Annotated in this window: 55 protein-coding genes (1 of these 55 cut by a window edge); 30 read left to right on the forward strand and 25 right to left on the reverse strand. The window is 68.9% G+C overall.

Going from position 1 to position 55,524, the window contains the following annotated elements:
* Positions 1-151: 151 nt before the first annotated feature.
* The gene (locus tag QMO76_RS07670) at positions 152-1,804 is read right to left on the reverse strand and encodes a cytosine permease (RefSeq protein WP_306360477.1); all 1,653 of its coding nucleotides are present in this window, start codon (positions 1,802-1,804) and stop codon (positions 152-154) included.
* A 334-nt stretch (positions 1,805-2,138) separates the two neighbouring features.
* On the opposite strand from QMO76_RS07670, the gene QMO76_RS07675 reads away from it, so the two are divergent.
* The 6 genes from QMO76_RS07675 (at position 2,139) to QMO76_RS07700 (ending at position 7,989) form a co-directional block, all read left to right on the forward strand.
* Positions 2,139-3,395 carry a lipid-transfer protein gene (locus tag QMO76_RS07675; RefSeq protein ID WP_306360478.1) on the forward strand — a complete coding sequence of 419 codons (1,257 nt, stop codon included), beginning with the start codon at positions 2,139-2,141 and terminating at the stop codon, positions 3,393-3,395.
* A gap of 76 nt (positions 3,396-3,471) precedes the next feature.
* Positions 3,472-3,909 carry an SRPBCC family protein gene (locus QMO76_RS07680; protein WP_306360479.1) on the forward strand — a complete coding sequence of 146 codons (438 nt, stop codon included), beginning with the start codon at positions 3,472-3,474 and terminating at the stop codon, positions 3,907-3,909.
* A 1-nt stretch (position 3,910) separates the two neighbouring features.
* Positions 3,911-4,774, forward strand: coding sequence for a MaoC/PaaZ C-terminal domain-containing protein (locus QMO76_RS07685; protein WP_306360480.1), 864 nt, complete (start codon positions 3,911-3,913; stop codon positions 4,772-4,774).
* Between the two features lie 38 nt (positions 4,775-4,812).
* Positions 4,813-5,691, forward strand: coding sequence for an SDR family oxidoreductase (locus QMO76_RS07690; RefSeq protein ID WP_306360481.1), 879 nt, complete (start codon positions 4,813-4,815; stop codon positions 5,689-5,691).
* Positions 5,692-5,736: 45 nt separating this feature from the next.
* Positions 5,737-7,002 carry an acyl-CoA dehydrogenase family protein gene (locus tag QMO76_RS07695; RefSeq protein ID WP_306360482.1) on the forward strand — a complete coding sequence of 422 codons (1,266 nt, stop codon included), beginning with the start codon at positions 5,737-5,739 and terminating at the stop codon, positions 7,000-7,002.
* 150 nt (positions 7,003-7,152) lie between these two features.
* Positions 7,153-7,989 carry an SDR family oxidoreductase gene (locus QMO76_RS07700; RefSeq protein WP_306360483.1) on the forward strand — a complete coding sequence of 279 codons (837 nt, stop codon included), beginning with the start codon at positions 7,153-7,155 and terminating at the stop codon, positions 7,987-7,989.
* 162 nt (positions 7,990-8,151) lie between these two features.
* Here the strand turns inward: QMO76_RS07700 and QMO76_RS07705 are convergent, their stop codons facing one another.
* The gene (locus QMO76_RS07705; protein WP_306360484.1) at positions 8,152-9,012 is read right to left on the reverse strand and encodes an alpha/beta fold hydrolase; all 861 of its coding nucleotides are present in this window, start codon (positions 9,010-9,012) and stop codon (positions 8,152-8,154) included.
* 63 nt (positions 9,013-9,075) lie between these two features.
* Here QMO76_RS07705 and QMO76_RS07710 point away from each other — a divergent pair, with 63 nt between their 5' ends.
* Genes QMO76_RS07710 through QMO76_RS07720 form a run of 3 tightly spaced genes read left to right on the forward strand, consistent with a single transcriptional unit; the run spans position 9,076 to position 11,167 of the window.
* Positions 9,076-9,891, forward strand: a complete 816-nt coding sequence (locus QMO76_RS07710; RefSeq protein WP_306360485.1) for an exodeoxyribonuclease III — start codon at positions 9,076-9,078, stop codon at positions 9,889-9,891.
* Entirely contained in the window at positions 9,888-10,442 is a 555-nt protein-coding gene (locus QMO76_RS07715; protein ID WP_306360486.1) for a ribonuclease domain-containing protein, read from the forward strand. The genes QMO76_RS07710 and QMO76_RS07715 overlap by 4 nt, the downstream gene beginning before the upstream one ends.
* Complete coding sequence (locus tag QMO76_RS07720; protein WP_306360487.1) at positions 10,442-11,167, forward strand: barstar family protein; 726 nt, start codon at positions 10,442-10,444, stop codon at positions 11,165-11,167. The genes QMO76_RS07715 and QMO76_RS07720 overlap by 1 nt, the downstream gene beginning before the upstream one ends.
* Before the next feature lie 296 nt (positions 11,168-11,463).
* Here QMO76_RS07720 and QMO76_RS07725 read toward each other — a convergent pair whose 3' ends face one another.
* Complete coding sequence (locus tag QMO76_RS07725; protein ID WP_306360488.1) at positions 11,464-12,099, reverse strand: TetR/AcrR family transcriptional regulator; 636 nt, start codon at positions 12,097-12,099, stop codon at positions 11,464-11,466.
* Between the two features lie 107 nt (positions 12,100-12,206).
* On the opposite strand from QMO76_RS07725, the gene QMO76_RS07730 reads away from it, so the two are divergent.
* The 3 genes from QMO76_RS07730 to yhjD all read left to right on the forward strand — a co-directional run bounded on the left by QMO76_RS07730 (position 12,207) and on the right by yhjD (position 15,337).
* Positions 12,207-13,145: an oxygenase MpaB family protein gene (locus QMO76_RS07730; protein ID WP_306360489.1), complete on the forward strand. Its 939-nt coding sequence runs from the start codon at positions 12,207-12,209 to the stop codon at positions 13,143-13,145.
* 78 nt (positions 13,146-13,223) lie between these two features.
* Complete coding sequence (trpS, locus tag QMO76_RS07735) at positions 13,224-14,255, forward strand: tryptophan--tRNA ligase (RefSeq protein WP_306360490.1); 1,032 nt, start codon at positions 13,224-13,226, stop codon at positions 14,253-14,255.
* Between the two features lie 65 nt (positions 14,256-14,320).
* A complete protein-coding gene (gene yhjD / locus QMO76_RS07740) occupies positions 14,321-15,337 on the forward strand; it encodes an inner membrane protein YhjD (RefSeq protein WP_306360491.1) in 1,017 nt (338 codons plus the stop codon).
* 19 nt (positions 15,338-15,356) lie between these two features.
* On the opposite strand, the gene QMO76_RS07745 is transcribed toward yhjD, so the two are convergent.
* Together QMO76_RS07745 and QMO76_RS07750 are read right to left on the reverse strand one after the other, a co-directional pair.
* Positions 15,357-16,721, reverse strand: a complete 1,365-nt coding sequence (locus QMO76_RS07745; RefSeq protein WP_306360492.1) for a D-alanyl-D-alanine carboxypeptidase family protein — start codon at positions 16,719-16,721, stop codon at positions 15,357-15,359.
* 213 nt (positions 16,722-16,934) lie between these two features.
* Positions 16,935-17,609 (reverse strand): ester cyclase, encoded by a 675-nt coding sequence (locus QMO76_RS07750; RefSeq protein WP_306360493.1) that lies wholly within the window; start codon positions 17,607-17,609, stop codon positions 16,935-16,937.
* Between the two features lie 98 nt (positions 17,610-17,707).
* Between QMO76_RS07750 and QMO76_RS07755 the strand changes: the two genes are divergently transcribed.
* Positions 17,708-19,072 (forward strand): MFS transporter, encoded by a 1,365-nt coding sequence (locus tag QMO76_RS07755; protein WP_306360494.1) that lies wholly within the window; start codon positions 17,708-17,710, stop codon positions 19,070-19,072.
* Entirely contained in the window at positions 19,062-19,682 is a 621-nt protein-coding gene (locus QMO76_RS07760; protein ID WP_306360495.1) for a TetR family transcriptional regulator, read from the forward strand. The genes QMO76_RS07755 and QMO76_RS07760 overlap by 11 nt, the downstream gene beginning before the upstream one ends.
* Here the strand turns inward: QMO76_RS07760 and QMO76_RS07765 are convergent.
* From QMO76_RS07765 to sdhC, 5 genes are all read right to left on the reverse strand, one after another.
* Positions 19,648-20,544 (reverse strand): phenylalanine 4-monooxygenase, encoded by an 897-nt coding sequence (locus QMO76_RS07765; RefSeq protein ID WP_306360496.1) that lies wholly within the window; start codon positions 20,542-20,544, stop codon positions 19,648-19,650. The genes QMO76_RS07760 and QMO76_RS07765 overlap by 35 nt on opposite strands.
* 357 nt (positions 20,545-20,901) lie before the next feature.
* Positions 20,902-21,669, reverse strand: coding sequence for a succinate dehydrogenase iron-sulfur subunit (locus QMO76_RS07770; RefSeq protein ID WP_029925565.1), 768 nt, complete (start codon positions 21,667-21,669; stop codon positions 20,902-20,904).
* Positions 21,669-23,468 (reverse strand): succinate dehydrogenase flavoprotein subunit, encoded by a 1,800-nt coding sequence (gene sdhA, locus QMO76_RS07775; RefSeq protein ID WP_306360497.1) that lies wholly within the window; start codon positions 23,466-23,468, stop codon positions 21,669-21,671. Before sdhA ends, QMO76_RS07770 begins: the two co-directional genes overlap by 1 nt.
* 16 nt (positions 23,469-23,484) lie before the next feature.
* The gene (locus QMO76_RS07780) at positions 23,485-23,916 is read right to left on the reverse strand and encodes a succinate dehydrogenase hydrophobic membrane anchor subunit (RefSeq protein WP_306360498.1); all 432 of its coding nucleotides are present in this window, start codon (positions 23,914-23,916) and stop codon (positions 23,485-23,487) included.
* 1 nt (position 23,917) lies between these two features.
* On the reverse strand, positions 23,918-24,313 hold the full coding sequence (sdhC, locus tag QMO76_RS07785) for a succinate dehydrogenase, cytochrome b556 subunit (protein ID WP_306360499.1): 396 nt from the start codon (positions 24,311-24,313) through the stop codon (positions 23,918-23,920).
* Positions 24,314-24,616: 303 nt separating this feature from the next.
* Here sdhC and QMO76_RS07790 point away from each other — a divergent pair, with 303 nt between their 5' ends.
* From QMO76_RS07790 to QMO76_RS07810, 5 genes are all read left to right on the forward strand, one after another.
* Positions 24,617-25,018 (forward strand): cytidine deaminase, encoded by a 402-nt coding sequence (locus QMO76_RS07790; protein ID WP_306360500.1) that lies wholly within the window; start codon positions 24,617-24,619, stop codon positions 25,016-25,018.
* 193 nt (positions 25,019-25,211) lie between these two features.
* The gene (locus QMO76_RS07795; protein WP_306360501.1) at positions 25,212-26,498 is read left to right on the forward strand and encodes a thymidine phosphorylase; all 1,287 of its coding nucleotides are present in this window, start codon (positions 25,212-25,214) and stop codon (positions 26,496-26,498) included.
* Positions 26,499-26,578: 80 nt separating this feature from the next.
* Positions 26,579-26,851, forward strand: a complete 273-nt coding sequence (locus tag QMO76_RS07800; protein ID WP_306360502.1) for an excalibur calcium-binding domain-containing protein — start codon at positions 26,579-26,581, stop codon at positions 26,849-26,851.
* Positions 26,852-26,958: 107 nt separating this feature from the next.
* Complete coding sequence (locus tag QMO76_RS07805) at positions 26,959-28,050, forward strand: adenosine deaminase (protein ID WP_306360503.1); 1,092 nt, start codon at positions 26,959-26,961, stop codon at positions 28,048-28,050.
* 115 nt (positions 28,051-28,165) lie between these two features.
* Positions 28,166-28,828 carry a hypothetical protein gene (locus tag QMO76_RS07810; RefSeq protein ID WP_306360504.1) on the forward strand — a complete coding sequence of 221 codons (663 nt, stop codon included), beginning with the start codon at positions 28,166-28,168 and terminating at the stop codon, positions 28,826-28,828.
* A 77-nt stretch (positions 28,829-28,905) separates the two neighbouring features.
* Here QMO76_RS07810 and QMO76_RS07815 read toward each other — a convergent pair whose 3' ends face one another.
* From QMO76_RS07815 to QMO76_RS07835, 5 genes are all read right to left on the reverse strand, one after another.
* Positions 28,906-30,147, reverse strand: coding sequence for a primosomal protein (locus QMO76_RS07815; RefSeq protein ID WP_306360505.1), 1,242 nt, complete (start codon positions 30,145-30,147; stop codon positions 28,906-28,908).
* Positions 30,148-30,173: 26 nt separating this feature from the next.
* Complete coding sequence (locus QMO76_RS07820) at positions 30,174-30,503, reverse strand: YbaB/EbfC family nucleoid-associated protein (RefSeq protein WP_306360506.1); 330 nt, start codon at positions 30,501-30,503, stop codon at positions 30,174-30,176.
* Positions 30,500-30,841, reverse strand: a complete 342-nt coding sequence (locus QMO76_RS07825; protein ID WP_306360507.1) for a hypothetical protein — start codon at positions 30,839-30,841, stop codon at positions 30,500-30,502. Before QMO76_RS07825 ends, QMO76_RS07820 begins: the two co-directional genes overlap by 4 nt.
* Before the next feature lie 253 nt (positions 30,842-31,094).
* Positions 31,095-32,246: an NlpC/P60 family protein gene (locus QMO76_RS07830; protein WP_306360508.1), complete on the reverse strand. Its 1,152-nt coding sequence runs from the start codon at positions 32,244-32,246 to the stop codon at positions 31,095-31,097.
* A 234-nt stretch (positions 32,247-32,480) separates the two neighbouring features.
* On the reverse strand, positions 32,481-32,804 hold the full coding sequence (locus QMO76_RS07835; protein ID WP_306360509.1) for a type VII secretion target: 324 nt from the start codon (positions 32,802-32,804) through the stop codon (positions 32,481-32,483).
* Positions 32,805-32,990: 186 nt separating this feature from the next.
* Between QMO76_RS07835 and upp the strand changes: the two genes are divergently transcribed.
* On the forward strand, positions 32,991-33,614 hold the full coding sequence (gene upp, locus QMO76_RS07840; protein WP_306360510.1) for a uracil phosphoribosyltransferase: 624 nt from the start codon (positions 32,991-32,993) through the stop codon (positions 33,612-33,614).
* Positions 33,615-33,633: 19 nt separating this feature from the next.
* On the opposite strand, the gene QMO76_RS07845 is transcribed toward upp, so the two are convergent.
* Genes QMO76_RS07845 through QMO76_RS07855 form a run of 3 tightly spaced genes read right to left on the reverse strand, consistent with a single transcriptional unit; the run spans position 33,634 to position 36,560 of the window.
* Complete coding sequence (locus tag QMO76_RS07845; RefSeq protein ID WP_306360511.1) at positions 33,634-33,864, reverse strand: hypothetical protein; 231 nt, start codon at positions 33,862-33,864, stop codon at positions 33,634-33,636.
* Positions 33,861-35,771, reverse strand: coding sequence for a phospho-sugar mutase (locus tag QMO76_RS07850; protein ID WP_306360512.1), 1,911 nt, complete (start codon positions 35,769-35,771; stop codon positions 33,861-33,863). Before QMO76_RS07850 ends, QMO76_RS07845 begins: the two co-directional genes overlap by 4 nt.
* Before the next feature lie 9 nt (positions 35,772-35,780).
* Positions 35,781-36,560, reverse strand: a complete 780-nt coding sequence (locus QMO76_RS07855) for a purine-nucleoside phosphorylase (protein ID WP_306360513.1) — start codon at positions 36,558-36,560, stop codon at positions 35,781-35,783.
* 208 nt (positions 36,561-36,768) lie between these two features.
* On the opposite strand from QMO76_RS07855, the gene QMO76_RS07860 reads away from it, so the two are divergent.
* From QMO76_RS07860 to QMO76_RS07870, 3 genes are all read left to right on the forward strand, one after another.
* Positions 36,769-37,473, forward strand: a complete 705-nt coding sequence (locus QMO76_RS07860) for an enoyl-CoA hydratase-related protein (protein WP_306360514.1) — start codon at positions 36,769-36,771, stop codon at positions 37,471-37,473.
* A gap of 262 nt (positions 37,474-37,735) precedes the next feature.
* Positions 37,736-38,923, forward strand: coding sequence for a M20 family metallopeptidase (locus QMO76_RS07865; RefSeq protein WP_306360645.1), 1,188 nt, complete (start codon positions 37,736-37,738; stop codon positions 38,921-38,923).
* 206 nt (positions 38,924-39,129) lie between these two features.
* On the forward strand, positions 39,130-40,251 hold the full coding sequence (locus tag QMO76_RS07870) for a M20 family metallopeptidase (protein WP_306360646.1): 1,122 nt from the start codon (positions 39,130-39,132) through the stop codon (positions 40,249-40,251).
* 109 nt (positions 40,252-40,360) lie between these two features.
* On the opposite strand, the gene QMO76_RS07875 is transcribed toward QMO76_RS07870, so the two are convergent.
* On the reverse strand, positions 40,361-40,840 hold the full coding sequence (locus QMO76_RS07875) for a gamma-glutamylcyclotransferase (RefSeq protein WP_282786317.1): 480 nt from the start codon (positions 40,838-40,840) through the stop codon (positions 40,361-40,363).
* A gap of 307 nt (positions 40,841-41,147) precedes the next feature.
* Here QMO76_RS07875 and QMO76_RS07880 point away from each other — a divergent pair, with 307 nt between their 5' ends.
* The 5 genes from QMO76_RS07880 to QMO76_RS07900 all read left to right on the forward strand — a co-directional run bounded on the left by QMO76_RS07880 (position 41,148) and on the right by QMO76_RS07900 (position 47,254).
* Positions 41,148-42,551, forward strand: a complete 1,404-nt coding sequence (locus QMO76_RS07880) for an NAD(P)H-quinone dehydrogenase (RefSeq protein WP_306360515.1) — start codon at positions 41,148-41,150, stop codon at positions 42,549-42,551.
* Positions 42,552-42,750: 199 nt separating this feature from the next.
* Entirely contained in the window at positions 42,751-43,809 is a 1,059-nt protein-coding gene (locus QMO76_RS07885; RefSeq protein WP_306360516.1) for a hypothetical protein, read from the forward strand.
* 91 nt (positions 43,810-43,900) lie between these two features.
* Positions 43,901-45,274 carry a hypothetical protein gene (locus tag QMO76_RS07890; RefSeq protein WP_306360517.1) on the forward strand — a complete coding sequence of 458 codons (1,374 nt, stop codon included), beginning with the start codon at positions 43,901-43,903 and terminating at the stop codon, positions 45,272-45,274.
* A gap of 411 nt (positions 45,275-45,685) precedes the next feature.
* On the forward strand, positions 45,686-46,873 hold the full coding sequence (locus QMO76_RS07895) for a PLP-dependent aminotransferase family protein (RefSeq protein WP_306360518.1): 1,188 nt from the start codon (positions 45,686-45,688) through the stop codon (positions 46,871-46,873).
* Between the two features lie 144 nt (positions 46,874-47,017).
* The gene (locus QMO76_RS07900) at positions 47,018-47,254 is read left to right on the forward strand and encodes a hypothetical protein (protein ID WP_306360519.1); all 237 of its coding nucleotides are present in this window, start codon (positions 47,018-47,020) and stop codon (positions 47,252-47,254) included.
* Positions 47,255-47,263: 9 nt separating this feature from the next.
* On the opposite strand, the gene glpK is transcribed toward QMO76_RS07900, so the two are convergent.
* Positions 47,264-48,760: a glycerol kinase GlpK gene (glpK, locus tag QMO76_RS07905; protein ID WP_306360520.1), complete on the reverse strand. Its 1,497-nt coding sequence runs from the start codon at positions 48,758-48,760 to the stop codon at positions 47,264-47,266.
* Between the two features lie 194 nt (positions 48,761-48,954).
* On the opposite strand from glpK, the gene glpD reads away from it, so the two are divergent.
* Entirely contained in the window at positions 48,955-50,694 is a 1,740-nt protein-coding gene (gene glpD / locus QMO76_RS07910; protein ID WP_306360521.1) for a glycerol-3-phosphate dehydrogenase, read from the forward strand.
* 69 nt (positions 50,695-50,763) lie between these two features.
* Here glpD and QMO76_RS07915 read toward each other — a convergent pair whose 3' ends face one another.
* Together QMO76_RS07915 and QMO76_RS07920 are read right to left on the reverse strand one after the other, a co-directional pair.
* A complete protein-coding gene (locus QMO76_RS07915) occupies positions 50,764-50,973 on the reverse strand; it encodes a DUF397 domain-containing protein (RefSeq protein WP_306360522.1) in 210 nt (69 codons plus the stop codon).
* Complete coding sequence (locus QMO76_RS07920; protein WP_306360524.1) at positions 50,963-52,000, reverse strand: helix-turn-helix transcriptional regulator; 1,038 nt, start codon at positions 51,998-52,000, stop codon at positions 50,963-50,965. Before QMO76_RS07920 ends, QMO76_RS07915 begins: the two co-directional genes overlap by 11 nt.
* 46 nt (positions 52,001-52,046) lie before the next feature.
* On the opposite strand from QMO76_RS07920, the gene QMO76_RS07925 reads away from it, so the two are divergent.
* On the forward strand, positions 52,047-52,376 hold the full coding sequence (locus QMO76_RS07925; protein ID WP_306360525.1) for a hypothetical protein: 330 nt from the start codon (positions 52,047-52,049) through the stop codon (positions 52,374-52,376).
* Positions 52,377-52,740: 364 nt separating this feature from the next.
* Here QMO76_RS07925 and QMO76_RS07930 read toward each other — a convergent pair whose 3' ends face one another.
* The 3 genes in view from QMO76_RS07930 to QMO76_RS07940 are tightly spaced (each overlapping or abutting the next) and all read right to left on the reverse strand, a layout consistent with a single transcriptional unit that may run on beyond the window.
* A complete protein-coding gene (locus QMO76_RS07930; protein ID WP_306360526.1) occupies positions 52,741-53,559 on the reverse strand; it encodes an ESX secretion-associated protein EspG in 819 nt (272 codons plus the stop codon).
* Complete coding sequence (locus QMO76_RS07935) at positions 53,556-54,461, reverse strand: hypothetical protein (RefSeq protein WP_306360527.1); 906 nt, start codon at positions 54,459-54,461, stop codon at positions 53,556-53,558. Before QMO76_RS07935 ends, QMO76_RS07930 begins: the two co-directional genes overlap by 4 nt.
* Positions 54,458-55,524 carry the 3' portion of a hypothetical protein gene (locus QMO76_RS07940; RefSeq protein WP_306360528.1) on the reverse strand. 217 nt of this gene lie beyond the right edge of the window, so only the last 1,067 of its 1,284 coding nucleotides appear in the window; its start codon lies off the right edge, out of view; it ends in the stop codon at positions 54,458-54,460. Before QMO76_RS07940 ends, QMO76_RS07935 begins: the two co-directional genes overlap by 4 nt.

A 55,524-nucleotide genomic window follows, 5' to 3' on the forward strand; every position in this document is an offset into this window, starting at 1 on the left:
CCGGATGGGCCGGGCATATGCCGCGCCCGCACCGGGACGAGTACGGCCCGGCACCCGAAGGTGCCGGGCCGCAGCCGTTTTCGAGCCGACGCCGACGGCGGACTCGGTGCTCGGTGGACTCGGTGCTCGGCGGACGCAGTGCTCGGTGGACTCAGTGCTGGCGGGGCAGCAGGTGGATGCCCGCCTTGTCCGTGGACAGCGCCAGTGAACTGATGTACTGGATCTCGCCCTCCGGACCCGGCACCGCCGAGGCGATCATGTCCGGCCGCTCGAACTCCATGCCGGTGACCGCGCAGGGCAGCGTCTCGCCGGACGGGTTGCCGTGCTCGTCGAACATCGGCGCGTCGATGCCGTCGTCGGCGCGGCGCAGGTAGTACCTGCCCTTCGTGGCGATGGCCATGACCGGCGTCGCGATGAAGGCGACCACGATGGCGACCAGCGGCGAGTACGGCTTCAGCAGGTCGCCGAACAACCCGAAGAAGGTGGCGATGGACAGCACCGTCGAGAGGCCGAAGCCGACCAGGCCCACCGGGTTGAAGTCGTAGAGCATGCCGCGACGGAACTCCGGCACCTTGGGCGAGAGCTTCAGCACGTACTTGTTGATCGCGATATCCGTTGCGACGGTGACGATCCAGGCGATGCCGCAGTTGGCGTAGAAGCCGAGGATATTGTTCAGGAAGTCGAACATGTTGGCTTCCATGAGCACCAGCGCGATGGCGAGGTTCACCACCAGGAAGACCAGGCGGCCCGGGTAGGTCTTGGTGACCCGGGTGTAGGAGTTGGTCCAGGCCAGCGAGCCGGAGTAGGCATTGGTCACGTTGATCTTGATCTGCGAGATGACCACCAGCACCACCGCGAGGGTCATGGCCAGCCAGCCCGGCACCATATCCTTGTAGATCTCCAGGAACTGGTGCACCGGCTGATTCGCGATGCCCTGCGCGGCAGGCAGATTCGCGATCAGGTAGACCGCCAGGAACAGGCCGACCACCTGCTTGAGCGCACCGAAGACCACCCAGCCCGGCCCGGCCAGCAGCATCCAGGTCCACCAGCGGCGCGCGTTCTCCGGCGTCCGCGGCGGCATGAAGCGCAGATAGTCGATCTGCTCGGCGATCTGCGCGATGAGCGACAGGCAGACGCCCGCGGCCAGCAGGGTGCCCGACAGGCTCACGCCCGCACCGTCCTCGCCGCCGTAGGCGAAGAACGCCGACACCGAGTCCGGATGGCGCACCAGCAGGAATCCGAACGGCAGCACCATCAGCAGCAACCACAGCGGAGTCGTCCACACCTGCAACTTGGCGAGCGTGTTCATGCCGTAGATGACCAGCGGGAAGATAATGAGCGTGGAGACCAGATAACCCAGCCAGAGCGGCACGCCCAGACCCAATTCCAGGCCCTGGGCCATGATGGAGCCCTCGAGCGCGAAGAAGATGAAGGTGAACGAGGCGAACACCACATTCGTCACGATGGAGCCGTAATAGCCGAATCCGCTACCGCGCGTGATGAGATCGAGATCGAGGTTGTAGCGCGCGGCGTAGTAGGCCAGAGGAAATCCGGTGAGCATGACGACGATCGCGAAAATACCTATGCCCAGCAGCGCGTTTCCGGTGCCGTGCGCGATTCCGATATTCGCCCCGATGGCGAAGTCGGCCAGGTAGGCGATACCGCCGAGGGCGGATACGCCGACCACCGCCGGACTCCATTTGCGATAGCTGCGCGGGGCGAATCGGAGGGTGTAGTCCTCCAAAGTCTCCTTGGCGGCGGCTATTCCATCCGAATCGGTCGCGCGGGTATCGATATCGACCACGTGCTACTCCCGTCAAACCTCTCAGCGTGCACAGCAACCATGTGAACTTCGTACAGGGATGTGCACGGGCAGTTGCCGATCCATTACGCCGCCGTTACGCCATCCTCACCGGTGGCGTGGATCACAAGGGCTGGCTATCGGCTGGCGTACCGGTTACGCGTGCGCCCGCGTGAGGTGCACATACACCTCTGGCTGTATGTGCAGTAATCCCGCATTCACCTGGATTTTTGGTCGCCTGGCCCAGGCCAATCGGGATAGCCCTTGTCTAGTTACGTACAGGGCTGTATGTTTGTGGCCAGTTCGATCCGAACGGATCGCGGATGTGAGGAGTTCGATGACGAACAGGGCCCACCCGTCACCCGACCACCACCCCCCAACGACTCGCTTCGCGAGCAGGGTTTATGTCGTCGGCGTCGGCATGACGAAGTTCGAGAAGCCGGGCCGCCGCAAGAACGAGGACGGCAGTGACTGGGACTACCCCGATATGGCACGGGAGTCCGGGACCAAGGCTCTCGCGGACGCCGGAATCGACTTTCGGGAAGTGCAGCAGGCCTACGTCGGCTACGTGTACGGCGAGTCCACCTCGGGCCAGCGTGCCGTCTACGAGCTCGGCATGACCGGCATCCCGGTCGTCAATGTGAACAACAACTGCTCGACCGGTTCGACCGCGCTCTACCTTGCGGCGCAGGCGATTCGGGGCGGGCTCGCGGACTGCACCCTGGCGCTGGGCTTCGAGCGCATGAAGCCGGGCTCGCTGGAGTCCACCTGGGACGATCGCGAACAGCCCATGGGCAAGCACATTCTCGCCCTCGCCGAGATCTCCGAGGTGCTGTTCCCGGTGGCCCCGTGGATGTTCGGCGCGGCCGGGCGGGAGCATATGAAGCAGTACGGCACCACCGCCGAACACTTCGCCAAGATCGGCTACAAGAACCACAAGCACTCGGTCAACAATCCGTATTCGCAGTTCCAGGACGAGTACTCGCTCGACGACATCCTGGGTGCGCGCATGATCTACGACCCGCTGACCAAGCTCCAGTGCTCGCCGACCTCGGACGGTTCCGGCGCGGTCATCCTCGCCAGCGAGGCGTTCGTGGACAGGCACGGCCTCGCGGGGCAGGCAGTCGAGATCGTGGGCCAGTCCATGACCACCGACTTCGCCTCCACCTTCGACGGCACCGCCAAGAACATCATCGGCTACGACATGAACGTCCAGGCCGCGCGCAGCGTGTACGACCAGGCCGGACTGGGTCCGGAGGACTTCCAGGTCATCGAGTTGCACGACTGCTTCTCCGCCAACGAGCTGCTGCTGTACGAGGCCCTGGGCCTGTGCGGCGAGGGTGAGGCAGGCAAGCTCATCGACGCGAATCAGACCACCTACGGCGGCAAGTGGGTGGTGAACCCCTCCGGCGGGCTCATCTCCAAGGGGCATCCGCTGGGCGCGACCGGCCTGGCGCAGTGCTCGGAACTGACCTGGCAGCTGCGCGGTCGGGCCGACAAGCGTCAGGTGGACAACGTGACCGCCGCCCTCCAGCACAACATCGGCCTCGGCGGCGCGGCCGTCGTCACCGCCTATCAGCGCGCCGAGCGCTGAGGCAGCCGACCTTCCCATCCCCACCGGTCGCCGTGCGCGGCAGCGCCGGACCCAGGCACGACACAGGAGTTTCCCCATGGGCCACATCGAAGCCAGCAAGACCCTCAACGCCACCCCCGACGCCCTGTGGGCGGTCGTCTCCGACCCGCAGACCTGGGACAAGTGGTTCTCCATTCACGAGCGCTGGATGGAGGAGCCGCCCGCCACCCTGGCTCCCGGTGCCAAGCTGGTCGCCAAGATCGTCATGCTGGGTATGGCGAACAAGATCGAGTGGGTGGTGGAGAGCGTCGAAGCGCCCACCAAGATGGTGCTCAGCGGCACCGGTATGGCCGGGGTGAAGGTGCAGTTCACCTTCGACATCACCGCCGAGGGTGACGGCACCAAGTTCGCCGTCTCCGGTGACTTCGAGGGCGCGCTCATCAAGGGCGCCCTCGGCAAGGCGGTCGAGAAGGACGGCCTGACCCAGCTGGACAAGACACTCGCGCAGCTCGACTCCCTCGCCACGGCGGCCTGAGATGGCCAGCACCGCCGTCGAATTCGACCCCAAAGGGCTCGATGTCTGGAGTGACGAGGAGCCCTTCGAGGTCACCCGGGAGCGGATCGCCGAATACGCCGCCGCCACCAACGATCCCATCGAAGCGCATCTGAAGGGCGATATCGCGCCGCCGATCTTCGGGATCGTGCCGGTCTTCGACGCCATGATGGTGCCCATCCTCGACGTGGTGCCGATGGACGTCTTCGGCCGGGTCGTGCACGGGGAGCAGGACTTCCACTTCCACCGGCCGATCCGTCCCGGCGACCGATTGCGGTCACGGGCCAAGGTCATCGGCTACGAGGGCCGGGACAACGGCTCCACCATCACCGTGCTCATCGAATGCCGCGCCGAGGACGGGGAACTGGTCAACGAGCAGTATCTGACCGCGTTCTTCCGCAACCTCGACGCCGGGCCGCGCGTGGGCGACACCGCCCCGCCGCACAAATTCGATCCGGCGCTGGCGGAACGGGAACCGCTGGCGACGGTGGCGGCACACGTGGACGCCGACCAGACCTACCGCTACTCACCGGCCTCCGGCGATCCGGTGCCGATCCACCTGGACGAGCAGGTGGCCAAGGACGCCGGACTGCCCGGCATCATCGCGCACGGCCTGTGCACCATGGCCATGTCGTCCTGGGGGGTGCTCGCCGAGGTGGCGGGCTCGGATGTGCACCGGCTGAAGCGGTTCGCGGTGCGCTTCTCGAAGATGGTCTTCCCCGATGACGATCTGGAGACCCGGATCTGGCGTACCGGCAGCGAGAACGGGCGCACCAGCTACGCATTCGTGACCGCGCGCGGTGACGATCTGGTGCTGACCGACGGCGTGGCCGTCGTAGCCGACTGAAAACCGCCCAGCCACAGACATTTCGAAGGAGAGTTTCCATGGGTGCACTCGAAGGCCGGGTGGCCGTCATCACCGGCGCCGGTCGCGGTATCGGCCGGGAGCACGCGCTGCTGTTCGCCCGCGAGGGCGCGGCCGTCGTCGTGAACGATCTGGGCGGCAGCAATGCCGGTGAGGGGGCCGATACGGGTCCGGCGCAGGAAGTCGTGAACGAGATCGTCGCCGCAGGGGGGCGAGCGGTAGCGAACACCGACGACATCGCCGCCTGGCAGGGCGCGAAAAATTTGGTGGATCAGGCTGTTTCGGAGTTCGGCCGCCTCGATGCGGTGGTGAACAACGCGGGCATTCTGCGCGACAGCTTCATCGCGGGCATGGACGAATCGCAGTGGGACGCGGTCATCGCCGTGCACCTCAAGGGGCACGCGGCGGTTCTGCGGCATGCCGCCGGGTACTGGAAGGACCAGTCCAAGGCGGGCAACCAGCCCGATGCCGCGGTCGTCAACACCGCGTCGGCGTCGGGCACCACCGTGCCGAACGCCGGTCAGGCGAACTACGGTGCGGCCAAGGCGGGTATCGCCGCGCTCACCCTGGTGGCCGCCGATGAGCTGGCCCGCTACGGCGTGCGCGTGAACGCCATCGCCCCGATCGCCCGCACCCGCCTCACCCTGGCCACGCCGGGCATGGGCGCGATGATGGCGGCCGAGGCGGATGCGGTGGAGGAGGGTGGGTTCGACGCCTTCAGTCCCGCCAACATCTCTCCGTTGGTGGCCTACCTGGCCACCGAGAAGTGCCCGATCACCGGCAAGGTGTTCGCGGTGCAGGGCGGCGCCATTTCCGAACTGGCGGGCTGGCACGACGTGAAGACCATAGAGACCGAAGGTCCTTGGGCCATCGACGATATCGCCAACCGCCTGCCCTGACCTCTACTTAGCCCAGAGATCTTCGAAAGATCGAGGAGAACAACGATGTTCGAGTGGTCCGAGACCGATGAGATGATCCGCGGCGCGGTCCGCGCGTTCATCGACAAGGAGGTCCGCCCCAACCTGGACGCCCTGGACAGCGGCGAGATGTCCCCCTACCCGGTGATCCGAAAGCTGTTCAGCGAGTTCGGGATCGACGTCATGACCGGTGAGATGGTCGCCAAGATGCTGGCCAAGCGGCGGGCCAAGGAGGAGGCCCTCGCCGCGGGGGAGCCGCTGCCGGAGAAGTCGAAGCGGGACTCCGGCGGTGGCAGCCCGTTCAGCGGTCAGGAATCGCTGATGGCCGTGCTCATCGGCGAACTGTCCGGTGTCTGCATGGGTCTGGTGAGCGCCATGGGCGTCTCCATCGGTCTCGGGGCCACCACCATCTCCTCGCGCGGCACGCTCGCGCAGCAGGAGCGGTGGCTGCCCGATCTGGTGACCATGAAGAAGGTCGCGGCCTGGGCGATCACCGAACCGGATTCCGGTTCGGATGCCTTCGGCGGGATGAAGACCTACGTCAAGCGCGACGGCGAGGACTACATCCTCAACGGGCAGAAGACGTTCATCACCAACGGCCCGTACGCCGACGTGGTGGTGGTGTACGCCAAGCTCGACGAGGGCGACGGCGCCGAGAAGCGGGATCGCAAGGTGCTGACCTTCGTGCTGGACAAGGGCATGGAGGGCTTCACCCAGGGCAAGCCGTTCAAGAAGATGGGCCTGCACTCCTCACCCACCGGTGAACTGTTCTTCGACAATGTGCGGCTGACCAAGGACCGCCTGCTCGGCGAGACCGAGGAGCACAAGGGCGGCGACGGACGCGACAGCGCCCGTTCGAGTTTCACCGCCGAGCGGGTCGGCGTGGCGTTCATGGCGCTGGGCATCATCAACGAATGTCACCGGCTCTGCGTCGATTACGCCAAGAACCGCAAGCTGTGGGGCCAGGAGATCGGCCGCTTCCAGCTGGTGCAGCTCAAGCTGGCGAAGATGGAGGTGGCGCGGATCAATGTGCAGAACATGGTGTTCAGCGCGCTGGAACGGGGCCGGGCCGGAAAGCAGCCCACCCTCGCCGAAGCCTCGGCCATGAAGCTGTACGCCTCGGAGGCCGCCACCGAGGTCGCCATGGAGGCGGTGCAGCTGTTCGGCGGCAACGGCTACATGACCGAGTACCGGGTGGAGCAGCTGGCCCGCGACGCCAAGTCGCTCATGATCTACGCCGGTAGCAACGAGATCCAGGTGACCCACGTGGCCAAGGGGCTGCTCGCGCAATAGCGGGCAGGCCGGGAGTCGCCCGCGCCGAGGAGCTCGGCGCTTGCGGGCACACGGCGATTCGACCGAATCTGTGCGGGACACCGGTGGGGCAGTGAATCATCGAACTAGTGACCCGGCCGGAGTCCCGGCCGATGCCGACTTGGAGGCGAGATGAGTACGGCGGCGACAATCGCGGGCAAGGTCGTGGTGATCACGGGAGGGGCGCGCGGCATCGGGTTCGCGACCGCGCGCACCCTGCGGGATCTCGGGGCACTGGTGGCCATCGGCGATGTGGACGAGGCCAAGGTCAAGGAGGCGGGCGCGGATCTGGGCCTGGAGGTCTACGGCACGCTCGACGTCACCGACCCCGACAGCTTCACCGCTTTCCTGGACGAGGTCGAGCGGCGGTTGGGGCCGCTCGACGTCCTGGTCAACAATGCCGGGATCATGCCCGCGGGCCGCTTCGCGGACGAACCGGACCGGGTCACCCGGCGCATCCTCGATATCAATGTGTACGGCGTGGTGCTGGGCAGCAAGCTGGCCGCCCAGCGCATGCTGCCGCGCGGACGCGGCCACATCATCAATATCGCCTCGCTGGCGGGCGAAGCGCCGACCCCGGGACTGGCGACCTACTGTGCCAGCAAGGCCGCCGTGCTCCAGCTCACCGAGGCGCTGCGGCTCGAGCACCGCGATTCCGGCGTGCACTTCTCCGCCGTGGCACCGACCTTCACCAATACCGAACTGATCGCCGGTACCCAGGGAGCCAAGGGGCTACGCAACGCCGAGCCGAAGGACATCGCCGACGCGGTCGCCGGACTCATCGCCAAGCCGCGCCATCGGGTGTCGGTGACCCGCGTCGCGGGCGCGCTGGTCCACCTCCAGTACTTCCTGCCCCGGGTGGCCAACGAGTTCCTGGCGCGCTCGTTCGGGCTCGAGCACGTGTTCACCGACGAGGTCGACCAGGACGCGCGGCGCGCCTACGAGCAGCGCGCCCGCGGCGAGAACTGAACCGCGCGACCGCCGCCCACGCAGCTGCTCGTCGCGGCTCGCGGTACGGCCGGGATCCCGGCCGTACGCGGTGACGGTCCCGGCGGTGATCCCACCGTGCGCGGGCTGGTGCGGCCTTTCCGCGCGTGCGGACCACCGGCGCGGCCGGTCATCCCGGCCGTCTCACACCGCGCGCAGGCGGGTGCGGCTGGCGTAGACGTGCTCGGCGATGAGGGTGGCGATGCGGTCCGGGGCCTCCAGCATGGGGACGTGTCCGACGCCGTGGATCATGATGCGGTCCGAGGTGTCGGGCAGTTCCTTCAGGAAACGGCGGGCGTAGACCCGGTTGGGAATGATGTGGTCGTGCTCGCACATCAGCAGCCGCACCGGGGTCGGCAGATCGCCCAGATGCTCGAGGCAGGGTGCGCGCAGGCCGCCGACCAGCATGGGGATCATGGCCTTGCAGTTCATGGCCGAGGTGATGGCCGCCTCCACGCCACGCCGGTGCGCGGCCGAGACGTTCTTGGTGAGCAGGGCCGCGACGAGCTGGCGGATCGGCGGGCTGAACGCGACGGCCTCGGGCAGGCGTTTGCCGATCTCCACCACCGGTACCAGCGACAGGAACTTCAGTCCCACCCGGATCTGCAGGCTGGACGGGGTTTGCCAGCCGCCCGCCGGAGCGATGGCGGTGAGTGTGCGCGCCCGGCCGCGCCGCGCCAGCTCGAAGCCCACCCAGCCGCCCAGCGAATTCCCGGCTATATGGCAGGAGCGCCAGCCCATCTCGTCGAGCTGATCCTCGATCCGATCGGCGAGGGCGCTCACGTCCAGATACCAGCCCTCGAAATCCGGTCCGCCCCAGTGCCCGGTGAAGGCGGGGGCGAACACCTCGCAGTGGCTGGCCATCCGCTGTGCCACCTGCTCCCAGCAGTGCGGGGAGAGCATGAAGCCGTGCAGCAGGAGCAGCGGTTCGCCGGAACCCATGTGGAGGGCTCGCATCGGCGTGAGCGGGGTGGTGGGCGTGGTGGTGCCTGACGTCATCGTCATCACCCCTTCCTGGACCTCGATGTCCACGAGAAGAGTGGGATAGCCGCATTGTACGGTCGTATCGTGCCCACCATCATCTCTACGATCAACGTCAACGGGATCCGCGCGGCCACCGGTAAGACCGGGAAGGGGATGCTCGAGTGGCTGGACGTCACCGAGGCCGATGTCATCTGCCTTCAGGAGACGCGGGCAACCGAGGAGCAGACGCGCAAGGCGCTGGCTCCGGCCCTGGATGCCGGATGGTTCCTGAGCCTCGCCGAACCGGGCGTGAAGGGACGGGCGGGCGTGGGTGTGCTGTCGCGGCGCGAGCCGCGGGCGGTGCGGGTCGGCATCGGCCACGACGACAACGGAACCTGGGTTCCCAGCGCCGAATTCGGTGGCACCGGCCGCTATATCGAGGTCGACTTCGATGAGCTGACCGTGGCCAGCGTGTACGTCCACACCGGCGAGGCGGATACGCCCATGCAGGAGGAGAAGTACCGCTTCCTGGACGCGGTGGGCGCCCGCATGCTGGCGCACACCGGCGATTTCGTCATCTGCGGCGACTGGAATATCGGCCACACCGAACTCGACATCAAGAACTGGAAGGGCAATATCAAGAACGCCGGCTTCCTGCCGGGGGAGCGGGCCTGGGTGTCGAGCATGCTGGCCGCCGGATACGTGGACGTGGTGCGCGAACTGCATCCGGGCGTCGCCGGACCCTACAGCTGGTGGTCCTACCGCGGCCGGGCCTACGACAATGACGCCGGGTGGCGCATCGACTACCACCTGGCGCGCGGCGATATCGCCGGGCGGGCCAAGCAGGCCGTGGTGGAGAAGGCCCCGACCTACGCGCTGCGCTGGTCCGACCACGCCCCCGTCACGGTGCAGTACCGGTGACCGTCTCGCCCCGGCTGCGCGCCTGGCTGCTGCTCGGCGTCGCCCTGGTGGCGCTGGCGGTGGCGGTGCTGGGCTCGCGCGGCGGCGACTCCGACCCAGAGGCGGGCTCGCCCAACGGAACTCGCCCCGCGGCCACCGCAACCACCGCGGCTGAATCAACCACCGCGGCCGATCGGGACGCCGTGCCCGCGACCACCGCGCCGAAACCCGGACCGCCCACCGGAAGCGGCGGCGCACCGACGACGGCGGCCTCCCTCAGCCGGGTTCCGGGCGTCCCCGACCGCGCCTACCGCACCCTCGTCGAGATCGATGCGGGCCGCTGGCCGGATTCGGCCGACGCTCCCGGAACCCACGGCGGCGACACGTATTTCAACCGCTCCCGCGCCCTGCCGAGCAAGGACGCCGCGGGCGATCCGATCAGCTACCGCGAATGGGATGTGAACCCCAAGCAGCGGGGCCGAGGCCGCGACGCCGAACGCATCGTCACCGGCAGCGACGGCTCGGCCTACTACACCGGCGACCACTACGACACCTTCACGAGGATGCGCTGATGCCCCGGCCGATCCCGCTGTCCCAGTTCCTGTCCGCCGCGGCCGACCGCACGCAATCGCCCGCCCAACGAGCCCGGGACGCTGGCGTCACGAAGCCGGGCGACGGCCCCGCGCCGGGCCGGGGCGCGGCGGAGCCGCCGGGTGAGGTGGCCGGGGTGCCGCCTGCGTCGGATGCGGACGGGTCCGGGGCGGACGAGGCCGGGCGGACGGGTGCCGCCGAGCCGAATTCGGCGTCTGCGTTCGAGCGGGCCGATGCGGCGGGTAGGGCGGGCGCGGGGGCACGGTCTCCCGTGCTCGGCGCGCTGGACGTGAGCGCCCCCGAGTTCGGCGGTGTCCGCTACGCGGTGCCGGACGGCTATGTGGCGCGCGAGGTGCGTGGGCGCAGCATGCGCACGGTGGCGGGCGTGCTCGACGAGTTCGCCGCCGCCTTGCAGTTCCCGTACTACTTCGGCGGCAATCTCGACGCCTTCGACGACAGCCTGCGCGACCTGGACGACTGTCTCGGCACCGCGCGGGGCTATGTGATCGCCGTGCGCGACGCGGACGAACTGCTCGCCGACGCGCCCGCGCAGCGGTCCTGGTTCGATTCCGCCATGTCCGATGCCGCCGACTACTGGGCCGCCCGCGGCGTGGTGTTCCGCGTGCTGCTCCAGGGCGTCGCACCGGCCGATATGTCGGCGGCACGGCTGTCCTTCGACACCGGGGATGCCGACGCGGCGCGTTGACGGCACGGGTGCCGGACGATCGCGTCGGCCCGGCCGCCTGGTTCGTCATCGCGGTTCGCGATACGGGGCGATGAGCCCGACGAACGTTCCTGGTTCGAAACGGCGATGGCCGACGCCGCGAGTCGTCGGGCCGCGCGGGGGTGCGGTGCTCCGCGTGATGTTTCAGGGTCCGCACGACCGAGTGCCTCCGAGGTGGCGCGTCGGTCGAATCTCCGGTCACGCCGGTCGTATTCGGCGACGGTGCGGCCCGCTGACGGGCGAGTCCGGTCGGCTCCGGCTCAGTGCAGCCGCTGGGCTCAGCGCAGCCGCAGCGCCAGATCCTCGGCCAGCAGCACGAAGACGTCGGTGGTCTGGTCGATGAGTTCGTCGCGGGTCATGGCGAGGTCGCCCTCGACCCAGCTGGCCAGGATCTGCACCAGCCCGCCGACCAGATAGGTGGCGCGGAAGGCGATGGCCGGGTCGGGGTCGGCCTCGGTGAGGCCGTAGAAGTCGATGCCCTCGGTGGCGACCAGATTCGCGAAGGTGCGGATGGTTCGCAGGGTGCGGGAGCGCAACTCCGGGGTGGCCGCGCTGACCAGCAGGGCCACCCGGGTCTTGCGCGGATCATCGGCGAGCACGCCGATTCCGGCGGATACGGCGGCATGGGCCTTGCCGCGGGTGTTGTCGGGAGCGGTGATCAGCGCGCGCAGCACCGCCGCCGCCAATTCCTCGGCGATGCCGTCGAACAGCGCGGTGAGCACGGCGTCGCGGCTGTCGAAGTGCTCGTAGTAGTAGCGCTCGTTGAGTCCGGCGCGGGCGCACAGCCCGGCGACGGTGAGCCGGTCCAGACCGTCGGTGCCGAGGATGTCCAGGGCCGCGTCGAGCAGGGCGGCTCGGCGTCCCGCGCGCCGTTGTTCCGCGGAGACGCCACCGTAGGTTCGCTGCCCGGTCACGAATCGATTCTGGCACGGTCGCGTTTTTGGCAGGACTCCTTGCCAGAATTGTGATTCTGGGGGATGCTCTTGCCAGATAGATGTGCGTCACCCGACTGGAGGCAACGATGCCTGCACACGAGCCCGGTTACTTCTCCGACGATTCGATGATTCGCCGCGTCATGCGCAAACGGGCGGTGGGTCTGACCTACGGCCAGCGCGCGCTGGTGATCGGCGCGGTCAATCCGCTGCTGTATGTCGGGACGGCCGAGAACACCCAGCACCGCACCACCCCCTACACCCGGCTCGCCCTGACCGGCCGCCTGTTCGAGGCCGTCTTCCTGGGCAGCAAGGCCGAGGCCGACCGGGCGCTGGCCTTCACCCGCAAACGGCACGCACCGGTGAGCGGCGCACTGCCGGAGGCCGCGGGGGACAAGCATCCGGCCGGGTCCCGCTACTCCGCGCGCGACCCGCACCTGATGTACATGACCATGGCCTTCACCTTCGATTCCGCCGAGGCCATGCACGATCTGCTGGTCCGCCGCCTGACCGGTGCCGAGCGCGAGGGCCTCTACCAGGACTATGTGCGCTGGGGCGAGTTGTTCGGCATGCCGCGCTCGGCCGCCCCCGCCACCTACCGGGAATTCCGTCGTTCCTTCGACGCCTACCTGGCTTCCGATGAGCTGTTCCTCACCGATGAGGCCAAACTGGTCGGCTCCTATCTCATGGGGCAGCGGGTCGCCTATCCGCTGCCCATGCCGTTCCAGTCCGCCGCGTCGGGATTCTCGCTGCTCGTGCAGGGCAGCCTGCCGCCGCGCATCCGCGAGATGTTCGAGGTGAAGTGGGGCCTGGCCGAGGAGGTCGCCTTCCGCGGCCTGGCCCGGGCCGTCCGCACCGCCCACATCGCACCGCCGCTGGTGCCCGCCCCGTTGCGCGGCCCGCTCGCCGGACCCAGCCATCCGCTCTATCGCCTGCTCACCCGCCGGGAACAGCAGTTGGTGAACTCCGGTCGGCCCAGTATGCCGGGGGTCGATCCGCGTCCGCTGGCGGCGCGGCTCGGGGCCTGACGGGCGGCGCGGGCGGCCCCGCGCGCCGCGGCGGGGTGGGCCGGAATTCCGGTGGACACGGCATGGGAAGATCGGGGCATGTCCAGTCCTGCACCCACCCCCGATCGCAAGCAGCGGGTCCTGTCCGGGATCCAGCCGACCAGCGGGTCCTTCCACCTCGGCAACTACCTTGGCGCGGTGCAGTATTGGGTGGGCATGCAGGAGGATTACGACGCCTTCTACTTCATCCCGGATATGCACGCCATCACGGTGACGCAGGATCCCAAACAGCTGCGCGAGCGCACCAAGATCTCGGCCGCCCAGCTGCTCGCCGTGGGCGTCGACCCCAAGAAGTCGACGCTGTTCGTGCAGTCGCACGTGCCCGAGCACGCCGAACTGACCTGGGTGCTCAACTGCATCACCGGGTTCGGCGAGGCCGGCCGGATGACCCAGTTCAAGGACAAGTCGGCCAAGCAGGGCGCGGACAACGCGACCGTGGGTCTGTTCACCTACCCGGTGCTCATGGCCGCCGACATCCTGCTCTACCGCGCGCATCAGGTGCCGGTCGGCGAGGATCAGCGCCAGCACCTGGAACTCACCCGAAATCTGGCGCAGCGCTTCAATACCCGGTTCAAGAAGACCTTCGTGGTGCCCGAGGCGCATATCGTGTCCGGCACCGCCAAGATCTACGACCTGCAGGATCCGACCTCGAAGATGAGCAAGTCGGCCGCCAGCGATTCGGGGCTGATCAACCTGCTCGACGCCCCCAAGGTCTCGGCCAAGAAGATCCGCTCGGCCGTCACCGACACCGAACGCGAGATCCGCTACGACCCCGAGCACAAGCCCGGCGTCTCGAACCTGCTCGCCATTCTCAGCGCGCTCACCGAGACCCCGATCGTCACCCTCGAGCAGGATTACTCCGGCAAGGGATACGGCGATCTCAAGGCCGATACCGCCGACGCGCTGATCGAATTTGTCACCCCCTTCCAGGCGAAGGTGGGAGAGTATATGGCTGACCAGGGCGAACTCGATCGCGTCCTCGCCGCGGGCGCGGAGCGGGCGCGTGAGGTCGCCGGCAAGACCCTCGCGCAGGTGTACGACCGGGTCGGCTTCCTGGCTCGACCGAACTGATTCGGCCGAGTCGGCGCAGTACCGATATCCGCCGCGCCCGCGTGGGGCCGTGGCGGAGGTGAACGGTGTTCGACAAGGTCAAGGCGTGGATCGAGCGTGCGATCCAGGCTCGCCCGTGGCTGGATCACATGGTGCGCGCGGGCGGCCGCTATCAGCGTCAGCGCGGCGACTACTACGCGGCGGGCATTACGTATTTCACCGTGCTGTCGTTGTTCCCGCTGCTCATGGTGGGTTTCGCGGTGGCCGGCTTCATTCTGGCCAGTAATCCGGAACTGCTCACCGAGATGCAGCAGAAGATCGTCGAGAACATCCCGGGTTCGGCGGGGGAACAGCTCAACGACGTCGTCGATCAGGCCGTCGACTCCCGCGCCGGGGTCGGCGTCATCGGTCTGGCGACGGGCCTCTACTCCGGCCTGGGGTGGGTGGCGAATCTGCGCGCGGCGCTCACCGAGCAATGGGATCAGAAGGCCGAGGAGCGGAACTGGTTCGTGACCAAGGGTTCGGATCTGCTCGCGCTCATCGGCCTCGGCCTGGCCTCGGTGGTGTCCCTGGGCCTGTCCGTCCTGGCGGGCAGCGGACTCGCGGGCGAACTGCTCGAACGCGTGGGTCTCGACCACGTTCCGGGCGCGACCGCCGTGCTGACCGTGCTGTCGCTGCTGCTGGCGGTGCTGGCCACCTGGGCGCTGTTCGTCTGGATCATCGCCCGCATGCCCAGGCACGCGGTGACCCTGCGCAGTGCGGCCCGCGCGGCGCTCATGGCGGCCATCGCCTTCGAAATCTTCAAGCAGTTGGCCACTTTCATTCTCAAGCGGGTGGCGACCAGCCCGGCCGGGGTCGCCTTCGGTCCGATCATCGGCTTGTTGGTGTTCAGCTACATCACCGCGCGCATCATCCTGTTCGCCACCGCATGGGCCGCCACCGCCTCGGAGAACGAAGTCCCGGCCGACATTCCGGTGCCGGGTCCGGCGGTCATCGAACCGCGGACGAGCGGACCGGGGCTCACGGCCGGAGCGGGCGCGGCCCTCTTCGGCGCGGGAGCCCTTGCGGCAGGGTTGCTTTCGACGCTGCGTCGCCGACGATGAAGCGCCCGGACCGGCCGCTTCAGTAGCGTCGGCGGCTGATGCGGCGGGCGACGGCCAGCAGCACGAGCACCAGGATGGTGCCCCCGACCATGAGGGTGACCCGCAACTCGTCGTGTGCACGGCCGCGCGGCGAGATCGCTCCGGCGTCGCTCAGCGGCGGACTCGCCACGGCCACCGCGGAATCCGTGCTCTCGCCGCTGTCGGAATCGGCATCCAGCGAGCCGACGGCCGCCGCCTCCGGCAGCGCGAAACCGTAGTCCAGCAGTCGGGCCGCCTGCTCCCATGGCCGCAGCGGGCGCACCTCGGCCCGCAACAGCGTCACCACCAGTCGGCGGCCGCCCCGTTCGGCGGCGGCCACGAACGTCTGCCTGGCGTCGTCGGTGAATCCGGTCTTGCCGCCCAGCGCGCCCTCGTAGTTGAAGAGCAGGTGGTTGTCGTTGCCGATGGCGAAGCCGGGGTGGTCCTCGTCGCCGGGGACCAGCGGATTGGCCGGGAAGCCCGGAAAGTCCACCTGTTCGGTGCGAATGAGCTCGGCGAACAGCGGGATCTCCATGGCGTCGCGGAACAGCACCGCCAGGTCGTAGGCCGAGGTGCTCATGCCCGGACCGTCCAGGCCGGACGGGGTGGCGGCACGGGTGTCCAAGGCGCGCAGCTGTTTCGCGCGCTCGTTCATCTTCGCCACCGCCGCCGCGTCGCCGCCGAGCTGGGCGGCGATGGCGTGGGCGGCGTCATTGCCCGAGGCCATGATGAGCGCCTGGAACAGCTGCCGATTGGTGTAGCGGCCCCCGGGCCCGATGCCGACCCGGGTGCCCTCCATATTCGCGTCCTCCTGGGTGCCGGTCACCACCTCGTCGAGATCGAGGGTGCGCAGCGCCACGGCCGCCAGCAGCACCTTGATGGTGGAGGCGGGCCGGTAGCGGCCGTGTGGATCCTTGGCGGCGAGCACCGCGCCGGTATCGAGGTCCGATACCACCCACGCGGTGGCGGAGATGTCCTCCGGCACCGCCGGCGCATCCGTCGGCAGCACCAGGCCGCAGCCGCCGAGTTCGTCGCCGCCCACGGGTTTCGCCGGAATCGGCAGCGGGGTGGGCGTGGGCTGGCCCGGGGCGGGCACCTCCGAGGTGTCGATCGGCGGTGGCGGCTGCGTCTTGTTCGGGCAGGAGTCGGTATTGGGGGTGGTGAACGGCGCCGTGGTGGTCGGCTCGGTGGTGGGCGGTTGCGCGGTGGCGGGACCGACCGCCGACAGTGCCGTGATCCCGGCCGCGAGCAGGGCTGCCGTGCGGATCGAGATCCGGGTGGCGCGAATGCCCCGGTGGCCGTCCGAGCGGCGCCGGGGCGAATCGGCTGCGAGGTCGTCGGGCGCGGGCCCGCGGCGAATACTCATCGTGGATGAGCTTAAAGGGCGCTGATCCGTGGCTCGGCGGATGTCCCGTGCGGTCGCGCGACGCGATCGCGGGGATCGTGCACACGGTTTCCGGCGCGTCGCCGACCGCGCGGAGGCCGACGACGCTCGAAGATCTCCCCCCGGAGTAGTCGCCGAGACCGGGTGACGAGCCCGTGATTCGGCAAAGCGGTCGTAACCGCTTGGGGGAGAATGCTATTCGGAGGCCTTCTGTACGGGGCAGCCGTGCGCCAGCGGACCGAGCAGCTTGTTGTTGTCGTAGAAGTGCTCGAGTTCGAGAATGCGCAGATCCTCGCTGACCTTGGCGATGGTGATGCCGGTCATCTCGATGAGTTCGCCGGTGGGCTCGTGGCCCTGGTACGCACCGGTGTAGCGGCCCCAGTGCCGCCACTTGAAGGTGACGGTGGGCGGGCCCGCCAGCACCTCGAGCACCTCCCAGAAGAAGCCGCCCGGGAAGGCGGTGTGGAAGATGTGGTGCGAGGATTCGAAGTCCTCGCCCGCCGGGTAGTAGGGGTTGTCGCCGATCAGGATGTTGTAGCTGCCGATGCGGGCGAACTCCTCGGCGTTCTGCCAGGGGCCGCCGTTGACCCGGCCGCGGTAGTGCTCGGCGACCAGGGAGACCCAGGTGGCCGGGTCCTTCTTGTGTGACACCTCCATCTCGAAGACCTTCACCAGCTCCTCGACGATGGCCTCGAGCGAACCGGGGGCGTGGTCGGTGGTGCGCTCCTTCGGCATCACCTCCTTGCTCAGGTGGTAGTCCGGAGCCTCCGCGCGCCAATCCTCCGCTGCCGCAGCGGCGATCACCGCATCGCGGCCCTGGAGGTGGAGTGGGGTCTCGGTGGCATCGGATTCTGTTGTATCAACCGTCATTTCGCGCCTTTGTGTCCAGACCCGATGTGGGTCAGTCGATCTCATTTCGGACCGGTTGAACCTAACAGTGAACCCGGGCGGCGTCGCGTCGAACGCGGATGACGCGAGAACAATTGACAGTGGTGGCCGCGCTCATGCTGCCCGCCGGTGCGCTCGGCGACCGCTACGGCCGCCGGAGGTTCCTGCTCGGCGCCTTGCTGCTGTTCGGCGCCGCGTCGGTGGCGTGCGCCTTCGCGGCCACCTCCGGCCAACTCATCGCGGCCCGTGTCGCCCTCGGCATCGGCGCGGCGGCCATGATGCCGCTGTCCCTGGCGGTCCTGCCCGGCCTGTTCCCGGACCCCGACGAGCGGCAGCGTGCCCTCACCATCTGGATCACCGCCACCGCCGTCGGGCTGCCGCTCGGCCCCATCGTGGGCGGCTGGCTGCTCCAGCACTTCTGGTGGGGATCGGTGTTCCTGATCAATGTGCCGCTGGTGATCGTGGGCGCGATCGCGGTGCCGCAGCTGCTGCCGGAATCGCGCGGAGACAGCGCGTTTCGCATGGACCTGCCCGGCGTGGCGCTGTCGGTGCTCGGCATGCTCGGTCTCACCTACGGTTTCATCCGCTGCGGCGACCGGGGCTGGGGCGACGGCATCGCCTGGGGCTGCATCGCCGCCGGGGTGGCGCTGCTGGCGGTGTTCGCGCTGTGGCAGCGGCGGACCACGCATCCGCTGATCGATCCGGAACTGTTCCGGGCGCGCGGATTCCGTTGGGGCACCGTGTACATGGTCCTGGTGCAATTCGCCATGTTCGGACTGTTCTTCACCATGCCGCAGTACTTCCAGGCGGTACTGGACGCCGACGCGCTCGGCAGCGGGCTGCGACTGCTGCCGCTCATCGCGGGCCTGCTCATCGGCACCCGGGTCACCGACAGGCTGTTGCCCGCGGCCGGACCGCGAGTGGTGCTCACCTCCGGGTTCGCGCTGCTCGCCGCGGGGCTCGCTCTGGGTGGACTCATCACCGTGGACAGCGGCTATGCCGTCGCGGCCGCATCCCTGACCGTGCTCGGCATCGGCATGGGCCTCGTCATGCCCGCCGCCATGGGGCTGGCCATCGACGATCTCTCGGCCGAGCGCACCGGATCCGGTTCCGCGCTGCTGCAGGCGTTGCGTCAGGCGGGCGGCACCATCGGCGTCGCCGTGCTCGGCACGGTGCTGTCCACCGCCTACCGCGCCGGACTCGGCGAACTGGACCGCGCGCCGATCAGCGACAGCGTGAATTCCGGTGTGGCGGTGGCGCATCAGCTCGGCGACGGCGCGCTGCACACGGTGCGGACCGCCTTCGTCGGCGGTATGAGCACCATGCTGTGGGTGTGCGCGGCGATCTGCCTGGCCGCGGCCGGGCTCGCGGCGCTGACCATCGGATCGCGAGCCGAAGGTGAGTCGCCCGCGCCCGATACGGGACAATCACTGCATGCCGGTTGAGTCGAAGCCCGAGACCCGCCGAGCCGCCGAGCGGTCCGGCGGGTCGCTGCGCGAGCGGAAGAAGGAGCGCACCCGCCGGGCCATTCGCGTCGAGGCCTTCCGACTGTTCCGCGAGCAGGGCTACGCCGCGACCACCGTGGAGCAGATCGCCGAGGCGGCCGAGGTGTCGCCCAGTACGTTCTTCCGCTACTTCCCGTCCAAGGAGCAGGTGGTGCTCATGGACGACCTGGACCCGATCGTCGTCGCGAAGTACCGGGAACAGCCGCGGGAACTGCCCGCCCTGGAAGCGCTGAAGCGGACCATGCTGGAGTCCATCGGCTCGCTCGAGCCGAGCCAGTTCGAATTCGAGCGGGAGCGCGCGGCGCTGGTGCGCAGCGTCCCGGAACTGCGCGGCGCGCTGGCCCGGGAGATGGACCGCAATGTCGACATGATCGCGCGGATGGTCGCCGAGCGGGTCGGCCGGGACACCGACGACGTCGAGGTACGCGCCCTGGCCGGGGCATTCATCGGGGCCGCGGAGGCGGTGCTGATGGACCCCGACCGCGATCCGTTCGATCTGGCGGCGGTCGCCGGGATCATCGACTTCCTGTCGGCCGGGATGCCACTCTGAGCGGCGACTCGTCGTCCATCTCGGCGAAGAATCCGCCCACCACGTCCTCGATCTCGGCCACGGACTCCGCGCAGTACAGAATCGGCTGATAGTGCGTGATGTCGTAGCTGACGGTGCCCATCTCGGCGATGTCCAGCGGTCGCAGCTCGGCCGCGCGGAACTCCTCGATCTCACCGTATGAGGACAGCAATCCCGCTCCGTAACAACGGACTTCGCCTTCCTCGCGGACCACGCCGAACTCCATGGAGAACCAGAAGACATCGGCCAGGAACTTCAGCGCGGCATCGGTCTCCAACCGGGCCACCGCCGCGCCCACCTCGGAGTAGATGGCGGCGAAGCGCGAGCTGGCCAATTGATTGGCGTGGCCCAGGATTTCGTGTACCGCATCCGGTTCCGGGGTGTACAGCGGCGCGCTGTGATGGCGAATGTACTGGGTGGAGTGGAAGATCCGGTCCGCGAAGGAACCGAAGAACTCCCGTAGCGGCACCAGCCCGGCGGCGGGCACGTAGCGGAACCCGGTGAGCGGGGTCAGCGCCGCGGACACCTCGTCGAGTTGGGGGATGTGGTCGGCGGGCAGCGCCAGACGCTCGGCGGCCGCCCGCACCTCCGCACAGGCGTAGCGACGGCGTTTGCGGGCCAATTCGGCGGAGACGATCCGCCAGACCTCCTGTTCCTCGGCGGTGTAGTCGACGTGGGGCACCGGCTCCCCGGGGCGATACGACAGTGCGAGGGCGGCAATGGCATTGCGGCGGGCCCGATACTCCGGATCGTGCACGCCGGGATGCTCGTCGCTCAGATGCACCGTCACATCACCGTCGGCGCCCGTGGTCACCGGCGAGTACAGCTGAGCTTCGGTGAACATGCTTCCAGGCAAGCACCAGCCGGGCCGTACGACAACAAAAGCCGTCCCAGCTGAACAGATTGCCTAGCTGACCAGAGCGCTCGGCCGGTTGTACCGGTATTCACTCCAGCACCGGTGGGCACTTCGCGCACGACCCACAACTCGGCCCGAGCGGCGAGGTGGGGCGAGCATGTCCGACGGCTCACCCTGCCGACGCCACCACCGGTCGACGCCGGGCGCACCGTTGGGACCTGCCGCGGTGAGTGGTTCCGGCGTGAGCCGCCCAATGCGCGAAGGCCGCCCGCGTCGAGTGATGCGGGCGGCCTTCGTATCCCACGTCGTATCCCCGGCTGTGCCGGGACTCGGCGGGCGGAGAACTCAGCGGGCGAACAGCAGTGCGCGCTTGACTTCCTGGATGGCCTTGGTGACCTCGATGCCGCGGGGGCAGGCGTCGGTGCAGTTGAAGGTGGTGCGGCAGCGCCAGACGCCCTCGACGTCGTTGAGGATGTCCAGGCGCTCGCGGGCGCCCTCGTCACGGCTGTCGAAGATGAAGCGGTGGGCGTTCACGATCGCGGCCGGGCCGAAGTAGCTGCCGTCGCTCCAGTACACGGGGCAGGAGGTGGTGCAGCAGGCGCACAGGATGCACTTGGTGGTGTCGTCGAAGCGGGCGCGGTCGTGCTGGGACTGGATGCGCTCGCGGGTCGGCTCGTTGCCCGAGGTGATCAGGTACGGCTTGACCGCCTTGAAGGCGTCGAAGAACGGCTCCATGTCGACCACGAGGTCCTTCTCCACGGGCAGGCCGCGGATGGGCTCGACGGTGACGGTGATGTCCTTGCCGTTCTTCGGCAGCATGTCCTTCATGAGGATCTTGCACGCCAGCCGGTTCACACCGTTGATGCGCATGGCGTCGGATCCGCAGACGCCGTGCGCGCAGGAGCGGCGGAAGGTGAGCGTGCCGTCCAGGTAGGACTTGATGTAGATCAGCACGTTCAGGAACCGGTCGGTCGGCAGCACCGGCACCTGGAAGGAATCCCAGTGCTGGCCCTGGCCGTCCTCCGGATTGAACCGGGCGATCTTGACCGTGATGATCGTCGAGCCCTCGGGGACCGGAGCCGCCTTCTGCGGCGTTTCAGCGACAGCAGTCATCAGTACTTACGCTCCATCGGCTCGTAACGGGTCTGCACCACCGGCTTGTAGTCCAGCCGGATATCGGAGATGAGCTCCGGCCCGGTCTTGTAGGCCATGGTGTGGCGCATGTAGTTGGTGTCGTCGCGATCCGGGTAGTCGTCGCGGGCGTGGCCGCCGCGCGACTCCTTGCGGTTGAGCGCGCCGACCACGGTGACCTCGGCCAGCTCCAGCAGGAAGCCGAGCTCGACCGCCTCCAGCAGGTCGCTGTTGTAGCGCTTGCCCTTGTCCTGCACGGTGATCCGCGCGTACCGCTCCTTGAGCGCGTGGATATCGGTGAGCGCCTGCTTGAGAGTGTCCTCGGTGCGGAACACGGCGGCGTTCATATCCATCGTGTACTGCAGCTCGGTGCGGATGTCGGCCACCCGCTCGTTGCCGTGGTCGGACAGGATGAGCGCCAGCCAGTCCTGCACCATCTGCGCCGGGTTCTCCGGCATCTCCACGAACTCGCTGCGCTGCGCGTACTCGGCGGCGGCGATACCGGCGCGGCGGCCGAACACGTTGATGTCGAGCAGCGAGTTGGTGCCCAGGCGGTTCGAGCCGTGCACCGACACGCACGCACACTCGCCCGCGGCGTACAGGCCGGGGACGATGTCGGTGTTGTTGCGCAGCACCTCACCGCGGATGCGGGTCGGGATGCCACCCATCACGTAGTGACAGGTCGGCATGACCGGCACCGGCTCCTTCACCGGGTCCACGCCCAGGTAGGTGCGGGAGAACTCGGTGATGTCGGGCAGCTTCTCCTCGAGCACCTCCTCGCCGAGGTGGGTCACGTCGATGTAGACGTAGTCCTTGTTCGGTCCAGCGCCGCGGCCCTCGAGCACCTCGAGCACCATGGAGCGCGCCACGATGTCACGCGGCGCCAGGTCCTTGATGGTGGGGGCGTAGCGCTCCATGAAGCGCTCGCCGGAGGCGTTGCGCAGGATGCCGCCCTCACCGCGGACGGCCTCCGAGATCAGGATGCCCAGGCCCGCCAGGCCCGTCGGATGGAACTGGTGGAATTCCATGTCCTCGAGCGGCAGACCCTTGCGGAACACGATCGCCATGCCGTCGCCGGTCAGCGTGTGCGCGTTCGAGGTGGTCTTGTACATGCGGCCGGAGCCGCCGGTGGCGAACACGATCGACTTGGCGTGGAACACGTGCAGATCGCCGGTCGCCAGCTCGTAGGCCACCACACCGGTGGCCACCGGGCCGCGCTCGCCGTCGGTGAGGATCAGGTCCAGCACGTAGAACTCGTTGAAGAACTCCACGTCGTGCTTGACGCAGTTCTGGTACAGCGTCTGCAGGATCATGTGGCCGGTGCGGTCGGCGGCGTAGCAGGCGCGGCGGACCGGGGCCTTGCCGTGGTCGCGGGTGTGGCCGCCGAAGCGCCGCTGGTCGATCTTGCCTTCCGGCGTGCGGTTGAACGGCAGGCCCATCTTCTCCAGGTCGAGCACGGCGTCGATGGCCTCCTTGGCCATGATCTCCGCGGCGTCCTGGTCGACCAGGTAGTCACCACCCTTGACGGTGTCGAAGGTGTGCCACTCCCAGTTGTCTTCCTCCACGTTCGCCAGCGCGGCGCACATGCCGCCCTGCGCCGCGCCCGTATGCGAGCGGGTCGGGTAGAGCTTGGTCAGTACGGCGGTGCGGACGCGAGGACCGGCCTCGATCGCCGCACGCATGCCAGCGCCACCGGCACCGACGATGATGACGTCGTAACGGTGCTCCTGAACAGGGCGAGATTCACCAGCACTGTTGATTCGTTCGCTGCGCTCACTCATGCGAGGTGGCCTGTTCCTAACTGATGTTGGGGTCGAAGGTGAAGATGACGTAGGTGCCCACGCCCATGACCAGGATCATCGAGACGACCAGCAGGGTCTTCAGCCAGAAGCGGGTGGAGTCCTTGCGGGCGTAGTCGTCGATGACGGTGCGCAGGCCGTTGCCACCGTGCAGCTGGGCCAGCCACAGCATGCTGAGGTCCCAGATCTGCCAGAACGGGGAGGCCCAGCGACCCGCCACGAAGGCGAAGTTCAGGCGCTTCACGCCGCCGTCGATCATCAGCATGATGAACATGTGGCCGATCACCAGGACGATCAGCAGCAGGCCGGAGAAGCGCATGAAGATCCACGCGTACTTCTCGAAGTTGTTGCCGGAGGTGCGGCGCGGCGCGCGGGGCGCGTCCAGGCTGGCGGGGCGGTCGTAGGACTTGCCGAGAACAGGTGCAGTCATGTCAGTGCTCCGTCAGCAGGTAGAAGAACTGGCGGCCGATGCCCGCCCCGGCGAGGAGGATCCAGAGGGTCAGCACGATCCAGAGCATCTGCCGCTGGTAGCGCGGGCCCTTCTCCCAGAAGTCGACCAGGATGACCCGCACGCCGTTGAGCGCGTGGAACAGCACGCACACGACCAGGCCCATCTCCAGCAGCGCGACGATGGGGGTCTTGTACGTCTCGATCGTCTGGTCGTAGGTGTCCGGGCTGACCCGTACCAGGGCGGTGTCCAGGACGTGGACGAACAGGAAGAAGAAGATCGTGACACCGGTGATGCGGTGCAAAGCCCAGGACCACATGCCGGGGTCGCCTCGGTACAGGGTCCGCTTCGGTTTGGCCGGAGCTTCTAGCGTGGTCATAGAGTGCGGTGCCTCCAACGTCGTTGATGGACCCGGTCAGATCCCTCGCGGAGCCGCGTAGGCTTACTTGATAACACCAGCTCACAGCCGGAATCGTTATCCCGGTTGCGGTGGTCCGGTCCGCTGCCGGGTACCTGAACCGATCTGTCGTGAACTCTAATCCCACGGGTTTGGGGGAACTAATTCGGCGTGCCGCTCGTTGCCGCCGAATTGCCTGAGTTAGGTTTGCCTTTCCTGATTTGCAAGGCCGGTTGTCAAGGTTGTTAAAGCGCTACCGTCGTGCCCATGCGAGGAAGGTTCGATATGCCGGAAGTGGATTGGGATGTCTTGCGCCGCAAGGCATTTGAAGTAATGTCCAATGCCTATGCGCCCTACTCCCGATTCCCGGTCGGGGCGGCGGCTCTCACCGTAGACCGACGTATTGTGAGTGGCTGCAATGTGGAGAATATCTCATACGGTCTAGGCCTCTGCGCCGAATGTGTACTGGTCGGTAACTTGATTTCGGGCGGCGGCGGAAGGCTGGCCGCGGTGTCGGTCTGCGACTCACGCGGGGCGATCCTGATGCCGTGCGGCCGGTGTCGGCAGATCCTGTTCGAGCACGGCGGCAACGGGCTGTCGGTCGACCATCGCGACGGGCCCGTCGCGCTGCGCGCGCTGCTGCCCGACGCCTTCGGACCGGACGATCTCGCCGCCGGGCAACGCTAGCGTCCGATCGGCAGGCGGGCTCGTGGTCGATCCATCGGCCGGGCGGCGGTGGCCATCGCTCCGATGTCCGGCCCGTCGCGGTGCTGGCATGGCGGGACGGTGGGTGGCGCTACAGGCGGTGCGCGGTGCGGCAAGGGGTGCGCGAAGGCACTCGCCTGGGCGCGGATCGGCTGAGCGGCCATAGGATCGACCCATGCAGAGCGCGGTGGGGGTCATCACGACCAAGCGGGACGGCGGGGAGCTCAGCGACGCCCAGATCGACTGGGTGATCGACGCGTTCACTCGGGGCGAGGTGGCCGACGAGCAGATGGCGGCGCTGGCCATGGCCGTGGTGTGGCGGGGGATGACCCGCCGGGAGACCGCGCGGTGGACCGCCGCCATGATCGGCTCCGGGCAGCGCATGGACTTCACCGACCTGCCGCGCCCGACCGTGGACAAGCACTCGACCGGCGGGGTGGGGGACAAGATCACGTTGCCGCTGGCCCCGCTCGTCGCCGCCTGCGGCGCGTCCGTGCCGCAGCTGTCCGGCCGCGGGCTCGGCCACACCGGCGGGACCTTGGACAAGCTCGAGTCCGTCCGGGGCTGGCGGGCCGATCTGCCGGTGGCCCGGATGCGGGAGATCCTCGCCGATCCGAAGATCGGTGCGGTGGTGTGCGCGGCGGGCGCGGATCTGGCACCCGCCGACAAACGGCTCTACGCCCTGCGCGATGTCACGGGCACGGTCGAATCGATTCCGCTCATCGCCAGCTCGATCATGAGCAAGAAGATCGCCGAGGGCACCGGCGCGCTGGTGCTCGACGTGAAGGTGGGCCGCGGCGCGTTCATGAAGGAATTCGCGGACGCCCGCGAACTGGCAACGGCCATGGTCGAACTCGGCACCGACGCGGGCGTGCGGACGGTGGCGCTGCTCACCGATATGAACACGCCGCTGGGCCGCACCGCGGGCAATGCGCTCGAGGTGGCCGAATCGCTGGAAGTCCTGTCCGGCGGCGGCCCGGCGGATGTGGTGGAACTCACCCTCGCGCTGGCGCGGGAGATGCTGGCGCAGGCCGGAATCCACGACGTCGACCCCGCGGACGCGTTGGCCGACGGGCGCGCCATGGACCACTGGCGGGCGATGATCACCGCCCAGGGCGGCGATCCGGACGCCGCACTGCCCCGCGCCGCGCACACCGAAACCGTGTCGGCCCCCTCGACCGGAGTTCTCACCCGCCTGGACGCCCTCGATATCGGCCTGGCCGCCTGGCGGCTGGGCGCGGGCCGCGCCCGCCAGGGCGATCCGGTGCAATTCGGCGCGGGCATCGAAATGCACGCCAAGCCGGGCGATCCGGTCACCGCGGGTCAACCCCTGCTCACCCTGCACACCGACACCCAGGCCGCCATCCCCGTCGCCCTCGACGACCTCCGCGACGCCTACACCATCGGCACCCCCGCCGAATTCACCCCCACACCACTGGTTCTCGATCGAATCGAACCTTGATCCGGCCCCCGTCGTATGTCGAATCGAGCGGCGGAGACCGCGGCTGAGACATCGATATCGACCTACGCACAGGAGGCGTGATGCACAGAACACATTTTCGGCGGGTGAGCCTGTCCACCGCGTTGGCCGCCGCGGCGGTGGGCGCGACCCTGGCGCTGTCCGCCCCCGCCGCGGCGGGAATCGACGACAACCCCGACAGCGACTCCACCGAGACCACCCAGTCGGAGGATCGCCACCCCTTCTACGTCAACTGCACCCAGGTGCGGCGCGAGACCGACGGCCTGCTCCTGCGCGGCGAGCCAGGCTACCGCCGCGCCCTGGACAGGGACAACGACGGCATCGCCTGCAACTGACGCCGGGGTGACCCGGGAGCAACGTGCGGGCAACAACACACCACAGTGCGGATGGCCGTACCGCGACTACCCCTGACGCCGCACGTTTTCCCGACTAACGTGGGTACATGACTGGACCGACGCCCCTTACCCTTGCTTCGATCCGCCAAGCGCCCAAGGCCGTGTTGCACGATCATCTCGACGGCGGGTTGCGTCCCGCGACCGTGCTCGAGCTGGCGCGCGACTGCGGCTACGACCAGCTACCGGCACACGACGCCGAAACCCTCGGGCGCTGGTTCCGAGACGCCGCCGACAGCGGATCGCTCGAACGCTATCTGGAGACCTTCGCCCACACCGTGGCCGTCATGCAGACCCCGGACGGGCTGCGGCGAGTGGCCCGCGAATGCGCGCTCGACCTCGCCGCCGACGGCGTCGTCTACGCCGAGGTGCGGTTCGCGCCCGAACAGCACCTCGAGGCCGGGCTGTCGCTGGACGAGGTGGTGCAGCACACCCTCGAGGGCTTCCGCGAAGGTGAGGCACTGGCCGCCGAGGAGGGCCAGCCCATCCGCGTCACCTGTCTGCTGACCGCCATGCGGCACGCGGCTCGCTCGCGGGAGATCGCGGAGCTGTCCGTGCGCTGGCGCGACCGCGGCGTCTGCGGCTTCGACATCGCGGGGGCCGAGGCCGGGTACCCGCCCACCCGGCACCTGGACGCCTTCGAGTACCTGCGAGCCAACCACGCGCACTTCACGATTCACGCGGGTGAGGCGTTCGGGCTGCCCTCCATCCACGAGGCGCTGGCCTTCTGCGGCTGCGACCGGCTCGGCCACGGGGTGCGCATCACCGACGACATCGTCGACTCGGCGGACGGCCCGCGGCTCGGACTGGTCGCGAACTACGTGCGAGACATGCGGATCCCGCTCGAACTGTGCCCGTCCTCGAATGTGCAGACCGGTGCGGTGCCGTCGCTGGAGAAGCATCCCTTCGACCTGCTGGCCCGGCTGCGCTTCCGCGTCACCGTGAACACCGACAACCGCCTCATGAGCGACACCACCATGAGCCGCGAGATGCTCAAGCTGGTGGAAACCTTCGACTACGGCTGGAGTGATCTGGAACGGTTCACCATCAACGCCATGAAGTCCGCGTTCATCCCGTTCCCCGACCGCCTCCGGATCATCGACGAGGTGATCAAACCCGGCTACGCGGTGCTGCTGGGCTGAGCCGCTCGCCAGGACGCCGGCCGCACGGAACCCGCCGCCGCGCCACCGGTTCGGCGGCGGGGTACCGGTATCCCACCACACCGCGGCGCGCCCAACTTCGTTACCGTGGCGAACTATGAAGACTGTGCGCATCCCGAGCCGCTTCAACGGCCCGCCCGGCTCCGGCAACGGCGGCTATGTGGCGGGCCTGCTGGCCGACCAGCACGACGCCCCCACCGTGCGGGTCATCCTGCGCAGTCCGCCGCCGCTGGAGGTGGATCTGCGCGTCGCGGACGGCGATCTGTTCAATGGCGACACCCTGGTCGCGCAGTCGACCCCCGGTGACTTCACCCGACCCGCGCCCGCTCCGGTGCCGCTCGCGGCGGCGTCCGACGCCAGCGGCGGATACCGGAGCAACGACCTGTTCGGCCACTGTTTCGTCTGCGGCAGCCTGCGCTCCGACGGTCTGCGTATCGAACCCGGCCCGGTCGCCGACGGCGTCGTGGCCGCCCCCTGGACCCCCGACGGCACCGTCCCCATCGGCGCGCCGCTGCTCTGGGCCGCCATGGACTGCCCCGGCGCGTGGTCCGTCCCCGGAATGTTCGACCGTCCGGCGGTTCTCGGCTCCATGACCGCCGCGGTCACCGCCCGGCCCGAACCGGGGGAGCAGTGCGTCGTGATCGGAGCCTTCCACAGCGAGGAGGGCCGCAAGGCCCACACCTCCACCGCCCTCTACGGCTCCGACGCCCGCCTGCTGGGCCGCTCCGAACAGATCTGGATCCGCCTCAACGCCGCCTGACGCCGCCCGCACACGCGACCGTGCCCGCCTTCCACGACCTCGGGAAGGCGGGCACGGTCGGTGAGACCTGCTGCCGCTCAGCCCTTGTGCACGCTGAGGCGGCCCTCGAAGCCCTGCTCCAGCGTCCGCCACGCCTCCGCCTCGGCGGCGAAGGGCGGGTTCGGCGCCAGCCGGGTCGGGTCCGGGTTGAGCAGGTAGGACACGTACCAGCCCAGCGGGGTGGACACCGCCAGCGCCGTCTCCACCGCGTCGTCGTCGGCGTAGTCGGCGGCGTCGGTGAACAATTCGACCGCCAGGTCGAGCTGGTCCACATCCACGGCCTTCGGGCCCTCGGCGAGGTCGTCGGCCAGTCCGGGCAGCACGTAGACGTTCTCGTCGGTCACCTCGACCTCGAGCGAGCCGTCAACGGCGGCGGTCTGCACCTCGCCGTAGGTGCTCACCTGCGCCAGATCGTGGTCGTGCTCGTCGGCCAGATAGCGGGCCAGCGCGCGCTCGGACGGGAAGACGGTGATGGTGCCGTCGGTGCCGAGGAAGACCGGCTCGTCGTCGAGGTAGCAGCGCAGCGTGAAGTAGGTCCCCTCGGAGGTGACGATCTTGACCGGGTCGATGCCGACCTCGTGCCAGAACGACTCGTCCTCGTCGTCGTCCTCGTCGAGGTCGACCGGCTCGATGTCCTCGTCGGTCTCGGCCGCGTCCTCGGCGTCGACGATATTCTCCTCCGCCGCAAGCAGTTCGGCCTCCGCGACCGCGACCGCGTCGGCGTCCACCTCCGGCGTCTTCACCACCGAGTCGACGGCGTCGAGCACGGAGTCCCAGTCCTTGGCGATGGCCGCGCCGATCTGGTCCCAGAGCTCGAGTCCCTCCTGGCCGGTGAAGGCGCTCACCCCGGCGGGCAGCGCGCCCAGCACCGGATGCGAGCCGAAGAACTTGGTGATCACGTCGAGTTCGCAGACCTCGCCGATATTGCGCACCATGTCGAGGGTTTCCTCGAGTTCGGCGACGACCTCCGGATCCGGATCGCCCGCCGCCAGCTCGAGCACGCCGACGAGGTCGAAGACGTACTGCTCCTCGGGCTCCAGTTCCGCCGCCGACAGCCCGGCGATGATCTTCCACGCCGGGTGGTCGACCAGGTCGTTGTCGGAGTCGGTGCGAATGAACGCGGCCAGCTCCGCGACCGAATCGAATCCGTAGAGGACGTCCTCGTGACCGAGGAACGCCTCCCACTCGTCGTCACCGTCCCGCCAACGCGGCGCCCACAGGGTGACGAGGTCGCCATTTGTCAGACCGAGCTCGATCGGGACGATGTCTCCAGAAGCCATGACCGGAAGCCTAGCCAGTGGTGGCGTCAGGCACTATCCGGGTTCCCCGCAACATTTCCCGGCGTGAAGGACTCGTTCAGCCTGGCAACGATCCGGGACCGCTGCGCACCCGCCTCCGCGGCCGCTCGGCCGCATGCCCAGAGGATCGATTGCGCGACCTCCGCCGGGGGCCGGGAGACCACCGATTCGGCCAGCCAGAGGCCGGTGAGCGCGCCGTCGCCGTCCACCTCGGCGGTGACCGAACCGTCCTCGGCGGCGAACCTGCCGCGCACCCGCTTCAGGTCGTAGAGCGCCGCCTCGAGCGCTTCCAGCTGGTTGGCGACCCCGGTGACCAGGGCGTCCATTTCGGCGCTCATACCGGCTTCACCCAGCTGGTCCGGCCGGTGTCGGCGTCGTCGAGGCGGTCGAGCTCCTCGACCGCGGCCCGGCGGGTGGGCAGGCCCAGCCGGTCGAGCGCGTCGTCAGGCAGGCCCGCCTCCGCCAGGAGTTCGCGCCGCCGCGCCTTGGCCGCGATGGCGGACCGCTTGGTCAGGCGCAGGATTTCATCGGCGAGAGCCTGTGCGCCGTAACGGTATTCACCGCGCTCGAAGGAGATCTCCACCGGCATCCCCTGGTCGGTGGCGCGCACCGTCACCGTCCCCGCGCGATTGGAACTGCTCGCCGTGGTCACCGGCGGAACCTGCGGTTCGCTCATGCCGTGGCCTTTCGCGTGCGAGCGGGTATCCGTGGGGCGTTGGCGGGGTGACGTGCGGCCCGTCCGGCTCCCGTCGGTGCGCTCGCCCGGCAGCCTGCCGTTCGGCTCGCCCGGACTCCGCGCGGTCTGCTGCGCGCCTGACCACTCATGCTGTCGCCTCCACGGTCGAGTGTGCTCCTGCTGCTGTTCCCGGCTCGTTCGTCACGCTGCGCTCGGTCGTCCGCCCCGGCTGCTGCCTCCGACGCTCGCCCGGTCAGGTGGTCGGGCGGTAGAACCCGAGGAACCGCATCCCGCTGTTCTCGGTGCGGATCGGGCCCACCTGGACCGGGTCGCCCGCCTCCACCAGTTGGCCGTTGCCGATCACCATGGCCACGTGCCCGTCCCACACCACCAGATCGCCCGGCAGCAACTCTCCCGGACCCACACGCATATGCCCATCGCCCTGGTGCTGGGCCAGGCGCGGCAGCGGTACGCCCGCCTCCGCGTAGGCCCACTGCGTCAGTCCGCTGCAATCCAGGCCGACGCCGGGCGTGGTGCCGCCCCAGACATACGGGGTGCCGACCGCGCCGAGCGCATTGCGCACCGCATCCGCCGCCTGCTGGTTGGGCGCCTCCACGGTACTGCCGTCGGGCAGGGTGAGCTTCACCCCCTGCCCGGTCGAGCTGGGTTCGGTGTGATCCTCGGACAGCGCGGCCGGGCCGACGGCGCTCATCGCGGCCGGGACGGTGCGCGCGGAGTCGGCGAGTCGCGATCCGGTGTCGAGCGGACCGGCTCCCGAACCGACCGGACCGTCCGACGGCTGGGCGGGGCCGAGTGCGGCGGCCGGGGTCGTCGCGCTCGGACCGGCCGTGCCCGCCGGCGCGGTCACGCTGGCCTCCGCCTCGACCGGCAGGGGAGTGGGTATCGGCTCGGCCAGGTCGCGCAATGCCGCCGTCTCGTCCTCGAGGTCCACCCGCACCCGCCCCACCACCGCCAGCGCCCGCCCCAGATGCTCGATGGCGGCCGCCACGATCAGCCCGATGCCCGGCGGTGTCGCCGCCGCCGGTCCGAGCGCGGTCACGCTCGTGCCGAACGACCGCAGAATCTCCTCCAGTTCGCGTTCTCCCGCGGCCACCTCCCCGGACGCGCGTTCCACCACATCGGCCACGGCCCGGCCGCGGTCGGCCGATTCCGCCACCGCCGTCTGCACCCGCAGCCCGGTGCCCAGCGCGGCGTCCCCGGCCTCGCCCCGCCACGCTTCGGCCAGCTGGTCGACGCCGACCCGCCCCGAGCCGAGTAGCCCGTCGAGCTCATCCGACAGCCGCCGCAACGCCTCCACCGCCGCCGCCACCTGGGCCGCGTCTCCGAGACTCGCCCGCAATTCGACGATCGGCCGCGCCAACGCTCCGATGTCGACCTCGCTCACCGCGCACCCCCGCCCGCGTCACCCAACCACCCCCGCCGACCCGAGCATCCACCCCACCGCCCCGCCCGCACCCGACACCCGGTCGGCCCGGCCGGGTGTCGCGACCACCGCGCACACACCTTCTCCCCGCGCGCACGCCCGGCACCCCGCCCGGTGTTCATGCGACCACCCCCGACACGCTCGGCCGCGAGGCTTCCGCACTGGTGTGGATGTGGCCGGTACCGCGCTCGTCGCTCATGCGCTCATCTCCCCGGTGGTCGGGTGGAGCCCCGCGGCACGGGCGCTGTCCAGGGCGGTGTAGGTGGTGGCCGAGCCGGTGGCGGTGCCCGCCATGGTGGTCAGGACGGTGGCGAGGGCGGCGATGGTGGTGAGGTGGGTGGTGTGTGCCGCGGTGTAGGCGGCGAGGAAGTCGGGGGCCAGCAGGCCGAAGCGGGGAGCGAGTAGGGGCGGGCCGGCGGGGGTGGCCCGGGTGGCGGCGGCGGTGAGGTCGGCCGCCCGGAGGTGGGTGGCGGTGGCGTAGGTCGACATACCGGTCGGGTCGACGGTGAGGTCGTACATCCGAATCCCCCAATCACGGTGGCCGCCGGGCAGCGGGGAGGCGTCGGGGCGTCTCGGCGGGCTGCCGTCGGCGGAGTGGTTCGTTCACGGGATTGGACGCGGCCGGACCCGGACCGGTTCCGGTCGGCGCGGAAATGCCCAGGCCGTCGGCGTGGCGCGCGGGAACTCGCCGTATCCTCTTCGTACATGCGCACCCAGATCGTCGATCACCCGCTCGCGGCCGCACTGCTCACCACCATGCGCGACGCCCGCACTACCAATCCGACATTCCGGGCAGCGCTGCGTGATCTCACCGCGCTGCTGGTCTACGAGGCCATGCGGGAAGCGCCGGTGGAGACCTTCCCCATCACCACCCCGGTCGCCGCCGCCGAGGGCACCCGGCTGGCCGCGCCGCCGCTGCTGGTCCCGGTGCTGCGCGCGGGGCTGGGCATGGTCGAGACCGCCGAGAACCTGATCCCGGACGCCCGCATCGGTTTCGTCGGCCTGGCGCGCGACGAGAAGACCCACCAGCCGACGCCCTACATGGAATCCCTGCCCGACGATCTGTCCCGAACCCCGGTCATCGTGCTGGACCCCATGCTCGCCACCGGCGGCTCCATGGTCTACACCCTGGACCTGCTGGCCACCCGCAATGCCCGCGACATCACCGTGCTGAGCGTGGTCGCCGCGCCCGAAGGCATTGCCGCCCTGGAGAAGTCGGGCCATGCCATCCACCTGGTCACCGCCTCGGTGGACCGCGGCCTCAACTCGGAAGCCTTCATCGTCCCCGGCCTCGGCGACGCCGGCGACCGCCAATTCGGCCCGCGCTGAACCCCTCCGGTCCGAGCCACTACGGCTGGACGAAGAATTCCAGGTGCGAGCAGCGGGTGCAGCGGTGGGCCGTCACGGCGAAGCGGCGTTTGCCGAAGCGTCTCGCGCCGCCGAAGATGCCCAACTGCAGCGGACCCGGAATCCAGCGCGAGTAACCGCGGGAGGATTCGCCCGCGTCTTCCAGGAATCCCGGCTCCAGCTCGCGGTGGCCGCAATAGGTGCAGTGCGGGTCGTTCTTGATGTGGTTCACAGCTTTTCGCAGTACTCCCGGATACCGGCGAGCCGGTGTGCGGCGGTGGCGCGAGCCGCGGCGAGCTGGGCCGGGGACGCGACGGGTTCGAAGGTTTCGAGGTAGCACTTGAGTTTGGGTTCGGTGCCGGACGGGCGGACCACCAGGCGAAGCGAGTCTCCCTCGAAAATCAGGGCGTCGGTGCGCATCCGGCCGCGCACCTGGAGCAGATCGATGGAAGTGACCGTCTCCCCGGCGATTTCGGTGGGCGGCTCGGCCCGCAACCGCGCCACCACGGCTGCGGCCTCGGTGGCGTCGGCCAGGCGCAGCGACACCTGCGCACCGGCGTGGACGCCGAATTCGAGCGCGTAGTCGTCGAGCACGTCGTCGACGGTGCGTCCCTCGGCCTTCAATCGCGCCACCAGCTCGGCGGCCGCGACGGCGGCGGAGATGCCGTCCTTGTCGCGCACCGCCGCCGGGTCCACGCAGTGGCCGATGGCCTCCTCGTAGGCGTACACCAGCCCGTCGCCCGCGCGGGCCAGCCACTTGAACCCGGTCAGCGTCTCCGCGTAGCGCGCACCCCGCGCCGGAGCCAGTTTGCCCAGCAGTCGCGAGGACACGATGGTCGTCGCGACCAGTGAATCCGGAGCGGCCGCCCGCAGCACGAAATCGCCGAGCAGCACCCCGGTCTCGTCACCGCGCAACATGCGCCAGCCCCCGCGTCCGGGCACCCCGACGGCGCACCGGTCGGCATCCGGATCCAGCGCGATCGCCACCTCGGCCCCGACCCGCTCGGCCAGCGCCAGCAGCATATCGGCGGCCCCGGGCTCCTCCGGATTCGGGAACGCGACGGTGGGAAAGTCCGGATCCGCCGCGAACTGCTCCGCCACCACCTCCACATCCGCGAACCCGGCCGCCCGCAACGCCCGCACCGCGAGTTCACCGCCCACCCCGTGCATGGCGGTCAACGCGATACGAATGGGACTGCGCCGCGCCGTCTCGTCCCCGTAACCGCCGATCGCGCCCCCGGCGACAACCGCGGCTTTCGCACCGCCCGTATCGGCGACGGCGCTGGCCGACGCCGTGCCCGGGGTGGCGGTGTTGCCGGTGGGTGTGGTGCCCGGGGTGGCGGTGTTGCCGGTGCCGGATGCCGCGTCCGGGGTGGTGCGGTCGCCGGAGGCGGCTGCCGGGCCCACGTCGATGGAGCCCGCTCCGGTGACCGAATTCGTGGCGGTGCGTGGCTTGCCGTCATCGGCTTCCGGTGTCCGTACCTGGTCGGGGGCGGACGGCGTTTCCGCTGCCGGAGGTCGCGAGCTGGCCCCGGCCGGGGTCATCGGTGCGGTTCGCGCTGCGGCGGAGGTAGCGCCCAGGCGACTCGGCAGCTCGGCGACGCGGGTGAGGTAGCGGCGCACGATTTCCTCGCCCATGTCCGCGACGCCGGCCTCGGCGGGCAGCGACAGTAGGCCGGGATCCGGTGCGGCGGAGGCGGGGTCGGTGCGGGGGACCGGGGTGGTGACCGCTTCGATGAGCTGTTCGATGTCGGCGTCGGCGGGCGGGACGAGCTGGGTGCCGCCGTCGAGGTAGAGCTTGTAGCCGTTATCGGTGGCGGGGTTGTGGGAGGCGGTGATCTGCACGCCCGCAACCGCTTTCAGTTCGCGCACGGCGTAGGCGACGACGGGGGTCGGCAGCGGGCGGGGCAGCGGCAGGACCGTGAAACCGGCCGCGGCGAAGACTTCCGCCGTGGCGGTGGCGAATTCCGCCGACCCGTGGCGGGCGTCGCGCCCGACGATCACCAGCCCGCCGCCGAGGCAGCGGTCGCGCAGCCAGTGCGCGATTCCGGCGCTGGCGCGCGTCACCGTCTCCACATTCATGCCGTCCGGACCGTCCCGCAGGGGTCCGCGCAGACCGGCGGTGCCGAAGCGCAGCACGGGCGTCTCCTAGAGCCGTTCCAGCACGCCGCGCAGGAGCTTCCCCAATCGTGGTGCGGCCGCGTGGCCTTCGGCGAGGACCTCCGCGTGCGACAGGTGCGCTCCGGTCACTCCGGCGGCCAGGTTGGTCACCAGCGAGATACCGAGCACCCGCGCGCCCAGTGCCCGTGCCGCGATGGCCTCCAGCACCGTGGACATGCCGACCAGGTCCGCGCCGATGGTGCGCAGCATGCGGATCTCGGCGGGGGTCTCGTACTGCGGGCCGGTCAGTCCCGCGTACACGCCCTCGGTCAGGCCCGGATCGACTTCCTTGGCCAGGGCGCGCAATTCGGGATCCCAGGCGTCGACCAGATCGACGAAGTTCGCGCCCTCCAGCGGCGTCCGACCGGTCAGATTGAGGTGGTCGCCGATCAGCACCGGCTCGCCGACCTGCAATCCCTGGCGGATGCCGCCCGCCGCATTGGTGAGCAGCACGGTCCGCGCGCCCGCCGCGATGGCGGTGCGCACCGGATGCACCACCTGTGCGGGTTCGTACCCCTCGTACAGGTGCTGACGCCCCATGAGCAGCAGGACGGGCGCATCGCTCACGGTCATCGAGTGGATCGTCCCCTGATGCCCCTGCGCCGTCGGCGACCCGAATCCGGGCACCTCGCCCATGGGGATGGAGACTGCCGGCTCCCCGATCTCGAGGGCCGCCTCCTGCCACCCCGACCCGAGCACCACCGCAACACGGTGCTCCTGCACTCCGGTTCGTTCGGCGATCGCCTCGGCGGCCTGCGCGGCTATCATGCCGCCCACCCTAGTCCCACTCGATCTTCCGCGCAGTGGCCCGATGCGCCCCCGCCCCCTTTGCCGGATTCCCACCGGCTCCCGTGGTGGACGGGTTGATCAGGGGGCCTGGTGGCGGCGAAACCCGAGAACCCTGCTCCCCCTCGCGCCGGGAACCGTGTGGCTACCCGCGAGTAGCTAGTGGGTGCGGCCCCATTACGCTGCACACATGCCGTATTTGAAGCGTGACGGGGACGTGTTCGTGCTGTACCTGGGCAATGAGGGACAGACCGACAGCGAGAACCGTTTTCACCCGGATTGGATCGACGAGGTCCACGCGAAGCTGGACGAGGTCGAGGCGTCCGAGGGGCCGGCCGCGCTGGTGACCGTGGCGACCGGCAAGTTCTACTCGAACGGGCTCGACACCGATTGGCTGTTCGGCAATTTCGACAGGAACCACTGGTACCTGGACCGGGTGCACTCGCTCTACACCCGCCTGCTGGCCTTCCCCATGCCGACCGTGGCGGCGGTGAACGGGCACGCCTTCGGAGCCGGGGCCATGCTGGCCACCTCGCACGACTTCCGGGTCATGCGCGCCGACCGCGGGTTCTGGTGCCTGCCCGAGGTGCATCTGGGCATGCCGTTCACCGTGGCGATGAACGCACTGGTCACCGGGCGGCTGACCAATCAGGTGGCGGTCGAGGCCATGACGACCGGGCGGCGGTACGCGGCCGACGACGCCATCGCGGCGGGCATCGTGGACGACAAAGCGGATGCGGACCAGTTGCTGGGCGCGGCGGTGGCGCGGGCGGCGGCACTCGCGGGCAACCGCAAACCCAACCTCGCGGTCATCAAGAAGGCCCTGCACGCGCGCACCCTCGAGGGGTTGACGACGCCGACGACGGCGGAGAACCTCGCCTTCAGCCTGAGTTGAGAGCAACGGCCGATGCCCCCCGCCGGTACGCGCGCGGGGCATCGGCGTTCCAGGTGGCGATCCGGGTCCGAACGCCCCGGGGTGGCAGGCCGGGCGGTATTGGGGGCGATTTCCGGGGGCGGCCGCTGCGACATTCGGGTGACACAGTGCGAGACTGTCTCCCATGTCAGCGCACAGCGGCGGCGATGACCCGGGCTCGAATGGTCGGCAACGTACTGCCGACCTATCGGTGCATGCTGCCGTGGCATCGGCGGATTCGACGCTGCTGACCGGCGCGGACGCGGTGATCGCGGGGGCGCGGGAGCGCCTGGTGGCCCTGTCGCATTCGATTCACGACGAGCCGGAACTGGCCTTCGAGGAGCGGCGCAGCGCCGCCAAGGTCATCGAACCGCTCGCCGAGTACGGCTTCGAGATCGAGACCGGGGTCGGCGAGCTGCCCACCGCCTTCACCGCCAGCTACGGCCACGGCGACCTGGTGGTCGGTCTGTTCGCCGAGTACGACGCGCTACCGGAGATCGGCCACGCCTGCGGGCACAACATCATCGCCGCCGCCTCGGTGGGCGCGGGACTCGGTCTCGCCGCGGTGGCCGACCGGCTCGGCATCACGGTGAAGGTCTACGGCACGCCCGCGGAGGAGAGCGGCGGCGGCAAGGTGCTCATGCTCGAGCGCGGGGTGTTCGACGACACCTCCATGGCGCTCATGGTGCATCCGGGTCCGGAGGACATCGCGGGCGCGCATTCGCTGGCCCTCGCCGATCTGCAAGTGGTCTTCCACGGGCGCGAGGCGCATGCCAGCGCGGCCCCCGAATATGGGCGCAATGCGGGGGACGCCGCCACCGTCGCTCAAGTTGCCCTCGGATTGCTGCGTCAACATCTCCTCCCCGGACAGCAACTGCACGGTATAGTCGGATCGGGCGGTGTGGCCCCCAACATCGTGCCCGGACGCGCGGAACTGCTGTATTACCTACGAGCAGAGGACTCCGCGGCCCTCGACGATCTGATGCGACGCGCATCGGCGTGCTTCGAGGCTGGTGCCCTGGCTACCGGATGCACACACGACATCCGGCAGCTCGCGCCCACATATACCGAGCTCACGCCCGATGCGGCACTACTGTTGGCGTATCGCGAACAGATCATCGGTCTGGGACGCGCTCCGATTGCCCCGGAACTCGAGGCGGCACGACCGTTGGGCAGTACCGATATGGGCAATGTCACCAATGTCATTCCCGGCATCCACCCGATTATCGGCATCGATGCCGGTGGAGCGGTCACGCACCAGCCCGCCTTCGCGGCCGCCGCCGTGAACGCCTCGGCCGATCGCGCCGTCCTCGACGGGGCAACGGCGCTGGCGAGAACGGCGATACAGGTCGCGAGCGATGTATTACACAGAGACAGGTTGTCGGAACGCGTCAAGCAACGGCAGTTTCAGCGACAGGAGGACATTCGGTGAGCACAACCGGCCGGTCCCCGGTGCGAGGGTTGGGCCCGGAGAAGGCGGCTTGCGTGACCACGGACGGGTCCGCGAGCACCGCTTCGGGCGCAGCACGAACCGCAGGCCCGGAGGCGGCAGCTTGCGTGACCAGACCGAGCAGAGCGAACGCCGCCACGGCAGCGCAGACCGGGCGTCACGCGGTCGACGCGTGGCTGGCGGAGCACATGGAAGACCTCATTTCCTGGCGACGGCACATCCACGCGAACCCCGAGCTCTCGCGCACCGAGTTCGGCACCACCGAATTCGTGGAGTCCTGGCTGGTCAAGGCGGGGCTGGAACCGCGGAAGCTGCCCAGCGGCACCGGGTTGATCTGCGATATCGGCCCCGACGACGGCCCGCGCATGGGCCTGCGCGCCGATATGGACGCACTGCCGCTGCAGGAGTACACCGGACTGCCGTTCGCCTCCACCGTGCCGGGCGTGTCGCATGCCTGCGGGCACGACGCGCACACCACGATCCTGCTCGGCACCGCGCTGGCGCTGGCCGAGGTTCCGGACCTGCCGGTCGGTGTGCGACTGGTGTTCCAGCCCGCCGAGGAGGTCATGCCCGGCGGTGCGCTGGACATGGTCGCCGCGGGCGCCATGGAGGACGTGTCGCGCATGTTCGCGCTGCACTGCGATCCGCGTTTGGAGGTCGGGCGTGTCGGCATCCGGGTGGGCGCCATCACCTCCGCCGCCGACACCGTGGAACTGGTGCTGGACTCGCCCGGCGGGCACACCTCGCGGCCGCATCTGACCAGCGATCTGGTGTACGCCATCGGCACCGTGATCACCGGCCTGCCGGGTCTGCTGAGCCGCCGCATCGATCCGCGCACCAGCACCGTCATGGTGTGGGGTGCGGTGTCGGCGGGCAAGGCGCCCAACGCCATTCCGCAGACGGGCATGCTCACCGGCACCGTGCGCACCGGCGATCACGCCACCTGGTCGCTGCTCGAGCCCATGGTCCGCGAGATCGTGGACGGGCTGCTCGCGCCGACCGGGGTGCGGTATCAGCTCAACTACAAGCGCGGCGTGCCGCCGGTGGTGAACGACGAGACGGCCGTGCGCATGTTCGAGGAGTCGATCCGGGCGCTCGGACCCGACGCGCTGGCCGACACGCCCCAGTCCGGGGGCGGCGAGGACTTCTCCTGGTACCTGGAGGAGGTGCCCGGCGCCATGGCGCGGCTGGGTGTCTGGTCCGGGCACGGCGAGCAGCTGGACCTGCACCAGCCCACCTTCGACATCGACGAGCGCGCGCTGGCGGTCGGTGTGCGGGTGATGAGCAACCTGGTGCTGAACGCGCACTGACGCACGGAGATTCGACGCGAGCGGGCCACATCCGGAAGTCGGGTGCGGCCCGCTCCGCGTAGCGGCTCGGAGTGTGTCTCGGCGGAAACGTTTCGGTGTGGCGTGCGGATCAGAGTCCGAAGGTGCCCGGGCCCACGTTCTTGCTGTTGCGGGTGCGTAGGGCGTGGACGTATTCCTCGGGCGCGCCCGCCTTCTCGGCGGCGTCCGCGATAACTCCGAGGTAGCGCGCCGACGGAAGCCCGCCCTCGTAGGCGTCCAGGACGTAGAGCCAGGCCAGCACCGGTTGGGTACCGGTCCCGGGGCTGGGGGTGACCCGGAGGCGGATCTTCTTGTGGATCCCGAAGTCCGAGCCCTCCCAGCGGTCCAGGCTCACCTCGTCGTCGTCGGGAACGTCGTAGAGCACGACGAACACACGCGAACCGGGCTCCTCGACCACCGTCGCCAGCGGTCCCTCCCAGCCGATGTCGTCTCCGGCGAAGGTGAGGCGCCACCCCTCCAGCCAGCCGGTTCCGTACACGGGGGAGTGCGGACAGCGCTTGAGCATCTGCTCCGGATCCATGTTGGATCCATAGGCGGCGTAAATCGGCACCGTAAGAGCCTATCGAATGTAGCCACCCGGTGTTCCCGCTGTGTTCGATTTGGCCTCCGCTGTGTTGATTGCCCTCCGCTGCGCTCCGGGCGGATTCGCGGCGGTTTCGGGCCGCGGGGCCTGATGTGTTCGACGGCGGGGATGGGGGTGCGGCTGTCGGGTGTTCAACGGACGGGGTGGGGTGCGGGTGTGACGCGTTCGACAGGCGGGGTGACCGGCCAGCACCCGCCGGGAGCGGAGCGGAGGGCGGAAAATACAGTTTGGTAGGCGCCGGAGATCCCGGTTGCCGAGCTGAAGCGGAGGAACAATGACCCGCATTGCGATCATCGGAGGCGGCCCCGCCGGATACGAGGCGGCGCTGGTGGCGGCCCAACACGGGGCGCCGGTCACGCTGATCGACAGTGACGGCATCGGCGGCGCGTGTGTGCTGTGGGATTGCGTGCCGTCCAAGACCTTCATCGCGTCCACCGGCGTGCGCACCGATCTGCGGCGCGCCCGCGATCTGGGCATCACCGTGCACCCGTCGCAGGCGCAGGTGCGGCTGGCCGAGGTGAACTCGCGCGTGAAGGCCCTCGCGCAGGCGCAGTCCTCGGACATCAAGACCAAATTGCAGACCGCGGGCGTGACCGTGTTGCACGGGCGCGGCGAGATCATCGACCAGACCCCGGGCCTGGCCACCCATCTGGTGAAGGCCACCACCTTCGACGGCCAGGAGCGCGTGCTGGAGGCCGAGGTGGTGTTGATCGCCACCGGTGCCAGCCCGCGGGTGCTGCCGGGTGCGGAGCCCGACGGCGAGCGCATCCTCAATTGGCGGCAGCTCTACGACCTCAAGGAACTGCCGGAGACCCTGGTGGTGGTCGGCTCCGGCGTCACGGGCGCGGAATTCGTCTCCGCCTACACCGAGATGGGCGTGAAGGTGAAGATGGTCTCCTCCCGCGACCGGGTGATGCCCGGTGAGGACGCCGACGCCGCGCTGGTGCTCGAGGACGCCCTCGCCGAGCGCGGTGTGGAACTGGTCAAGCACGCCCGCGCCGACGCGGTCGAGCGCACCGCGGACGGCATTGTGGCGAAACTCTCCGACGGCCGCACCGTCACCGGCTCGCACGCCCTGATGACCGTCGGTTCGGTGCCCAATACCCAGGGGCTGGGCCTGGAGCGGCTCGGCATCGAACTCGACAAGGGGGGTTACCTGCGCGTCGACCGCGTCTCGCGCACCACCGCGACGGGCGTCTACGCCGCGGGCGACTGCACCGGCCTGCTTCCGCTGGCCTCCGTGGCCGCCATGCAGGGCCGCATCGCCATGTACCACGCGCTGGGCGAGGGCGTGCAGCCCATCCGCCTCAAGACGGTCGCCTCGGCGGTGTTCACCCGCCCGGAGATCGCGACCGTCGGCGTCAGCCAGACCGCCATCGACAACGGTGAGGTGCCCGCCCGCACCGTCATGCTGCCGCTGAACACCAACCCGCGCGCCAAGATGTCGGGCCTGCGCCGGGGTTTCGTCAAGATCTTCTGCCGTCCGGCGACGGGTGTGGTGATCGGCGGCGTGGTCGTAGCCCCGATCGCGTCCGAGCTGATCCTGCCGATCGCGCTGGCGGTGCAGAACAACCTCACGGTGAACGATCTGGCGCAGACATTCTCGGTGTATCCCTCCCTTTCCGGCTCCGTTACCGAGGCGGCGCGCCAGCTCATGCGTCATGATGATCTCGACTGACGGGTGAACATCCGGTGTTGGGAACACCTGCCGCCTTGCCGCTGGCCGCGCAGTGTGATTCACTTCGCGGCGGGAAAGCGATCGGTCGGGCGATCGCGAGATTGTCGGGGGTGCAACCCTTTCCGGTCCCTACCGGTGCGAACTCGCGGTCACCCGCGTGACGCGCGCGGGATGAGGGATCGAAAGGGATACACGAAAAGTGAAGCACCGCAAGCCGAACCGCATGAAGGTGAGCACCTCCCTAACGGTGGCGGGTGCGGCCGTGGCGGCCACATTGATGTCCACCCCGGCCAATGCCGTTCCGAACGATCCCAATGCCTCGCCCACCGCGCCGGCGCAGCCGGGTGAGGCCGAGAACCCGGAGGTGGAGCCTCGTACGGGCGGCACCCCGGCCCCGCGGCCGGACAACACCCGCGGGCCCGAGAACCAGCCGACGCCGAGCCAGCCGGGCGTCAATCCGGAGCAGCCGACGCCGCAGGGGGAGACCCCGGGCGCGCAGCCGGGTACCACTCAGCCCGGCACCCAGAACGAGCCCGGCGCACCGGCCGAGCCCGGCGCCCGGACTCCGCAGCCGTCGCCGTCGCAGCCGGGTGTGACCACCCCGCGGGTGGCGCCGCTGCCGGTGCCGGGTCAGCAGGATCCGGCCGAGCCCGCCGTGAACACCCCGCGTCAGCCGGGCACCACCATTCCGGCGCAGCCGGAGGCCCCCGAGGCCGAGGAGGTCCAGCCGGACGAGGAGACCCCGGTCGACACCCTGACGGACCCGGAGACGGTCCAGCCGCGCTGGGAGGCCCCGGTGGTCGAGACCGCTCCCGCCGCGCCCGTGGTGGAGATGACTGGCCCGCACACCGAGGTCGGCGCGAATGTCGATGGCGGCGCGCTGCTGCCCGGTTTCGCCGCCAACACCCACCACTTCAGCAACCTGGACGGTTATGTCGGCACCGTGGGCTACAGCACCCCGGGCGGCTACGGTGAGGCCGGTGTCTCGCTGGAGTTCATCGAGGCCAACACCATCAAGGTGACCGGCTTCGTCGGCGGTGGCGGCGCCGAGGACCGCAAGGTCGAGTTCACCGTGGACACCACCCAGGCCAATGCCGCCAAGGCGGCCGCCGAGGGCTGGGTCCGCCTGCAGCCGGGCGGCTCCGCGGCACTGGCGGCGCTGGGTGAAATTGGTAAGCTCCCGCAGGGCGAATTGCCCGCCCAGACGATCGAGGTCGGCGGTGCGACCACCCAGTGGGGTGGTTCGGTCCAGTACTGACGTCGGGGTCGAATCCGGCAGCTGAGTTTGTCGCGTGGGGGCGGTCGTTCGCGACCGCCCTCAGTGCATGCGTGGGGAAAGGACACCGGTGATGGGTTCCGGCAAGGATGAGACCGCGGACGCAGCGAACGCGCAGTCCGGGCTCCCGCCGGAGTCGGACGGGTTGGAGTCGCGCCCCACGGAGCAGCTGTCGCGCGATGCGGTGACGGCGGACGCGGAGCCGGCCGTAGATCCGGATGCGCAGGAGACCGAGCAGCTGTCGCGCCGTGACCTCGCCGACAGCACGCGAAACGGTACGGAGGATGCGGGTTTCGGCCCGCCGCTGACGGAGTTCGGCCCGCCCGTCGCCGATTTCGGGCCGCCGCCGCGGAGCGATTTCGGGCCGCCGCAGAATGATTTCGGCCCGCCGCAGAGCGATTTCGGGCCGCCCCAGAATGATTTCGGCCCGCCGCTCTCCGATTTCGGCCCGCCACTGTCGGAGTTCGGCCAGGCACCCGACGCGGGAGCCCCGGCGTGGACTCCGGCCGCGCCGCCGTCGCCCAGCCCCGAGATCGGCTGGCGGCCGGTGGACGCGCCGGACTATCGCGCGCCGGAATCGGCTCCCGCGCCGCCGACCGCGCGGTTCGACTCCACGCCCGCCCCGGACGCCACCGTGCGCCTGTCCGGCGATCAGGTGCCGCCCGCGCCGAAGAAGTCGTCGGGGTGGGCCGCCGCGGGCGGGATCAACACGTCCAGCTCCGGCCGCGAGTCGTCGTGGCTGCGCGGCGGCGAGACGGGTTACCCGCCCGCCGCGCCGGAACCGGCGCGCTCGTCCACCTCGGCGGCGAAATCCACCGGGTCGGACCGGGAATCGCTGTCGTGGGCGGATGACCCCATCGGCAAGATGCTGGCGCCGAAGGCCGCGCCGCCGCCACCACCCGAGCCGGAGAGCCGCGGGCGGGGCCGCCTGCTGCTGGTGGCGGGCGCGGTCGTGGCCTTGATCGCCGTCGTGGTGACGGTCGCGCTGATCACCCGGGGCGGCCCCGAGGACGACGTGTCCGCCGATCCGGCACCAGCCACCACCGGGGCGGCGGCGACGAGCAGTGCCGCGCTGAGCTGTCCGGCCCGCAGGGACGGCAAGGTCACGGTCGGCAACGGCGCGGGGTCCACCGCCTCCGGGGCGGAGGCGATCCTGGGTTTCCAGCACGCCTTCTACGCGCTGCGCAGCGGCGCCACGGCGCGCGAGTTCGTGGCCCCGGACGCGTTGAACATCTCCCCGGCCGACACCATTCAGCAGGCCATCGACGAGGTGATTCCGGCGGGCACCACCTACTGCCTGCGCATTGTGGAGATCACCCCGGATATCTTCGACGCCGACCTCACCGAGCACCGCCCGGACGGCACCACCACCGTGTACCGGCAGCACATCACCACGGTCAACCGTGACGGCAGGCATCTGATCGTCGCCATCAACGAGCGTCCCTGAGCGGACGGTACGTCCCTGGGCGACGGTGTGTCCCTGAGTGACGGTTCGCCCGTGGGCGACGGTGCGTCCCTGAGTGGTGGTGCGTCGCTGAGTGACGGTGCGCCCTGAGTGACGGTTCGCCCGTGGGCGACGGTGCGTCCCTGAGTGGCGGTGCGCCCGTGAGCGACGGTTCGCCCGTGAGCGACGGTTCGCCCGTGAGCGACGGTGCGCCCGTGAGCGACGGTGCGCCCGTGAGCGACGGCGGCGGGTCGGACCCGCCGCCGTCGTGCGCGCGTCGTCGGGCGAACGCGCGCCGATGCCGGGGCCCGGCCACCCCATTCATCCCGGAATATGAGAATCACATTTCATATCCTGGTCGCGTTGTGAAACAGTGGGGATTCCGCGAACCCCGGCTTTCCCTCGGAGGTGTCCATGTCGCCGCTCACGCCGCCCCTGTCCCGGAATCTCGACGGCCTGCGCAGTTCGGCGATTCGCGATCTGCTCAAACTCACCGCGCGCGCCGACATCATCAGCCTTGCCGGTGGTTTGCCCGATGCCGAACTCATGCCGCGCGACCGCATCGCCCGCGCCGCCGACGCCGCCCTGTCGGACCGCTCGCGTTTGCAGTACACCGAATCGCCGGGCTGGGGTCCGCTGCGCGAGGTGCTGGCGGCGCGCGAATCCGCGCGCCTGGCCCGCCCGGTGCCGGTCGACGAGGTGTTCGTCACGCACGGTTCGCAGCAGGCGCTGTCCCTGCTCGCCGAGGTGCTGCTCGATCCGGGTGCGCTGGTGGTGGTCGAGGATCCGGCGTATGTCGGTGCGCTACAGGTCTTTCGCGCCGCCGGGGCGCGGATCGAGGCCGTCGCACTGGACGCCGACGGCATGCGCCTCGACGCCCTGCGCGAGCTACTGGCCCGCGGTGAGCGCCCCGCCGTCGTGCACACCGTGAGCAATTTCCACAATCCCGGCGGTGTCACGCTGCTGCCGCAACGTCGCCGCGAACTGGCCGAACTCGCCGAGACGTACGGCTTCTGGATCATCGAGGACGACCCGTACGGTGAGCTCTGGTTCGACCGGCCGTCCCCCGAGCCGGTGGCCACGTATTCGCCCAATGTGATTCGGCTGTCGAGTTCGTCCAAGATCCTCGCGCCAGCTCTGCGCGTGGGCTGGATGGTCGCGCCGACCCGGGTCTGCCGTGCGGTGGAACTGCTCAAACAGGGTGCGGATCTCTGCGGTTCGGCGCTCACCCAGCAGATCGTGGCCGACCTCCTCACCGACACCGAATGGCTTGCCGCGCACATCGATTCCGTGCGCACCGCCTACGGCGCGCGGGCCAAGGCGCTCGTCGACGCGGTGCGAACCCGCTTCGGCGACGCCGTGGTCAGCACCGACGCGGCGGGCGGGATGTTCGTCTGGGTGGATTTCGCCGACGGCACCGATACCGACGCCCTGCTGCCCGCCGCCCTGGACGCGGGCGTCGCCTACGTGCCCGGTTCGGCCTTCGCGGTCGCCACCGACTTCAGCCACGCCATGCGCCTGTGCTTCACCACCTCCGACGCGGACACCCTGGGCCGCGCGATCGACCGCCTGGCTACCGCGCACGCCGCCGCGCGGGCCTGACCGCACTCGGTCCCGGGGTCGGGACGTATCGTTCTCCCTGACACGGGATCACGGCTGTTCCCGTGCGGCCGACGGAAGGAATGCGGTGCGATTCGGTGCTGTCCCCGGCGTTGTCGACGACTCCACGCCCGGCTCGACCGCCGCATGAGACGTTCCCGTCTCGTCGCGACGCTGGCGGCCGGAGCACTGCTCTGCGCGGGTGCCGCACACGCCGAGGCGGCCCCGCGTCCGGTCATCGCCCTCGGCGGTGGCATGGGGGTGGCCATGCCGCACGGGGTGCCCCTGGCGGAGGCGACCTGGATGTGGTTCTGCACCCTCACCGCCGTCGGCTACGACCGGCGGGGTGGTGCCGGAGCCGGATTCCGGCTCATACCGCCGTGATTCGTGCGCTCACACCCAGTCGTAGGTGCGTTCCACGGCTTTGTTCCATTCGGCCATGAGACGGTCGCGGTCGGTGTCGGTCATGGTGGACTTCCAGCGCTTGTCCTCCGACCAATTGGCGCGGATGTCCTCCGTGCTCGCCCAGTAGCCGACCGCCAGCCCGGCCGCGTAAGCGGCTCCGAGCGCGGTGGTTTCGGTGACCACGGGGCGCACCACCGGCGCGTCCACGATATCGGCCTGGAATTGCATGAGCAGGTCGTTGACCACCATGCCGCCGTCGACCTTGAGCGTCACCAGCTCCACCTCCAGCCGCTGGGCGGCCGCGTCGGCGCGCATGGCGTCGAGGACCTCGCGGGTCTGGAAAGCCGTGGCCTCCAGGGCCGCTCGGGCGAAATGGCCCTTGTTGGCGAACCGGGTCAGCCCCACCGCCACGCCGCGGGCGTCGGGACGCCAGCGGGGTGCGAACAGGCCCGAGAAGGCGGGCACGATGTAGACGCCGCCGTTGTCGGGCACCGAGCGGGCCAGATCCTCCACGTCGTCGGCGGTCTCGATGAGGCCGAGGTTGTCGCGCAGCCACTGCACCAGGGAGCCGGTGACGGCGATGGAGCCCTCCAGCGCGTACACGGCCGGTTCCGCACCGAGCCGATAGCACACGGTGGTGAGCAGCCCGTGCTCGCTGAACACCGGGGTGGTTCCGGTGTTCATCAGCATGAAATTGCCGGTGCCGTAGGTGTTCTTGGCCTCGCCGGGCGACAGGCACGCCTGTCCGAAGGTGGCGGCCTGCTGATCGCCGAGGATGCCCGCCACCGGCACGCCGCGCAGCGCGCCGGAGCTGATGTCCGCGTACACCTCCGATGAACTGCGAATGGCGGGCAGCATGGCGACGGGCACGCCGAACTCCGCGCAGATATCCGGATCCCATTGCAGGGTGCGCAGATCCATGAGCATGGTGCGCGAGGCATTGGTGACGTCGGTGATGTGCTCGCCGGTGAGATTCCACAGCACCCAGCTGTCGACGGTGCCGAAGCACAGTTCGCCGTTCTCGCCGCGTTCTCGCGCTCCGGGCACGTGGTCGAGGATCCAGCGCAGCTTGGGACCGGCGAAGTAGGTGGACAGCGGCAGGCCGGTGCGGTCGGTGTAGCGGTTCGGGCCGTCCGCGCCGCCCAGTTCGCCGACCAGCGCGGCGGTGCGGGTGTCCTGCCAGACGATGGCATTATGTATCGGCTTGCCGGTGGCGCGTTCCCACACCACGGTGGTCTCGCGTTGGTTGGTGACCCCGGCGGCGGCGATGTCGCTCGCGCTCAGGCCGGTCTTCTCCAGGACCTCCGCGATCACGGATTCGGTATTGCGCCAGATGGTTTCGGCATCGTGCTCGACCCAACCCGGCTGCGGGAAGATCTGCTCGTGCTCCCGCTGTGCGACGCCGACGACCGCACCACGCTGGTCGAAGACGATGCACCGGCTCGAGGTCGTACCCTGATCGATGGCGGCCACATAGCGACGCATTGGAGCAGGCTACCGTGCGAACGGGCCGATACGGGCGGATGACACAGGCCCCGTCGTTCCTTCCTGTCGCGAACGACCGCGTTAGGCTGGTGGCTGGTTACCCCTGAGCAACCGCACCAGAGCCACGAGCGTCATCGATACGAATGCCGCGTCGCCGGAGTCTCCGGCGTACCGGTCGGCCGGAGGAGTCGAGCATGGCGAAGCACCCGCACTCTCAGTTCCTGGGCCCGGAGCAGCGTGCCGCTGCCTGGGAACGGCTCGGTAAGGAGCCGTTCGACGTGATCGTGATCGGCGGCGGGGTGGTGGGCGCGGGTATCGCGCTCGACGCCGCCACCCGCGGTCTGGAGGTGGCGCTGGTGGAGGCGCGCGATCTGGCCGCGGGCACCTCGAGCCGCTCCTCCAAGATGTTCCACGGCGGCCTGCGCTACCTGGAGATGTTCGAGTTCGGGCTGGTGCGGGAGGCCCTGCGGGAACGGGAGCTGGCGCTGTCCAAGCTCGCGCCACACCTGGTGAAGCCGCTGAAATTCCTCTACCCGCTGACCCATTTCGGCTGGGAGCGGCCCTACGTGTCGGCGGGCCTGCTGCTGTACGACACCATGGGTGGCGCGAAATCCGTGCCGGGACAGCATCATCTGACCCGCCACGGCGCGCTGCGGCTGGCTCCCGGGCTCAAGCGCAGCGCGCTGACCGGCGGCGTCACCTACTACGACACGCTGGTCGACGACGCCCGGCACACCATGACGGTGGCCCGCACCGCAGCGCACTACGGGGCAACCATCCGCACCTCCACCCAGGTGGTCGGCTTCCTGCGCGAGGCCGACCGGGTGGTCGGGGTGAAGGTGCGCGACAGCGAGGACGGCCGCACCACCGAGGCCCGCGCCAGTGTGGTCATCAATGCAACGGGGGTGTGGACCGACGAGATCCAGGCACTGTCGCATGTGCGCGGGCGATTCCATGTGCGAGCCTCCAAGGGCGTGCACATCGTGGTGCCTCGCGACCGCATTGCCAGCGACGCCGCCCTGATCCTGCGCACCCCCACCTCGGTGCTGTTCGTGATTCCGTGGGGCAGCAACCACTGGGTCGTCGGCACCACCGACACGGACTGGAATCTCGATCTCGCGCATCCGGCCGCCACCAAGGCCGATATCGACTACCTGCTCGACCGCATCAACGAGGTGCTGGTCACGCCGCTCACCCACGCCGACATCACCGGCGTGTACGCGGGCCTGCGCCCGCTGCTGGCGGGGGAGAGCGACGAGACCTCGAAGCTCTCGCGCGAACACGCCGTGGCCCGGATCGCACCCGGCCTGGTGGCCATCGCGGGCGGCAAGTACACCACCTACCGGGTGATGGCCTACGACGCCGTGGACGCCGCGCTGGTGGACATTCCGCGCCGGGTGTCGCCGTCGGTGACCGAGAAGGTGCCGCTGCTCGGCGCGGACGGCTACCACGCCCTGCTCAACCAGGTCCCGCACCTCGCGGAGAAGTACGGCGTGCACCCCTACCGCATCGAGCACCTGCTCAACCGCTACGGCTCCCTCATCGACGAAGTGCTGGGCCTGGCGGACGGCAAACCCGATCTGCTGCAACCGATCACCGCCGCCCCCGCTTACCTCCAGGTGGAGGCCGTGTACGCGGCGGCAGCCGAGGGCGCGCTGCACCTGGACGACATCCTGGCCCGCCGCACCCGCATCTCCATCGAATACGCCGACCGCGGCGTCGACTGCGCCGATCAAGTGGCGCGCCTGGTCGCCCCCGTCCTCGGCTGGGAAGAGGCCGATATCGCCCGCGAGGTGAGCACCTACCAGGCCCGCGTGCGCGCGGAGATCGAATCCCAGACTCAGCCCGACGACACGTCAGCCGACGCGCTGCGCCTGGAAGCGCCGGAGGCGCGCCGGGAGGTGCTGGATCCGGTCCCGCTCAGCGCCGACTGATCGGCGGCGCGAATACGCGGCGAGCACCCTACCTGCGGTGGGGCGCTCGTTCGGTTCAGTCGGGTGAGATCAGCCGGGGCGGTGGAATTCTCCATTGCCAACACCGGCGGTGAAGGCGGTCCACTCGCTCGAAGTGAATACCAGCGTCGGTCCGTTCGGATTCTTCGAATCACGGACGCCGACCATGCCACCGTCGAGGTGTGCGACTTCTACGCATTCGCCACCGTGCTGGCTGTGGCTGCTCTTGAACCAGTGCACATCGGAGAGGTCATGGCGCACTTCCGTACTCCCTTGCTAACTGCCTGAGCAACTGTCGGCTGCCCGAAGTGTCGAGCGCCGCGTCCCTGATTCCATCGTATGACCGCAAGAAGCTCGCCACGTCGTCGGAATCCTCAATGTACAAGTTGCCCACGATCCCTTCCAGGAACACGACAGATGGCTCGACAGGCTCACCGGGCGCGGCCTGCCCGTAGTGCAGCACGACGAACGGCGGCATAGAAACACCGTTCGGAAAGCCAGCGGCGAACGGGAGTATCCGAACCTCGACGTTGTCCTCGGTGGACTGATCGGCCAAGTGCCGCAACTGCGCGGCCATGATTCGTCGACTGCCCGCGATCCGGCGCAACGCGGCCTCACCGACCACGACGTCCAATGTCACGGGCCGAGTCTTGCGAGTGACGATTCTCTGGCGCTGCATCTTCAACTGCACCCGCCGCTCCCGCTCATCCTCGGTGTCGTGCGAGCGGCTCGCTGCCAGCGCCCGGTCGTAGTCGGCGATCTGAAGCAGCCCCGGCACCAGCTCCGGCTGGTACGTAACGATTTTCGCCGCTGCGGCTTCGAGCCCCACATACACGTCGAAGTCCTTGGGAATCAGATCCCCGTACTGATGCCACCAGTTCTTGACATTCGCCTGCCTCGCCAGCCCCACCAGCGCCGCGGTCAAATCCTCCGGCACCCCGTACAAATCGCACGCGGCCTGGATATCCCGCGACTTGATCCGCGAATTCTCCCCCTTCTCCAACCTTCCGAGACTGGTCGCCCCGATCTCCAGCAGTTGCGCCGCCTTCGCCTGCGTGTATCCGGCCCGACTGCGCCATTCCAGCAGATACCGGCCGAGTTGCCGCCGCGGCAGCGTCGACCCCGCCTCACCGTTCACCTGGGTCATCGCATCCTCCGATTCGGGGAGGTCGAGTTCACCGTTCCGAAGAAATGCTCCCACCTGCACCGGTGCCCGTTCAGGGCTTTCGGGCCGGTTCTCGCGGTGCCCCCGATTCGCACCGCGTGTCGCCGCCGCGAGGTGTGTCATCGAACCACTCCCAGCCCCCCTCACCCCAACAGAACGGACCCTCACCATGCGCTTCCGCCCCACCGCGATCGGCTACCTCCGCTCCGACATCAGCGGCTCCCGCCAAGCCTGGGACGAATCCCGGATCCGCACCACCGCCGCCCTCCACGGCTTCGACTTCGCCAAACTGATCGTCATAGACGGCCGCACCCCCAAACCCCTGCTCGCGGGCCTGAAATCCACCATCACCCGCCTCGCCGCCGAGGCTGTATTCGTCCCGAACACACAACATTTCGACACCGGCACCGTCCCCACCGACCTCCTGGCCGTCGCAGCAGTGATCACCATCGACCCGCCCACCACCTACCCACGGACCGCCACCGATGCACAGCGATAAGGCCCCCACGTCGACCCGAACTGAGCCGCCGATCGGTTGGATCCAACTCCATGACGGCACATGGGCTCTCCTATGGCCCGACGGCCACATCACGCCTGCGGCCCCCGAGTTGATCCAGTCGCCCCGCACCCTGACGGCGGACGACTCGGAATGCCGACTATGTAGCCGAGAGAGGAAGATCAGGATCCCGACTATGGTCAGTCCTATGCTCAGGAGGGCACGCGATCAACACTGATGAATGTCGAGCACCAGAGGAGTCCCAGGACGGCCCGATGCGCTGATGGTCGAACCACCTCCGTTCTCCCGGCTGCGACCTCCACCCCGACGACATCCCCGTTGGCGATCCTCGAACCGGTGACAGACGTCAGCACAACTGTTCGCGTTCTTCCTTGATGGCTCTAATGACCGCCGCGACTCGCGCGTTCAGCAGCGACACGAATCGATTCGTATCCGCACCGACAGCGATTGCGGGACGATCGGCAATGACGTACCGGCCGTCGTCCTCGAGATCCCGCCAGCCGACCGTATACCGTGCGATGCCGCGCGGACCGAACACGGAACTACCCTGCGTGATCTGAATCTCGCCGGAGATGGACGCCGGAGCGCGTAGGAACCGCGCCGACACTGCGGACACTCGGTCATCGTTCACCGCCACCACCGACTGGGTGTCTGTGTACTCCACGCGGTCGGCATAGGAGGCGTCCCGATGCAGGATTGTGTGGGCATCGCTGGAGGTGAGTTCAACCTCACCTCTGCCACCTGCGGCAGCGGGCGGGATCGCCGCGACTATCGCATCGGGCAACCGGATCGGATCACACTCGGTGACGAGGTAGCCGCCCCGGTGAAAGTACGAGTCGCCCGGAAGCTGACTGATGAGGTAGCCGCGCTCACCCTTCCTGGCGGCGAGCACGCGAATCAGCGACTCGGCGCGCATCGGATTGCTCTCGTTGCCTCCGTAAACCGACAGCGTGAGGTCCGGGTGGGCGATCGTTTCGATAATGCCATCGACCTCGCGGGTCATCTTCTCTCGCAGGCTCTTCGTGGTCGCTTGTGTGAGCGCACGCTGTTCCTCCGGGGACGTGGCAGGGGAGACGTACAAGAACGGTGCGGGCAACCGGTCGCCGGTCGCGTCCTGCCACAACATGGCGAACTCGGCCTCGGTGAAAGACCAGGTGCGTGTCACGAACGGGTGCCTTGGTGGCGACTGTCGGAATCGACTACGTCACCGCGTCGTACGCGATTGATCGCAGCCCTGGAGCCGAGTTCCTCCCGGAGTTCTGGATGCTTCCAGTAGTAATGGATCGTGTGGTAGAGAAGTGCGGAATCCATGTCGAACTCGAGAGAAAATATTTCAATGAGCCAGGTACGGTTCTTTTTCCGTGCCCACACGGAGTTCCTGGCTACCTCAACGGCTCCGATCCGTGAAGCTAGCTTTATTGTCGCAAAGCGAGGCTTTGCTGCTGCTTGCACGTCCACGATGTCTTCCCAGGCGACGGATTGGTGTATGAGTCCGTCGCTGAGATGCACCCGGCTAGGTGTCAGCCATAGGCCTTTCTCTCTTTGCGCCGCAGACAGAAGCCGTGCTAGTAGCCACACTCCTATGGCAATAGCCACGATTAAGAGTGGAGCGACAATGGGGCTGCGCAACCGATAATTTACCTCTGCGGAGTCGGGAAAAGTCAGCGCATACAGCATGAGTACGCCAGCAAAGGTTACTGCGATAATGAACAGGCCCGCGAAAACGGAGAACCACTTCCACCTCGGAATGGACAGTGCGCCTTCGTTATCAATGCAATGTCCAGGGGATAGTGTGGGCGGTGTGCTCCGCCTGGTTCGGTAGACTCGTATTGCGATCGGCGTGGCAAATGGAAAGAAGAGGATGGCTCCTGCCCCGATCAGTGCATGTCCTGGCTGGTCCTGGCTCGCGCCGGAAATTATCATCCAGACTCCAACGGGCACCCCCAGGAATAGAAAGGGAAGCGCGCCGAACAGTAACACTCTCCTGCGATTGTCAGGTCCGAAACCTTCTGGCCATGGTGCAACAACAGTTCGAGCAATCGACTTACTGTTGGGTACGCTGTTCATTCAGTCACCGCTTTCGCTGCGTTCTCGCCCAATGTGCCTCCGAGGGCCCCGAATGCTACGCCGCCGAGCACAGCGCCGACGATCATACCTGGTGGTCCCGCTATACTTCCTAGAAATGCACCGGTAGCCATTCCTCCGCCAATGCCTCCAATCGAAGTTCCCACGCCGTTACCGATTGCCTCCCAGCCGGTCTTACGTCCTTCGTTGTAGTCATCCCAGGAGTTGTAGGTGGCGAATCCGACTGTCGCCAGCGGTCCGCCGACCTTGCCGACCGCCCCGAGCCATTTGCCTTGGCTCGCAAGCTTGGTGGCGTCGTCGCCGATTTGCAAGGCGACCGATGCTTGTTTGCCTGGCATCCCCGTGCCGTTGGCGAGGTCTTGGAGGGCTCCCTGCCCGAGAAGCTGAGAGGTTCGCGCCATCGTCGCGGCCTGTTCGGCCATGGTCTTTCCGCCCACTTCCATTCCCGCCGCGATACCGCTGGCCGCCATGCCGCCGACCGTGGTGTTCGGGTGGCTTTCGAAGCCGAGGAAGGCCATCGTCGCGTCCAACGCGCTGACCTGTGGCTGATCGGGCTGAGGAGCGTTGGTTGTCCAGATGGTTCCATCGCTGAACTGGGTGAACGTGCTCCCGTCGGGCAGGCGTGTGGTGGTGCCAGAGGAACCGTCTCCGAACTGGGTGAAGACGGCACCGTCGGATTGGACGGTGGCTTGCCTGCCGCTGCTGTCGATGGTGGACAGCAGCCGAGGTTCGCCGTTCTCGTCGATCCGGAAGGTATCGGTGGCGGAGAAGCCATTGGGGTGGGTGACCGTTGCGATCGCGCTTTGCGTACTGGGATCGATGGTTTCGGTGAGTATCCCGCCGCCGGGTCGCGGGCTGATGACGGATTCCGTTCCAGGTGAGCCGTCGGGTTTGGTGGTGGTGGTCTTGTAGCGACCATCACCGATAGGTGTGGTGACGGTGGTCGTGACAGTACCGTCGGCATTGGTGGTGACGGTGTCGATGATTCCGCTGCCGTCATTGCGCGGTGTGGATACTGAGGTGACGGCCGGCCCGCCATCGGTCT

This window comes from Nocardia sp. CC227C, assembly GCF_030767025.1.
GTDB lineage: Bacteria > Actinomycetota > Actinomycetes > Mycobacteriales > Mycobacteriaceae > Nocardia.

What these genes read in the sequence shown, in the direction of transcription:
- QMO76_RS07880 (WP_306360515.1), top strand. Translation starts at nt 41,148, where the DNA reads ATGACCCGCATTGCGATCATCGGAGGCGGCCCCGCCGGATACGAGGCG.
- QMO76_RS07770 (WP_029925565.1), bottom strand. Translation starts at nt 21,669, where the DNA reads ATGACTGCTGTCGCTGAAACGCCGCAGAAGGCGGCTCCGGTCCCCGAG.
- QMO76_RS07925 (WP_306360525.1), top strand. Translation starts at nt 52,047, where the DNA reads ATGCGCTTCCGCCCCACCGCGATCGGCTACCTCCGCTCCGACATCAGC.
- QMO76_RS07695 (WP_306360482.1), top strand. Translation starts at nt 5,737, where the DNA reads ATGTTCGAGTGGTCCGAGACCGATGAGATGATCCGCGGCGCGGTCCGC.
- QMO76_RS07815 (WP_306360505.1), bottom strand. Translation starts at nt 30,147, where the DNA reads ATGGCTTCTGGAGACATCGTCCCGATCGAGCTCGGTCTGACAAATGGC.
- glpD (WP_306360521.1), top strand. Translation starts at nt 48,955, where the DNA reads ATGGCGAAGCACCCGCACTCTCAGTTCCTGGGCCCGGAGCAGCGTGCC.
- sdhA (WP_306360497.1), bottom strand. Translation starts at nt 23,468, where the DNA reads ATGAGTGAGCGCAGCGAACGAATCAACAGTGCTGGTGAATCTCGCCCT.
- upp (WP_306360510.1), top strand. Translation starts at nt 32,991, where the DNA reads ATGCGCACCCAGATCGTCGATCACCCGCTCGCGGCCGCACTGCTCACC.
- QMO76_RS07805 (WP_306360503.1), top strand. Translation starts at nt 26,959, where the DNA reads ATGACTGGACCGACGCCCCTTACCCTTGCTTCGATCCGCCAAGCGCCC.
- QMO76_RS07755 (WP_306360494.1), top strand. Translation starts at nt 17,708, where the DNA reads ATGACGCGAGAACAATTGACAGTGGTGGCCGCGCTCATGCTGCCCGCC.
- QMO76_RS07855 (WP_306360513.1), bottom strand. Translation starts at nt 36,560, where the DNA reads ATGATAGCCGCGCAGGCCGCCGAGGCGATCGCCGAACGAACCGGAGTG.
- QMO76_RS07780 (WP_306360498.1), bottom strand. Translation starts at nt 23,916, where the DNA reads ATGACTGCACCTGTTCTCGGCAAGTCCTACGACCGCCCCGCCAGCCTG.
- QMO76_RS07730 (WP_306360489.1), top strand. Translation starts at nt 12,207, where the DNA reads ATGCCTGCACACGAGCCCGGTTACTTCTCCGACGATTCGATGATTCGC.
- QMO76_RS07680 (WP_306360479.1), top strand. Translation starts at nt 3,472, where the DNA reads ATGGGCCACATCGAAGCCAGCAAGACCCTCAACGCCACCCCCGACGCC.
- QMO76_RS07835 (WP_306360509.1), bottom strand. Translation starts at nt 32,804, where the DNA reads ATGTACGACCTCACCGTCGACCCGACCGGTATGTCGACCTACGCCACC.
- QMO76_RS07800 (WP_306360502.1), top strand. Translation starts at nt 26,579, where the DNA reads ATGCACAGAACACATTTTCGGCGGGTGAGCCTGTCCACCGCGTTGGCC.
- QMO76_RS07860 (WP_306360514.1), top strand. Translation starts at nt 36,769, where the DNA reads ATGCCGTATTTGAAGCGTGACGGGGACGTGTTCGTGCTGTACCTGGGC.
- QMO76_RS07705 (WP_306360484.1), bottom strand. Translation starts at nt 9,012, where the DNA reads ATGACGATGACGTCAGGCACCACCACGCCCACCACCCCGCTCACGCCG.
- QMO76_RS07810 (WP_306360504.1), top strand. Translation starts at nt 28,166, where the DNA reads ATGAAGACTGTGCGCATCCCGAGCCGCTTCAACGGCCCGCCCGGCTCC.
- QMO76_RS07790 (WP_306360500.1), top strand. Translation starts at nt 24,617, where the DNA reads ATGCCGGAAGTGGATTGGGATGTCTTGCGCCGCAAGGCATTTGAAGTA.
- QMO76_RS07920 (WP_306360524.1), bottom strand. Translation starts at nt 52,000, where the DNA reads ATGACACACCTCGCGGCGGCGACACGCGGTGCGAATCGGGGGCACCGC.
- QMO76_RS07760 (WP_306360495.1), top strand. Translation starts at nt 19,062, where the DNA reads ATGCCGGTTGAGTCGAAGCCCGAGACCCGCCGAGCCGCCGAGCGGTCC.
- QMO76_RS07900 (WP_306360519.1), top strand. Translation starts at nt 47,018, where the DNA reads ATGAGACGTTCCCGTCTCGTCGCGACGCTGGCGGCCGGAGCACTGCTC.
- trpS (WP_306360490.1), top strand. Translation starts at nt 13,224, where the DNA reads ATGTCCAGTCCTGCACCCACCCCCGATCGCAAGCAGCGGGTCCTGTCC.
- QMO76_RS07750 (WP_306360493.1), bottom strand. Translation starts at nt 17,609, where the DNA reads ATGACGGTTGATACAACAGAATCCGATGCCACCGAGACCCCACTCCAC.
- QMO76_RS07700 (WP_306360483.1), top strand. Translation starts at nt 7,153, where the DNA reads ATGAGTACGGCGGCGACAATCGCGGGCAAGGTCGTGGTGATCACGGGA.
- QMO76_RS07825 (WP_306360507.1), bottom strand. Translation starts at nt 30,841, where the DNA reads ATGAGCGAACCGCAGGTTCCGCCGGTGACCACGGCGAGCAGTTCCAAT.
- QMO76_RS07870 (WP_306360646.1), top strand. Translation starts at nt 39,130, where the DNA reads ATGGAAGACCTCATTTCCTGGCGACGGCACATCCACGCGAACCCCGAG.
- QMO76_RS07690 (WP_306360481.1), top strand. Translation starts at nt 4,813, where the DNA reads ATGGGTGCACTCGAAGGCCGGGTGGCCGTCATCACCGGCGCCGGTCGC.
- QMO76_RS07795 (WP_306360501.1), top strand. Translation starts at nt 25,212, where the DNA reads ATGCAGAGCGCGGTGGGGGTCATCACGACCAAGCGGGACGGCGGGGAG.
- QMO76_RS07675 (WP_306360478.1), top strand. Translation starts at nt 2,139, where the DNA reads ATGACGAACAGGGCCCACCCGTCACCCGACCACCACCCCCCAACGACT.
- glpK (WP_306360520.1), bottom strand. Translation starts at nt 48,760, where the DNA reads ATGCGTCGCTATGTGGCCGCCATCGATCAGGGTACGACCTCGAGCCGG.
- sdhC (WP_306360499.1), bottom strand. Translation starts at nt 24,313, where the DNA reads ATGACCACGCTAGAAGCTCCGGCCAAACCGAAGCGGACCCTGTACCGA.
- QMO76_RS07935 (WP_306360527.1), bottom strand. Translation starts at nt 54,461, where the DNA reads ATGAACAGCGTACCCAACAGTAAGTCGATTGCTCGAACTGTTGTTGCA.
- QMO76_RS07765 (WP_306360496.1), bottom strand. Translation starts at nt 20,544, where the DNA reads ATGTTCACCGAAGCTCAGCTGTACTCGCCGGTGACCACGGGCGCCGAC.
- QMO76_RS07895 (WP_306360518.1), top strand. Translation starts at nt 45,686, where the DNA reads ATGTCGCCGCTCACGCCGCCCCTGTCCCGGAATCTCGACGGCCTGCGC.
- QMO76_RS07720 (WP_306360487.1), top strand. Translation starts at nt 10,442, where the DNA reads ATGCCCCGGCCGATCCCGCTGTCCCAGTTCCTGTCCGCCGCGGCCGAC.
- QMO76_RS07745 (WP_306360492.1), bottom strand. Translation starts at nt 16,721, where the DNA reads ATGAGTATTCGCCGCGGGCCCGCGCCCGACGACCTCGCAGCCGATTCG.
- QMO76_RS07820 (WP_306360506.1), bottom strand. Translation starts at nt 30,503, where the DNA reads ATGAGCGCCGAAATGGACGCCCTGGTCACCGGGGTCGCCAACCAGCTG.
- QMO76_RS07685 (WP_306360480.1), top strand. Translation starts at nt 3,911, where the DNA reads ATGGCCAGCACCGCCGTCGAATTCGACCCCAAAGGGCTCGATGTCTGG.
- QMO76_RS07890 (WP_306360517.1), top strand. Translation starts at nt 43,901, where the DNA reads ATGGGTTCCGGCAAGGATGAGACCGCGGACGCAGCGAACGCGCAGTCC.